The sequence below is a fragment of the Metabacillus herbersteinensis genome (assembly GCF_042433335.1).
In the GTDB taxonomy this organism is placed as follows: domain Bacteria; phylum Bacillota; class Bacilli; order Bacillales; family Bacillaceae; genus Metabacillus; species Metabacillus herbersteinensis.
Window position 1 is genome coordinate 288,358 of the sequence record NZ_JBHLVO010000002.1, and the last position, 57,491, is coordinate 345,848.

Sequence of the window (57,491 nt, forward strand, 5' to 3'; positions counted from 1 at the left end):
AAGCAACATTAGGTAAAAAAATTCTTGGGATTAAAGTTACAGATTTAAATGGAAACCGTATTTCTTTTTGGCGTGCTTTAGGTCGATTAATGTCAATGCAATTTTTATCTGGAATCCTTATGATCGGCTTCATCATTACTTTTTTTACCGAAAAGAAGCAATCTTTACATGATTTAATCGCAAGTACAATTGTTGTAAAGGAAGATTAATGAAGAAAAAGCGCATGGGTTTGGTTACCTCTGCGCTTTTGCCTATTATTTAATTGAAATCATCCACCAAATAGTTAAATATCAATTGTTCTGCATAAAAAGTCATGTCCATTGATAATTGGACATGACTATTAAATGATTCTAGTCAATTTCTTTATCATTTTAAAATTCACAAAGAGAACAGGCTCTTTCGAGATATGGTCAGAGGAGGAAAGGCTAAGAGCGCGACGTCAATCGCCATGACTGCACTAGCACGTCCTGTGCGTCGGGGCTAGGCGCTGGAGCTGGATTCAGAAATGAATACTGAGTCTTAAATTTATTAAAACTGGTGTATGAATAAAAAATGAAATTGTTAGTTGGAGGACGCGAGTTGTTATCTTTAATAAAGCCCTTGATTGTAAATATTACGATTTTGTTTTCATTAACATTTAATGCGAACTTGTTTCTCCCTTTTCATCGCAAAGCCCCGTTATCCTTAAAGCAACAAATGTTTTTTGCTTTAATCGGATCCTTCGGTGCGCTATTATGTATGTCCTATCCGATCGAAACGTTGGGGGATACGAATTTTGATCTAAGAATGATTTCAATCTTAATCGTAACGCTATACGCAGGTTGGCTACCCGGCGCTCTTGTTGTCATGATTGTATCACTTGTCAGGGCTTCCTTGGGTGGAGAGTTTCTTCATATAGGCGTAATTGTTACAGTTGCACCATACGTCATCGCGGTATGTTTTCGACCTTATTTTATTAAAGGAAACCTTAAGTTATTAAAAGGTACAATCGTTGTTTTAACGTATTTTCTCTTCTATATATTTATTCTTTATACAAACATTAATTTTCTGCCTTTTAATTTTTATGTTGTTTATTTTCTAGCATTTTACTGCACTTATATTGCCATTCTTCTAATTATTGAGCAACTCATGAAAACAAATAAACAATTTGATGAAATGGTTTACATGGACAAATTGACAACAATTGGACAGATGGCAGCTTCCATTGCACATGAAATTAGGAACCCAATCACTACTGTTAGAGGGTTCATTCAATTTATTCAACAAGATACGAAAGACGAAAAGTTAAAACGATTTTCACCGTTAATTCTTGAAGAACTTGATCGTACCAACAAAATTATTACCGATTATTTGAAGCTTGCTAAGCCGAATCAATATGAGTTGTCGAAAATAAATATAGATAAAGTATTGAAGGATTCTATCGAGTTAATGAGACCATTTGGTTCTTACTCGAATGTCACGATTGAATTTCATAGTGAAGAAATGACCTATGTTAAAGGTGACATTCAGCATTTAAAGCAGTCATTACTTAATATTATTAAAAACGCAATCGAAGCAATGGAGCACGGTGGGGTTGTTAAAATTACCAAGAAAGTTAATGCATTTAACTCAACCGTCACTTTAAAAATTTCAGATCAAGGAAAAGGAATGACAAAAGAGGAATTAAACTATCTCGGACTGCCTTTTTACACGACGAAATCCAAAGGAACAGGTTTGGGAAGTATGATCACGAACCGATTAATTCTTGAGATGGGTGGTACCATTGAATACGAGAGTAAGGTAGATGAAGGTACCATCGTCACGATTACTTTAAAGTTAGAAACAGAGAAATAACTTCAGCTAACATAGAGTGTTTTCATTTGAAGAAAATCTGTAATCTGTCCGAAAATTGTCGGATTTTATCGAGAAATCGATATATTACCAAACTTGATCATATATTGAGCCAACTCGATGATATAATTCAAAACTCGATCATAAACTAACCCAACTCGACGATATATTCCATATTTACATTATTAAAATCCATACAAAAAGTGCTGGAAAATGCGTCTCCAGCACTTATTTTATCTAATTTTTAAATTCAGTAACTTCCTTCGACATTGGATCCACACTGTACCAGCCTTCACTTTTCCCATCATCATCTCCAATTTTATAAACATGAATGACAAAGTGAGTTTTCTCCATATGATCATATTGAACGACCGTTTCTTTATGATCACTTATTCCTAATTTGTTTTTAACTAGTTGTTCTGCTTCAGTTGGGTTTAAATGATTATTAGGTTGATCAAAATCAACTTCTCTTCGTGACTCAAGAAGTATTTCATCGTTTGATTTTAAATTGTCTTGTCCTGTTTGAACAAGTCCTTGATCGTCTTCATTCGTTTTTCTTTCTTCAGCATTGTTCATTCCGCACCCTGCACAAATCAGTAAAACTGTGACAAACAGATAATACCATTTCATCTCACAACACCTCCGTTTTAGACTTGGTATTATCATGTAACTGAGTGGTGAATTTATTCATTAAAAAAAGCGTAAGCGCCTTGGTCAGCCTTAGGCATAGCATTAGGCGATTCTAAATAGAAGGTGTTCTTTGCCTTCAATTTAGAATTGACTTATGACCTCGAGGTCGTCAAAAACGCGACGTCCTGTCGCATTAACTGCACTAGCACGTCCTGTGCGTCGGGACTAGGCGCTGGAGCTGGACTTGCGAAACGCTTACTGTGTCTTAGAATTATATAAATTCTGGATAGTATAAAAAAAGCCTAACGAAGAGTTAGGCTTTCAATGCATTGCATGAAAAATCAGATTCACGAAAAATAACAGAGCTACAATATAAAGGGGAAAGGAAACTTCATTTGAGCGACCTGTGATTATTTTTAAGATTGGAAAGGCGATAAAACCAAATGCCATCCCATCGACAATGCTATAGGTTAATGGGATTAATGCGATAATTAAAAATGCTGGAAAGCTCTCGGTAAAATCTTTCAAATCTATATTTTGAATATTCTGGATCATGAGCCCACCTATTAAAATTAAGATAGGAGCGATAGCGCTATCAGGCACGAGCTTTACATATGGAAGAAAGAATAAAGTACTCAAAAATAGCAATCCCGTTGTGACAGCTGTTAACCCCGTGCGGCCTCCAGCAGAAATTCCAGCAGCCGTTTCGACCGTGCTAACTGTAGGACTTGAACCGAAAAATCCAGAGGTAATGGTTGATAGAGCATTTGCTTGCAATGAGCGTTTATAAGCTTGTGGGCGATCGATCATGTTTACATGACCATGAACTAAGCCAATATTTTCAAAAACAATGACCATTGTGAGAGAGAATATTGCCGTCCAAAAAGCAAGGTCTGCGAATCGTGCGAACGATAAGTGGCCAATCACATCAAAGTAAGAACCCGCTGAAAAGCTAGTATCTTTTGCAGTATTCCAATCAATAAGGCCAAACATTCCTGCAAGTGCTGTACCAACAAGCATACTAATTAAAAAGTTACCAGGCACTTGGCGAGCAAATAAAATCACTGTAATAATAAGTGTAGTCAGTGTTAAGAAAACAGCCGGTTCACTGAAGTCACCTAAACCTACAAATGTTTCTTCATTAGCGACCACTATTCCACCCTTTTGTAATCCGATAAAGGTGAGGAAGATACCAATTCCAACGGTTATGGCCTCTTTCAATGCATTTGGAATCGACTCTGATATAACTGTTGAAAGCTTTGTAAAGGCGATGACCGTAAATAATATCCCTGAAACAAAGACAACTGCTAAGCCCTCTTGCCATGTTAACCCCATCGATCCACAAATCGTATAGGTGAAAAGTGCATTTACGCCCATACCAGGTACAAGAATTATTGGTGTATTACCAAATAACCCCATAATGAGACACCCTACAAACGAGGTTAAAACTGTCGCAATAATTCCTGCTTCTAGAGGAATCCCAGCGTCAGATAAAATCGCTCCATTCACTACCACGATGTAAACAATTGTAAAAAAAGAAATGAATCCTGCGAGTACTTCTTTTTTTGCAGTGGTGTTGTGATTCTTAAGTTGAAAAAAATTAAGCAATGTGTAACCTTCCTTAAAAGTACCCCTCAACCCAACCCGTATAACCGACATAGTCGATTCACATATAGGATTATAACAAGAGCACTAAAATATTGCATTCTTTTTATTTTGTTGTACTTTTCAATGATTTATGTAAAAAAGGATGTAAAGAAATTGAGGGAACTTCGCAACTCTGCATGCTTGAGACAAACCATCCTTTCATATATATGAAAAAGAACATAGTGGGAAAGGGTGTGTGGTCCTTTGGCGCGAAAAGTATGGGGCGTAGACTCCACAAATAAGGTAAATCCAGAGCTTTATAACTGTGTGACAAAAAAATTAGGTACTCCAAAGTTTTGGGGTCGTTACTTAACCGAAATTCAAAATGTCTCAAGTGGATTAACGAAAATGGAGATTAGCTATATTCGAAGTAAAGGAATGAAAGTGCTACCAATTTATAATGTTCTATCTAATGCTGTAGGATATGAACAGGCCCAAGTGGCTGGAAGAAATGCCGTATTCCATGCAAGAAGACTTGGTATTCCTAATAACATCGCACTATTTGCAAGCATTGAAAATTTCTTTCAGGTTGATGCTGCGTGGGTAAGAGGTTGGGTTGAAACCATTTATCCGACAGGGTATCGCCCAGGCTTTTATCATGACCCTGTAGAGGGTAATTTTGCTAATGCATATTGTGAAGCGGTACAACAAAATAATGAGGTTGCAAATCAAGGAATCTTATGGAGTGCTGAACCTGAAACAGGTGTTTGTTCAGAAAGAAAAGCTCCAAAATACAAACCAGCCACACCAAATTGTAATGGAAATGTTTGGGTATGGCAGTATGGGCGCGATGCAGTGACTTGTCCGGTGGATACAAACCTTGCAGATGAACGAGTACTTGCGTATCTGTATTAAGAATTATAATTCGAAATTAATTGCTTCGACTCCTTTTTAAAAGCTCGAGTTTTTCTCCCGAGCTTTTGTAAAGTGGGACAAGTTTCACTTTAGGATAAATCATTTAACTTTAGGTCTTTATTTTTGTGTTAAAATGCCGATATAAAAGGTGAACAGTACATTAGTAGACAGAGACGGAAGGAAGAATAAAATGCAGCAAAAAGGGATTTTACTTGAGAGCGGAACAAATGAGCTAGAGATCGTTGAGTTTTCGGTTGGTCAAAATAAATTCGGCATAAATGTTATTAAAGTAAAAGAAATCATTCAGCCTCTTGCAGTCACGCAAATTCCACATTCACATCCAAATGTAGAGGGAATTATTGAAATTCGTGGTGAGATTTTACCAGTTGTGAATGTCGCAAAAGCTTTAGGATTGGCAGCTAGTCAGAATCCTAATGGTGATAAGTTCATCGTGACAGAATTCAATAAAATAAAAGTTGTGTTTCATGTTCATACTGTTACACAAATTTATCGCATATCTTGGAATGAAATTGAAAAACCATCAGGAATGTACCAAGGATTAGAAAGCCAGATTACAGGTGTCGTTAAAATCAATGAAGAAATGGTCCTACTATTAGATTTTGAAAAAATCGTAGTGGATATTAATCCGAACGCAGGCATTAATGTTGATCAAGTAAAAAAGTTAGGTAAAAGGGATCGGTCAACGAAAAAACTAGTTATTGCTGAGGATTCTCCTTTATTACGAAAATTACTTCATGATACATTAAATGAAGCTGGCTTTGATTCAATCGAATTTTTTGAAAATGGTCAGGATGCGTTAACGTACTTAATGTCAGTTGTTGATAGTGGCAAACGTATTGAAGACGAAGTACAGCTGGTGATCACAGATATTGAAATGCCACAAATGGATGGTCATCATCTAACAAAGCGAATTAAAGAAGAAAGCAAACTTGCTGTTTTACCTGTTCTTATCTTCTCCTCCCTAATTACAAATGATCTTAAACATAAAGGCAAGATGGTTGGAGCAAATGCACAAATCAGTAAGCCGGAGATCAGTGAACTAGTTCAAAGTATTGATCAGTATATTCTCTAATATAAAAAAAGCGTTACTGTTAGGAATGACAGTAACACTTTTTTTATAGAATACCGAGATTGCGTATCCAGTTCCGACGCACAGAGCTCCTCTGATCAAGGAGCACCCTGAGCTTTACTTAACGATAGCTTTCCCCGAGCTTTTTAAAAACGGGCTTTTCGTATGTACGGTTATTGGGTTGAAACGTTCTGGCTTTCTGTGTTTCTTCTTTAATTCCAACATAACTTTGAAGCAACAGTTTGGCTTTTGCTAATGAAACATGTGCTTTTGGGTTGCGATATGAAGTATTTAAGGATCCAAGATGTGGAAGGTGTTCGAAGTCATCTTTTGTAGGAGGCATGTGAAAGTAATACTCTCCAGCTGATACGAGTACATCTGACTGCTGTTTGCTATTCTTAGGATTTCGGGAAAAATGAAGACCTTCCTTTTTGGCTTTCCCTTCATCTAATAGTCTTAGAAGTGCTTTCTTTTTCAGTAAATAAAGAAATTTAGGATTTGGTGCAGTTTTTGCGTGTCGGTTTACAGTGTAAATGGCACGTGCGAGGTTTTCAATGGTTGGTTTTAATTGTTCGGGGTAATTATGATCGTCCATTTTGTCGCTCCTTTTTGTAGGTCAATTATGATAACTGTAGTTTTCTCTATCCTAAATTATACTGTGTTATTAGTAAAATGCAACCAATTTTTAGGCATTTATTCAATGATTGTAGCTATACTTTCCCAAGTTGTCCACTTGATACGCATGAGTACTAGGTAGAGACAGAGATTAATTTCAAAAATGCATCAAATTAAAACTCTATTCTATATTGAAGGTTCCCATTTTCAACAAGTTGCATACCCTGCTCCAACGCCTCGATTTGCTTCGGTTGGGAAATTTTAGTATAAGGAAGAAAAACTATCAACCAATTTGGTGATAGTTTCATTTTCTCTCATATGATTTTGAACAATTTACTACTAAAATGAATAGCTCATGAAGGAAGACTATGCTTTTCTGATTCATCTACTAACTTACTCAATTTTGGTAATGTAAATGCATATAAGAAAAAGACGAGCAGAATGACCATTGCCATTCCATAGTACAAATAATCAATGGTATCAATAATCTTAGGAAACAAGAATGCGATCATTCCTAAAGTCATGGATTGAGCAAACATCATGAGTGGATCGATCCAACCGCTAACACGCCCCATAAGCTTTGGATGAACGATTTTAGGCATCCATCCACCGATTGCAATATTAATAGGTCCAATACATGTCCCAATTATAAAGACGGTTATCAAGTAGACCCAGAGCACGTCCGTTAGCCCTAGCAGGAAGACAAGAATGCTCGTTAGAAATATGGGCCCAATCACAAGGTGATAAGGTTTTACTCTAGAGGAAATGACAGTAGCTATTGCACTTCCAGTTAAGAGTCCAAACCCTAACGAAATCGCAAAGAATGAAGCATACCATTCATAATTCGAAGGTGAAAATTCATATTTCATGGTAAACATGGGGAGAATTGCAAAAGCCCCGCTAACAAATCCGAATATGAAAAATCCAAACACTAACATCGCCAACAGTCGGTTCTTTAAAATATAGACGATACCATCCTTAAAATCTCGAAGTGAGGTTTTTAAACTTATATCTTTCCACTCTAGTTTTCCGTTAGGTAACCGTGCAGACTTCGGAATATGACAAGACCTAATTAACAATGCGGACACAACAAAACTAATAAAATCAACTACAATTGCGCCATGTATGCCAACCGTTTTATAGATCACAGCGCCAATTCCTACGCCAAGTACCATAAAAATACTAAATAACATTTGATTTAAGCCAGCAGCTTGTGCATATTGATCTTTATTCAAAATACCTTGCACAAGACTGTTTTCAGCTGGGAAAAAGAATTTCGTCACCGCACTTCTCAGGAATAAAAGAAAGAATACGAGTGGAATGGAGTTTAAGAAAAGAGCTCCAAATAGTAGGAAGGTTATTCCTGCTCTAATCCAATCACAATTTTCAGCCACTTTTTTTCGATCAAAGCGGTCCGCAACAACTCCTACTATAAAAAACACAAAAACTGTAGGAAGAGAATACATAAGTTCAGCGATCGTTGCATAGGATGGCTGGTGACTAAAGCGGTCAAGTAAATAAAAGGCAAATGCCATATTCCCGATTGTCGTGCCCATTTGTGAAGTAAGTGCAGCAAAGAATAACTTCACAAAGTTGCGGTTTCGAAAAATTTCCATGTTTTTTACTCCTTAAAAGTGGTATCCGTTTGTGGGTATTTTTGAATGATTTTTTGTTGAACAAACCTAAATTTTTTGTGTTTGATTTGCTACTAGGAAATATTTAGTTTGTGAGAACAGTAACCTAGTTACAATAGTAATTATAAGTCATCTATGTAGCATTTAATATGTTAACTTTGTAAATTTTTTACTGCATCTTTGTGGATTAGTTTGGTCTGATGTAAACTTTAGTTCCATTCGGTACTTGTGAGGAGAGTTCTAAAACGTCTTGATTAAACATTCGAATACAGCCCTTAGAGACGGCTTTTCCAATTGAACTAGGGTTATTTGTGCCATGTATTCCATAATGAATCTTTGATAAGCTTAACCACATCGCGCCAAAAGGACCTCCTGGATTTGGTGCCCGATTAACAATTACGAACTCTCCAACAGGGGTTGACTTTAGCATTTGTCCAATTGCTATTGGATACACTTTAACAACTTGTCCGTTCTTCATTAATGTTAAACGTCTGCTTCCTAACGAAACGAAAATTTGAAATGGGATTGACGATGGCTCTGGGATCCCTGGTATTTCAATTTTTTGTCCTACAAAGAGAAGGTTTGGGTTGACTAGCCGGTTGGTTGCAATGATTGTTTCCATTGGAGTACGATAATCTAAAGAAATACCAGCCAGTGTTTCTCCTCTTTTTACAATATGAATCATTTTTATTCTCTCCCTTAAGACGAATTTTTTTATAAACATATAAGAAAACAAAAAATTTGATACTAAGTCTGCGTTTCGCAAGTCCAGCTCCAGGCGCCATCGGCTCTATGGTCTAAGCCAACCCGTCCAGAAGGTTAAAGAACAACCTTCCAGCCGGCTCGTCTTATGCTTGTCGCCGATAAGCGGGCGCCTTGCGCTTTTCTTATAGAGGTTTGAATTTCTTTACAATATATGTGAATCAACACGAACAATTGCAGTCGGAATTTGGATATTTCTTCGACGCTAATATGGTATAATTGTACTTATCTTCACAGATGAGGGTGTTAAAGTGTGACTAAAGATAAATATGCAATTATTGATATAGGTTCAAATACAATGAGGTTAGTGATTTTTCAGCGAGATAAAAGTGGCAGGCTTAAAGAAATAGAAAACGTAAAAGCTGTAGCAAGACTCAGAAACTATTTAACAGAGGGTTCCATTTTGACGAAGGATGGAATCCGGATTCTTTTAACAACTTTACATAGCTTTCAAGGAGTGACCAGGCATCATCAATTAAAAGAAGTGAAATGTGTGGCGACGGCGACAATTCGTCAAGCTGCTAATCAAAAAGAGATCATTAACTTAGTGACAGAGGAGACAGATTTTACGATTCGACTTTTATCTGAATATGAAGAAGCGTATTTTGGCTTTTTGGCTGTAGTTAACTCTACTTCGATAGATGATGGAATAACCATTGATATTGGTGGAGGAAGCACGGAAATTACCTACTTTAAAGATCGTAAATTAATAAATTATCATAGCTTTCCATTTGGGTCACTATCTTTGAAAAAGCAATTTGTAACGAGGGAAGTTCCTTCCGAAGAAGAGCTTGAAAAACTTCGGATCTTTCTAAAGGGGGAATTTCAATCATTAACATGGTTGAAAAATAAACAGCTGCCGATTGTTGCGATTGGTGGTAGTGCGAGAAACATGGTTCAAATTGATCAATCACTTAAAGCTTATCCACTTGCGGGTGTTCACCAATATAAAATGAAACTTGAGGACATTGAGGAAGTAAAACGTCACTTAATAGAGCTAACATTTTCGGACCTTCAAAAAGTGGAGGGATTATCGAGGGATCGCGCAGATATAATTATCCCGGCGGTCGAAGTCTTCCAAAGCTTGTACGAACATGTGGATGCGAATCAATTTATTTTAAGTAAAAAAGGACTAAGAGACGGAGTTTTTTATGAAGAACTAACTCGAGACTTCGGATTATCTATCTTTCCTAATGTAATTGAGGAGAGCTTTTATGAGCTTGCAACTGATTATGATATTAATTTAAACCATGTGTTTCAAGTAACAAATATCGCCTCAGCTATTTTTCAACATTTAAAGGAAGCTGAAATTTATTCTTTAACTAACGAAGATTTAATAATTTTAAAACGTGGTGCGTTTGTTTATAACCTTGGACAATACATTGATTCAGACTCAAGCAGTCAACATACGTTTTATTTAATCGCTAATCGAACAATTGATGGGTTATTACACCCTGATCGGTTAAAAATTGCCCTTGTCGTATCATATAAAAGTAAGGAATCTTTTAAACAATATTTAGATCCTTATCAAGATTGGTTTACTAAGGAAGTACAAAAAAAACTGCGTCTACTAGGGGCACTAATTAAATTTTCTTACAGCTTGAATGCCACAAAACGGAATATTGTCAAGCATATTGAATTTGAAGATGTACAAAGTGGGTTAATTTTTCACATTTCATGCTCTAAGGACTGGCAACCTGAATACTACCAAGTAGAAAAACAAAAAAAACACTTAGAAAAAATAGTAAAAAGAACGATAACCGTGAAATTTAAATATGTGGAGAATTAGGGAAGAGAAAGAAGTCTAGCATAGGCTTCTTTTTTCAGATAAAGAAAGCAATACTATTATTTACCAAGATTACATTTCGCCATCTAGCTGAAATTTACATAAAATTTAAATAATCTTTACAATTAATTTACAAAGTATTTCTTAACTAGTGCTATCATAACAGATGTGTAAGGTGTGTAATTTGTCGATTAAAAGGGTGGCGAGTACATGACGACAACCAGTAAAAAAAGACCTGAGCTGAATAGCCCATTATATTACAACAACAGAGAACTTAGCTGGCTCGCTTTCAATGAACGCGTTCTTGAAGAAGCCTTAGATGATCGAAACCCTTTACTTGAAAGATTAAAGTTCTTATCGATCTTTAGTTCGAATTTAGATGAGTTTTTTATGGTCAGGGTTGCAGGTTTAAAAGATCAGGTAAAAGTGAAATATAACAAGCCTGAAAATAAAGCAGGTCTGACTCCTAAACAGCAATTATCAGAAATTGCAATTAAAAACCATCAACTAGTTGAGCAACAAAACAAAGTATTCAACGATATTCTTTTGCCAAGTCTGCAACAGGAGAATGTAGAACTCCTGAAAGTAAAAGACATAGATGAAAAACAATTAAATTGGGTTGAAGACTATTTCGATGAACATATTTTCCCAGTTCTTACTCCAATGGCTGTTGATGCATATCGGCCATTTCCGATGCTTTTAAATAAAAGTATAAATCTGGCCATTGTCCTTGAAGATGATGAAGAAATTGGAGAAAGTCGATTTAAAACAGCTTTAGTTCAAGTTCCAGCAGTTCTTGATCGCTTTGTACATATTGAAACTCACAACTCCTCCCTTCATTATCTATTACTAGAGGATGTTATTAGTCATTTTATTTATAAGCTTTTTACAGGCTATAAAGTTGTCTCTAAATCAGTATTTAGAATCACGCGAAATGCTGATATGACAATTCATGAAGAAGGTGCACGGGATTTACTAAAAGAAATAGAAAAAGAGTTAAAAAAGAGGAAATGGGGAGCTGCGGTAAGGCTTGAGATCCAAAAAGAAGGATTTGATCAAACCATTCTTCGATATTTGCTAGAAGAGCTAGAAATACATGAAAAAGATGTGTATGAAATCGATGGACCTCTAGATTTAACCTTTTTATTTAGCTTTTTTAAAGAGCTTTCTTCCCATAAAGAGCATTTGCTATATGATGCACTTATCCCGCAGCCGCCAAAGGATGTTGCAACTGATGAGAATCTTTTTGACAAAGTGTCAGAACAAGATGTTTTTCTTCATCATCCATACGAATCTTTTGAACCAGTCGTTGACTTTATTGCAGATGCTGCTGATGATCCAGATGTACTTGCCATTAAACAAACTCTTTACCGAGTTAGTGGGGACTCACCTATCATTGATGCGTTAAAAAGAGCTGCAGAAAAAGGCAAACAAGTAACTGTGCTTGTCGAATTAAAAGCTCGCTTCGATGAAGAAAACAATGTTCAGTGGGCGAAAGAACTAGAAAAAGCAGGCTGTCATGTTATTTATGGAATGACCTACTTAAAAACTCATAGTAAAATTACGTTAGTTGTTCGTCGTAAAAACGGTCGAATTGAACGGTTTGTTCATTTAGGAACAGGAAATTACAACGACCAAACAGCGAAAATATATACAGATATGGGGCTAATCACATCGAAACGAAAGTTTGGGATTGACGCCACGAACTTTTTTAACTATTTAAGCGGTTATACTGACAAACCAGACTTTCATCACCTTTCAGTCGCTCCATTCGATATCCGGAAAGACTTTATTTCACTAATTGAAAGTGAGATACAATTTCATCGACAATATGGAAATGGCCGCATCATAGCGAAGATGAATTCTCTTACAGATAAAATGATTATTAAAAAGTTTTATGAAGCATCAAATGCAGGTGTTAAAATTGACTTAATTGTTCGAGGTACTTGCTGCTTACGTCCAAACATAAAAGGTGTAAGTGAAACTATTAATGTAAGAAGCATTGTTGGTAGACTTTTAGAACATAGTCGGATTTATTATTTCCACCACAATGGTGAAGGTAAAATGTTTCTATCCTCAGCTGATTTAATGACTCGCAATATGGAAAAACGAGTCGAAATTCTCTTTCCAATCTTTGAAGGCAACATCAAGAGCCGCCTAAATAAAATATTATTAATCAGTCTAGCTGATAATATGAAAGCAAGAGAACAAGATGAGCATGGCATTTATCATTATGTAAATCGAACATCTGATGAACCTGAAATCGACAGTCAAATGATTCTTTATGGAAATGCCTACCGTGTTGCAGAGGACGAAGAGTAAGCTGTAAAAAAGTTATTCTGATTTATATAAAATAACAAAAGAACGAGTCCAAGTGGATTCGTTCTTTTGTTTTTCAACGCCCGTAGTAATAAGGATATGGAGGGTAGGGTGGATATGGAGTATAGTATGGGTATGGAGGATATGGATAGTACCATCTAGGACGGAAAATGTAAGGTCCAACAGCTAAGCCGGCTAAGAATGGCAGAAATGGAAAAAACCGTTGATCTGAATGTGCAGGTTGATAATGATGAATCGCGTTCAAACGGTATTACCTCCTTTAATTAAGGGAAATGAGAAATGATAATACGGAGATTTAGGTGAAATATTTAGGATATCTCTGAAATACATTCCCTCAAGTTAATTTTTTATTATAATATGGACTTTTTTTGCAAATTGAGCCTGTTTGCCTAAGAAGGGAGAAACTAATTGAAACGTATGTATATAAATACCCTATATGTTGCTGTTGGTGGTATGGCTGGTTCTATGTCGAGGTACTTTTTCTCCATGCTACTATCAAACAGTTTGTATCCAACGTTATGTGTTAATTTATTAGGAAGCTTTTTGTTAGGCTTATTAACAGGCTATTTCCTTTATTCACATGACAAGGAACGGTGGAAACTTGTGCTCGGAACTGGATTTTGTGGAGGATTTACAACAATGTCTACCTTTAGCATGGAACTAGTAAACTCAATGTTTGGAGAAAGCTTGATTTATCTCTTCGCTACTTTAAGTGGAGGGCTCTTATTAACGTATACAGGGTATAAAATCGGCTCAAAATTCTTAGTTGAAAAGGGGGAGGTGCAATGATTTTTGTTGCTATTGGTGGTGGGCTCGGTGCAGCCGCAAGGTATTTATTAGGTATATGGATTGCCAGTAAAACGCAATCACTTGCCTTTCCCATTTCAATCTTACTCATAAATGTTCTAGGTTGTTTTTGTTTGGGATTTACTGTTTCTATCTTAAACGAAAATGATCCTTGGACATTATTCCTTACAACTGGTTTTTTTGGAGCATTTACTACCTTTTCAACCTTTAGCATGGAAACGGTAACACTCTTGCAGAATAAGAGATTTCTGCACTCGTTGACTTATCTTTTCTTAACAATAGCTGGTAGCGTTTCTGCATTTTTATTTGGAAGTATGATTATTCAGTAAAAGGTGTTTTTTATGTCGAAATATGTGATACTATAGGGACAATAGATTTTAGGTAGGATGAGGGTTCTATGTATAACTTTATCGACACAATTAAAAAAGATTTCAAAAGTGACAGCAATCTTACTGAAATCGAAAAAATTATCTTTAACGTCATTCTTATGCATATTAAAGATCTTGTTTTCTTAATGAAAGTTGAAAATAATAGGAAGTTTACTTATTTATTCGTAAATGAAGAAGGTAAAATTCATGCGAAGTTAGCTGATGATTACGTTGGCAGAGAACTTCACATGGTCATGCCAAAGGAAACGGCTGATCATCTAGAAAAACAATATTCTGTCGTTGTCGAAAAGAAACTAGTATACTCCTTCCACGATAAAGTTAAGATAGATAAAAATACCTATGTCGTAGGTGAATCTGTTTTAACACCCATCCTAAATGATAATAATGAAGTACTATATATCATCTCTGTTACACGAGATATTACTGAGCGAATGCAGGAAAAACGTAAGCTAATCGAGAGCCAACAGCGATATAAGTCAATCGTAGATCATAATATGGATGCTGTTTTTTCTCTTGATTTAGACGGTCGGATCCTATCGGTTAACCCAACAGCATTTGAAATTGTCAAGAACAAAGAACATCGAATCTTTGAACTAACAATATTCGATTTGTTTGTACAAGAAGATCTTCAAAGTATTCGTTCTTTATTTCAAAAATCTGTTCATGGGCAACCTGCTGATGGAGAAGCCATTTTATGTATGAAAAATAACCGTGAGCTTCATCTTCAATTTAAGACAATCCCTATTATCATTAATGCTTGTGTGGAAGGTATGTTTTTAATTGGTCGAGATATTACCGAACAAGCAAGGCAAGAAGCTGTTATTAAACACATGGCTTACCATGACGCGTTAACAGGTCTTAATAATCGAAGTGCATTAAAAAAAGATTTAAAGGAAAATCTCCATTTTGCTAAAGAGAACAATCAGCCGCTCACTTTAATGTATATTGATCTTGATCGTTTCAAAATGTTGAATGATTCACTAGGTCATAATATTGGCGATCTGCTACTAATGGAAGTTGGGAAGCGGCTTCGTCAGTTGAATCACCCTGATTATAATGTATATCGTCAGGGTGGGGATGAATTCATTATTTTATTCATCAATACAGCTCGCGAGTTAGCAGAAGATATGGCGAGGTCCATTCTTCAATTGTTCAAAGATCCCTTTCATCTTAATGAATTAATTTATTTCATAAGTCCAAGCATTGGAATTAGCATCTACCCGAATGATAGCTCCGAAGAGGAAGGTCTCATTACCAAGGCTGATACTGCCCTTTATGTTGTAAAACAAAGAGGGCGCGGCCATTTTCAGTTATATTGTGAAGAGATGGACAAAAATTCAAATGATTTATTAGTGATTGAAACAGGTCTTAGAAGAGCGGTTGAAAACAACGAACTTAATTTATTTTATCAGCCGCAAATTGATTTATCATCGAGCAAAACCGTAAGTTTTGAGGCGTTGCTCAGGTGGAATCATCCAACCCTTGGAGCGGTTTCTCCAGTCCGCTTTATCCCTGTTGCAGAAGAATCTGGCTTAATTATCCCGATCGGTGAATGGGTCATAGAAGAAGCATGTAAACAAATTTACATGTGGAATCAAAAAGGCTACAAGGATCTAATTGTCGCAATAAATCTTTCAGCTAAGCAATTTCAGCAACCGCATCTTGTTGAGATGATTGAGTCCTTGTTTGAAACGTACGAAATCGATCCAAATCAAATTGAATTTGAAATTACAGAGGGTGCCCTTCAGAATGCAGAAGAAGCGCTTGCAATGATCAAAAGATTAAAGTGTTTGGGTGTCTCCATTTCTGTAGACGATTTTGGAACAGGCTTTTCGTCCTTAATGTATCTAAAACAGTTTCCAATCGACACTTTAAAAATTGATCAATCTTTCATACGCGATGTGTTGACTGATCAAAAGGATGCAGCCATAACCACAACGATCCTCCATTTAGCGCATAATCTCGGTTTATCCGTTGTAGCAGAAGGAATTGAAACAAAAGAACAGTTGGAATTTCTTACAAAAATGAATTGTCAAAAAGGACAAGGCTACTATTTTAGTAAGCCGGTTAGCCATAGTGAAATTGAAGAAAATTACTTTATGTAAGGATGAACCCTTTTCTAACTAATGGAAAAGGGTTGTTTATTTTGAGTTAAAACACAGTCCAGTCCTCATACATTTATTGTTTAGATTTTAGTGTGAACACGGTAATTTCTGGCATCGATAAAAAACGAAACGGCAATCTCGTTGTTCCTAATCCTCGATTTACATAAAGCTGCATATTATTTATTGAATACATTCCCTCCGTATAAATGGTTGCAAAAGGCGGAGTGATAAGTGGTCCGAAAAAGGGAATTTGAATTTGCCCGCCGTGACTATGTCCTGATACTTGTAGATCAACTGAATAATTTTTTGCATTCACTGCAGCATCGGGCTCATGTGCTAGGAGGATTGTAAATAATGACTCATCAAGCTTGGCAAGTGTTTGTTCGTAATCTGGTTTTCCTAACATAAGGTCGTCAATGCCTGCAACCGTAATAACACTACCATCTAGCAGAGGTACAGTCCTCTTTTCATTTTTTAAAAGATCAAATCCTGCCAAATTTACTACGTTTTTATAGATGTCTGTTCCATAGCCACCATGATCATGATTTCCGTATACAGCAAATTTACCTAAGGGAGCTTTTAATTTCTTTAAAATCGGAACAATCTGATGAATTTCTGTATATTGATTAGGTTCATCCATAAGATCGCCGGTAAATAAAAGAAGATCTGGTTGCAAGCTATTAATTTTAGCCACGACTTTTTCTAACTGAGATAACGTAAAAAAGTCACTTAGATGTGTGTCACTAAATTGTACAATCTTTAGTCCATCAAATGCCTTTGAGATTTTAGGGTTTGTAATCGTAATAGGTGTTATATCAATCATTATTGGTTCTATATATCTCGCATATGTATATCCGCCAAAAGCGGTTAAAAGACTAGCAAAAGAAAAGGATAGTACACCTTTTAAGAAGGACCTTCTCGTATAGTTTTTTTTCATTAATTCGTACCAACCAATCTAATTTAACTTTTCTTTAGTATAGCATGGTTGCAAACGATACTTCTATTGAAAGGAGAAATCAACTTTAGAATAAAAAGTTAGAAAATATAGAAAACTTGTGTTAAAATATGAATGGTCATTCATTTTTAGATGTATATGCAGATTATTTGAGGCTAACAGAAGACTATTTTTGGATACAAGGGGGATGGACGATGAAAGATAAAGTGGTCATTATAACTGGCGGTTCAAGTGGAATGGGAAAAGGAATGGCAAAAAAATTTGCTGCTGATGGGGCACGAGTAATTATTACAGGAAGAACGTTAGAAAAACTTGAGGAAACAGTCAAGGAAATTCAAACGTATGAAGGTCAGGTTTTACCTTTTCAAATGGATGTGCGAGAAAATGCACATGTTGAGGCAATGGTTCAATTTGCTGATGAAAAGTTTGGACAGATTGACGTGCTAATAAACAATGCGGCAGGTAACTTTATTGTTCCTGCAGAAAAATTGTCTGCGAATGGCTGGAACGCAGTTATTGATATCGTCTTAAATGGAACATTCTACTGCAGTTCAGCTGTTGGAAAGTATTGGATAAGTAAACAACAAAAAGGAGCAATCTTAAATATGGTTGCGACATATGCGTGGGGTGCAGGTGCTGGCGTTATTCATTCTGCTGCTGCTAAAGCGGGTGTTCTCTCAATGACACGAACATTAGCAGTCGAATGGGGAAGGAAATATGGAATTCGTGTAAATGCAATAGCGCCAGGTCCAATCGAAAGAACAGGTGGAGCGGATAAACTTTGGGAATCCGAAGAAGCTGCAAAAAGAACATTAAAAAGCGTTCCACTAGGAAGATTAGGAACACCAGAAGAAATTGCCGCACTTGCAACATTCTTATTATCTACAGATGCAGCCTACATAAATGGAGAATGCGTCACAATGGATGGCGGACAGTGGTTAAATCAGCATCCTTTTTAATAAATCAATAGAAAGAAAAAATCAGCCTACTCCTTTTTTGTAGGTTGATTTTTTATAGTCATAAAACCTAAAAGATTGAGTAATGATAGTGAAAACTCTAAAGAATACCCAAGGAAATGAACTGAAGGCTTAAACTAAAGTCCTAACGAGAGTAGCCCTAATTTATGATATAATCATACAAACTAAAGACAGATAGAGGTGAGGGAATAGCTATGGATCCGTTGGATGTAATGACTAATTTAGATAAAGTACTCCCTTATTATCAGGCCATTTTTAGTGCAGATGAACAAAAAGTAATCGGATATGAGGTTTTGGGAAGAATTCAATTTGAGCATGAAGTAAAAAGTTTAGGCCAATTTTTTCATGATGAGGGTATTCCAGATGAATACCGAATTGAAGTTGACGATCTCTTAGTTACTCACGCTTTGGATGACGTTCTTAAAATTCAAAATGAAGCCCTAATTTTTATTAATCGTGATGCTAACTTATTAATGCGAGATCACGGTGAAAGCTTTTTAAGCTTGCTACAGGAGAAGCAGTCGTTAGGCTTAGATTTAAACCGAATCGTTTTAGAAATAACTGAACATAATTTTAGAGGGGATTTAGAACAACTTCATCATTTGTTAACCTACTATCGAACATATGGAATAAAAATTGCTGTAGATAATATTGGCAAAGATAGTAGCAACTTAGATCGTATTGGGATGCTGTCACCTGATATTTTAAAAATTGATCTACAACCACTTCGCTCAACTGTTTCCTTACAATCTTATTATGATGTACTCTACTCCATTTCTTTATTAGCGCGAAAAATTGGTGCAACACTGCTATATGAAGACATCGAGGCAAGCTTTCAACTACAATATGCTTGGAAAAACGGTGGACGTTATTATCAAGGATATTATTTACATAAACCAGACAAGAATTTCATTGAAGAAAATGTATCAAAAGAACAATTAAAGGTGGAATTTCATCACTTTATTGTAGCTGAAAAAAGAAAGCTACATACCTTGTATACTCATTCTGAAAAGTTTCATCAACGGATTTCTTTATTATTAAGTAAAGTTATGAAACAACATCAAGAATTTAATGAGATTATTGAGGAATTGGCTATAGCATTAGATGACTGTTGCTTCAGAATTTATATTTGTGATGAAGATGGGTTCCAACAAAGTGGTAATATTATAAAAAAGGAACACTGGGAATTTCAACCTGAATACATGTTGAAAAATTGGAGCTGGAGACCTTACTTTTTAGAAAATATGATGAAAATGCGCTATGATAAGAAAGGTTTCCTTAGCGATCTTTATATGGACATTGAAACAGGAGAACTAATTAGAACATTTTCATATCCACTCAATCAAAACCACTATTTGTTTATCGATTTGCCGTACTCCTACCTATATGAACAAGAGGGCTTATTATAATCGTAAAAACTTAAGCATATTTCCCCTTTTCTTGACTCATGCTATGTAAAAAAGGGGTGGGCAATTTGAGTACATTAGTTAGTGTTCTTGTGGTGATTGTCTTACTAATTTTAGCAACCAGTTTAATTTACACTTTTAAGGTTGGGAAGCTAGCAACTTCTAGAAAAAGTGAACTTGATACACAAATCAATGAGAAAGTACAAGAGCACCCATATCTTCGCAACCCAATTTTCTTAGCTTATTTGATTGGTGCAATGCTTGTTCTAGCGTTTATTTTTTACATGGCCTATTCAACCTCTTGATAGCAGCGGAATTTAACCGCTGTTTTTCTTATGTCTATTGATTAGACTATTGTAGGATTTTTATTAATTTCTAGTAAAAATTGAAACAACTGACGTTAGTCAAACGTCGGATAGGGTATAGAAGAATGTAGATATTTGTTGTCAGAATAGCAAGTTATTTTGCGAATGGTTGTTTAACTTTGGTCTGCAAGGTATTGGTAAAATAGATATACCTAGCATGTCCAAATTATCTAGTAAAAATTGAAAGGGTGAGTAGTGTGAAGCAATGGAAGTTAATCTCAAGCCATATAATAATCCTATTGATATTTTTTGGATTAAGCAATGAGATTTCAGCTGCAGAGGTTAAGAAACCGTCAGATGAAGAGACATTTGCACTTCTACAAGACGCATTTGATGTTCAAGTGTCACTGACTGAAAAGGAAAGAACACTAGATGATATTTCAACGATTCTTTCACAGTACTTTTCGGAAAGCTTAATTGTAAAATACGTAGATGCAAATGTTCATGAATTTGAAGGTGGATACATTGCGTATGCAACTGATTTTCCACAACACACGATCCCTTTCTTTGATTATAATGAGTACACCAAGGTAATTTATAGTGAAGATATGATAACCGTTTATCAATTCTTCAAAGGTTCATCTGAAGGTCCCGTCACCTATGATGATCATTATCAAGTGGTTAATCTAAAACTATTTGATGGTCACTGGAAAATAGATTCAATTCATGAAGCGAAAACGGAGCCAGAAAAAGGAACAGTAGAGCCTGAAAAAAATGAAAAAGAATCAACTGTGCAAGAAAAGGATTCAGCCTCTATTAAAGATGAGCATTTAGTTGCAACGAAAAGCGCAGAAACGATAGCATTTACACCGCTGCAATCTTCAATAAATGCTATCTCATTCAATGGAGCAAAAGATGTGCATTTTTTATTAAAAACATTTTCACCATTTTATTTCACTACACAAAAATTGCTCGGTGGTCATTGATCAGGGAGGTGGTTTTAACCTAATAGTCACTAGAATAGGAGCGCTTGTTTGTTTACCCCCTAGTAAATAAACAAAAACAAGCTTAGTCAATAAATGCTCGATTTTCCAAAACCCTATATATATAGAATGTAAAATGAGCTTGGCATTAAGCCAAGCTCATTTTTGGAAAAAGATAAGCACCGAATCGCTGCATCACATATTTGCCTTCAGTCTTTTTAAAATTCGTTCATAATCATCTCGATCAATTCCTGGTGCAAATTCTTCGGGCTTTTCTTCAAAATCTGGGACAGGTGCTCCTTCTGGCAGACCGTCAATAACCTTTAATTGCTCCCCGGTTTCAGGATTTTGTCCTTTCCAAATCTGATTTATATCTTTATATTCCGGTTCACCCCATGTATATAGTACATTGGCTAGACCTTGGTCAATGAATTTTTTAGCATAATCAAATTTACTATTGTCCAAGCTTGGTACAGGAAGCATTTTACCCACATCAACACCTGTCGCAACTTCGAGGGCTTTAGCATAAGCAATAATGTGCGTACCACCACGAACCAATAGGTATCCACATAATGTTCTTGCTACAGGATTAACTGTCATTTCATAGACTCTCATTTTATGTGTACGAGCACCAATCTCCAATAAATAATTTGCTAAAAGATCAGCCACTAAAACTCCACTGTTGTTTACGTATTCTCCATTCCAAGGTCTTCCCATTCCATCGCCAGGATAAGCTGTTTGAGCGGTTGTCGTAAAGTGAAGAGAATATCTTGCATCTTTTGCATTTTGTAGTGGTGCGGTATCCGGATCACCTGGAGAGGTGTTTCCAAAGGATAAAAGATTGATCGTATTTGCCACAAGCTCGACATGTCCGAATTCCTCAGCGGTTATACTAGCAACTAAATTATAAAATGGCTTTAACTTTTTCTTACCACGAAAGTTAAAGGATTGAAACATGTAGTTGTTTAATGTAGACATTTCACCGAATTTACCACCCATTAATTCCTGGACAACTGAGGCAGCATTCATATCACCATGATCTGGTCTTGGAAGTTCAATTTGTATCCTATTTACCCGTTTTATCATAATTTAAGTTCCTCCGATATCATTAGGTTTTCCGTGCCATAATGGTTATGTCGAAATTCAAATTAAAACTTCCACTACTTTGGATTTGGGACAACCCAGATAATTTGTTGTGTTCGAATATAAAAAGAATTTCCGCCCATTTCGACAACAATATGATCAGGAGTTACATCTGTTAATTTTCCTCTTACCTGGCCGCGTGTTGTTTGGACACTAATTGGTTGGTTAACAACAGACATTAGAGTTTGGTAGACGTACGGATCGCTTAGATTCCATTCACTATTGTTCATTCTTCTCCACTCCTTTTATGTTATTACATTTTGGATTATATGCTTAATTAAGTGGGTATTTGTCTATTTAACTAAATAAAGCCAATTCTTATTTAATAAGAATTGGCTAAATACATTAAGAGTGTAACTCTAATAATTTTTCCAAACGGGCTAAATCGAATCCTGCAACGACCTCACTATCAACAGTCACTGTAGGCGTTGAGGAAGACTTTATCTCGTGAATAAGCTTGTTACGTGCTTGCTCATTTTTCGTAATATCAACTTCTTGAAAAGGAACTTGATGATGATTTAGAAATTGTTTGACAATCTTACAAGGTGGACATTCTGGTTGTGTATAGATGATTACAGATTTATTCATATAGTGCTCCTTAGTGTACTCGACTTTTCTTTAAAGAAGGAGAAAGTATTAGCTTTAAACGGAGTTTTCGTGTCTAGCTCCAGCGCCTAGCCCCTCGAGGTCATAAGTCAATTATAAATTGAAGGCAAAGAACGCCTTCTATTTATAATCGCCTTATGCTATGCCTTAGGCTGTTTAAGGCGCTTGCGCTTTTCTAGATAATCAACAAGTCCCATCGCACACACGGACAAGTCAAGTTTTAGAATATCATAAACAGAGTGAGTTTTAGAAATGTTTTGCTGATCTAAAGCTTTAAACACACTTTTTTGGAGTTCATTTTGAACAGAGTGAGCTAATGCAGTTACATTTTCTTTATCGTTCTCTAGAAGAAGGCCTCTCTCTGCTGCATCTAAAAAGACTGGCAACCACTTTCTGAGTGCCGATAGAGCCTGATTGGGATTACTACTAACACCAAAATGACTATAATAAATTTTTTCAACGGCTAATTTTTCAATCATTTGTGCAGATTTAAGCATCGCTTCTGGATTAAATTGATTTGGAGAAGTAGATGGGAGATAAAATTCGAGACCATCTTCAAGGAGTTCCTGATAAAATATACCGATTGCGTCGCCTGTGAAAATCCCATTACTCACTGAATCATGGATACTAAAGTGATGGTTGGCATGTCCAGGTGAATCATAAAACGTTAGCGTGCATGTGTCACTCAGTTTCAGCGTATCAGCGTTCTCCATAATGAGAAGACGATTCTCAGGAATAGGTATGATTGGGTCAAATAATCGATTGAACTCACTTCCATATACCGCCTGCGCACCAGCAATTAAACGGGAGGGATCGATTAAGTGTTTTGCCCCTTTTGGATGAACAACTAAATAGGCATTTGGACATTTTTCTAGAAGTAATCCTGCTCCACCGGCATGATCTAAATGAATATGTGTTACAATAATAAAGTCTATTTTCTCAAGAGGTATGGATAACTCTTTTAAACCCTCAAGAATATGAGGAATGGATGGACTAGCTGAAGGTTCAAATAGGGCAATTTTCTCATCTTGAAGGACATATGTACTGGTACGACCGCGCATACCTAAATCTAAACTATCAATGATCGTTAATCTTTCATCAAGTTTTTCTATGAATGCCAATAAAATTACCCCTTTGCATGTTGTTTTTTTTGTAATATCACCTATACATATTGTAAAATTGGGATAGTGCAAAGTAAAGGTATTAATCTTGAATATTCTGATTGTTGAGTAGCGATGCTTTTTTGGATAGAATGTAAGTGTAAGCACACAATAAAATCTGCGGGAATTAGTTAAAATTTAACTCTTCCGGAAGGGGGATCACGAATGTCACAACTATCAGGCATTATAACTAGACTACAAAGTCTACAAGAAACTTCAACTTCTTCAAACGAACCGTTTCAACGTTTTTTTGAGGTAGACGGAGAAAAAATCTGTAGCGTAAAGTACTTTGAAAAGAGCAGCACGTATGAGCTAGAAGTTTATCTAAAAGCTGACAAACCACAAACGTATCAATTCGATAACATCGACATGATTGCGATTGAGATTTTTGATTTACTCCAAGCATAGGAGGATCACATGCGTAAAATACCTTCAGTCATCTGTCCAAACTGTTTAGAACAACAGTCACTCGAGCAAACGTTAACTGCCCAGTCTAACCAAAATGTAATCTTTACTTGTTTGTATTGCGAAGAGAAAATCAAAAATATTATAACAAGTAAAGGTTAAGAGTCATGCCAGCTATCGGTATGGCTTTTTTTGTCCTCTTTTGCAGACTTGATTTGTTATAAAAAATAGAGTTCGTGGTTAGAACTGATACTAAGCATGGGAAATTTACATAAATGGGTAGTGAACAAACATATAGTGTTTATAGCGGGAGAGTTCATCATTTATTCTGGGGAGATGAAACATGAGCGAGTCTTTCACCTTTTATAATGTCTCTGAAAGTCAAATGTCGTTATTAGTCGTGATACAGCGGTTAAAGGAGTTCATGCTTAGAGATCCGCGTACAGAGTACGTATTATCGATTGGTACAGATTCACATGTTCATCAACAATACACAAAATTTATAACCGCAATCCACATCCACCGAGTGGGAAAAGGTGCATGGGGATGCTTAAAGAACCACAATGTAAAACGCCCAATCATGAGTCTGCGTGAAAAAATTTCGATGGAAACTGCATTTAGTCAAGAAGTAGCCTATTATTTTATATCACACTATTTAACTGAGCTTTCAGACCTATTAATTCCCTATTCAGACGAAGGCGCTGACTTGAGTTTTGAGGTTCACTTAGATATTGGGAGACGCGGTGTTACAAAGGAATTAATCCACGAAATGACAGGTCGTTTCCATGCAATGGGTATTGAAGCAAAAATAAAGCCAGATTCTTATACAGCATTTAGCTATGCCAATCGATACACGAAATGAAAAATGCATCGTATTATGAGATTCTTTTTCCAGGTTAACTTGTCGAAACTTGCGGTTGACTAAGATCTGGAAGATTGATTATGCTTGAAATGTATCTTGTACAACAGGGGGCGAAGAGATGGGCTTAGCAGTTGAACAATTATCAATTGATGATCAAAAGTTATTAATAGAATTATTACTTGACCATCAATATGCACTGGAACTAATAAGCAGTGAATTAAATGACATCGAAAGTGGAAGTAAAATGACCGATGATACAACCTATCAAAGACTACTTTCTTTGTATGATCAAATAAGATTTGAAGGTTCTTAATACATAAACCGATGCTCCATGAAATAGGAGTGTCGTTTTTTTATGACTAGAAATGATGCGCTTACAAAGTATTGAGATAGTTTTTGTGATATGATGGCATAGGATGTTTTAAGACCTCTTTATAAGGGTAGTAATGCTTAGTCTAGAGTTTTTTTAGAGAGGAAGAACTACAATGTTTAGTGTTCAAGCAGAAGAATTAATGGATACTCCAATAAAAGACTTATTGATACCAGCTGACAAGGTTGCACATGTTCAAGTCGGCAATAACTTAGAGCATGCATTGCTGGTTTTAACAAAAGCTGGCTATACTGCAATTCCTGTCCTAGATCCTAAATATAGATTGCATGGATTAATTGGAACAAACACGATTATGGATTCCATTTTAGGACTAGAGCGAATTGAATTTGAAAAGCTTGAGAAAATGAAAGTCGAAGAAGTAATGAATTCTGGAATTCCAAGATTGTACCTAAATGATTCGATTGAAAGAGGATTGGAGCTTTTAATTGATCATGCTTTTGTCTGCGTACAAAATGAAGAAGAAGTTTTCGAAGGAATCTTTACACGAAGAGCTATTTTAAAACAACTAAAAAAGAATATTGAAAAGATCAAGAAATAAACCGAATTCGAGCGATGTAAGCGACATGAAAGCTGATGTCACTTACATCGTTTTTCTTACATGAAAATATAGAGGGGGAGAGCAGTTGAGTCAAGCCGTTATTGAAAAAGAAACATTTAAATTACAACAATCAGAGAACAAATCAAAACGTCCCCTTGTTTTAGCAACAGTGATGCTTGCGATGTTTATGGCAGCCATTGAAGCAACGATTGTTTCGACTGCCATGCCTGCAATTGTTTCTGAACTTGGAGGTTTCTCTCTATACAGCTGGATTTTTTCATCTTATTTATTGATGAACGCAGTGACCGTTCTTATTTACGGAAAACTATCTGACTTGTTTGGCAGAAAGCCCGTCTTAATGGTAGGGATCGTTATTTTTTTAATCGGCTCTCTATTATGTGGACTTGCATCCTCAATGGAAATGCTCATAGCCGCTAGATTCGTACAAGGATTTGGAGCGGGAGCCGTCATGCCAATTGCTTCAACAATCGTTGGCGATATCTACACAAAAGAAGAACGAGCAAAAATACAGGGTTATCTGTCATCTGTCTGGGGTATTTCAGCGATAATGGGACCTGCAATCGGTGGATTGTTAGTAGAATTTGTAAGCTGGCGTTTTATTTTTTGGATCAATATTCCTTTAGGTATATTAGCAATCATCGGGTTATCCCTGTTTTTACATGAAGGAATCACAAGGAAAAAGCAACAAATTGACTACGGTGGAGCTGCTTTACTATTTTTATCTATTAGTTCTTTAATGGTGATCTTGGTTGAGGGTGGCGTACATTGGGCTTGGAACTCGGCAGCAATTCTCGGATTGTCAGCGGTAACGTTTTTTTCATTCTTTTCTTTTATATTATATGAAAGAAAAGTGAGTGAACCGATGATGCCATTTTATCTTTGGAAAGAACGGTCGATCTTAATTGCTAATCTAACTTCACTCTCAACAGGCGTTATGCTGATTGGGATCTCGACATTTTTACCAACCTTCGTCCAAGGTGTGATGGAACAAAAACCAATTGTAGCTGGGTTTGCTTTAACTACCATGTCAATAGGATGGCCAATTGCTGCGATCATTTCAGGACGATTACTACTGAAGATTGGGTTTCGAACAACCTCTTTGATAGGAGGGGTTGCCCTTGTTGCAGGGAGTACAATTTTCTTAACTCTTTCACCTGATGATGGTCCAATTTGGGCGGCATTCGGTTCCTTTATCGTTGGAATTGGGATGGGAATGACGACGACCTCTTTTATTGTATCGATTCAAAGTACAGTGTCATGGCAAATTAGAGGGGTAGCGACTGCAACAAACATGTTTATGAGAACGCTAGGAAGCACAATTGGCGCTGCGCTACTTGGTGGTGTTTTAAATACAAGACTAATCAATTATCTCGAAAGCAAAGGAGTGGAAGGAGAACTAAATATTGACTCCACAACCACACTCCTTGATCAATCCAAGCGAAGTGGATTAACAGAAGAGGCAAAAGTAATTCTTCAAGATGGATTAACGTTTGCATTGAACAGCGTGTATTGGGTTGTTTTTGCATTTGCGATTGTAAGTTTTATGTTGATCTTTTTTCTTCCGAAGAAAGAATATTGAGTAACCGCAGAATTATTTGCGGTTTTTATTTTGTTTACTCAAGAAACTCAATTCGGTTATTAAACGGATCAAAGCATGAAAATCGCTTTACTCCGGGGACCGGCTTTTCATCTTGTGTTTTCACGGCGTGATTTTCTAAGTAGGTTCTAGTAATGGCTACATTTTCAACGAGGAAGGCTGGATGTCGTTTACTCAACGTCTCCTGCATTTTCTCAACACCAATATGCAACTGGACATCACCTGCTTGACACCAAAATCCTCCATTGCTTTTTAAGCTTTCCGGTTTTTCGATTTCTTGGAACTTCAATATATTTAAATAAAATTGGCGAGCCATTGGTTCTTCACCGATTGGAACACAAAGCTGGATATGATCTAGTTTTAAAATAGTAATGGTCATTTGCTAATTCCTCCTCCTGAAAATAAAGAATAGACCAATTGTAAAATTAGTAAGATCGTAACCGTTCGAATGATCCAAATGGCTTGATTTAGTTTAATTTTTTTTGCAACACTTACTGATATTTGAGCTCCGAGAAGGGAACCCGCGGCAAGGCTTATTGTGACATCCCACTTGATAACATCCTGAAACAAGTACAACGAGGTTGCTCCAAAGCAGCTAACAAATGTTTGAAATCTTGTAAACCCGACCGACTTTAGATAAGAATATCCTTGTTTCATATAAACAATCATTAATAAAGTGCCTTGCCCAGGACCAAACATTCCATCATAAGCACCAATTCCGTACAAAAGGGGAAACAGCTTTTTAGGCGTTTTTTCTAGGTGATCCTCTTTTTGTACGGGTTTGTTTAGGAAATTTAATAGCAATGCAAAGAGTAACAGAATTAGAGCGATGATCGTCATTGTTTTTTCTGATAAACTAGTTGCAATGAGTGCCCCAGTCAACCCACCGAGTAACGGAAAAGGTAGGATGATCAATGCATCTTTTACCCGTATTTGCTTTCCTTTCAAAAGAACGTAAAAGCTAGAAAAAGAACTAATGGTATTCGAAAATTTATTCGCTGCAATGATATTGTGTATCGGAACTCCAGTTAGCATAAGAGCAGGCATACTAATAATGCCGCCACTCCCCGCAAGTGTACCTACAAACGTTGCTACAAAACCTATCATAAAAATGACCCACTCCATCTATTCACCTCATCTACTCATGTCTCTTACACCTTATTTAAACTATACGACTTTAAGAATGATAATGAAATTAATAAAAAAGTAGCTTATACTATAAGTAAAACTTATTGCAAAACAGGGTGGGGAATTCATGCAAATCTCAGAGTTAAAAATGCTCGTCGTTCTTTCTGAAGAAATGAACATGCGAAAAGCAGCAGAACGGTTATTCGTTTCACAGCCAGCGTTGTCACAAAGACTTCAATCGATTGAAAAGGCTTTAGGATTTCAAATCTTTATCAGATCTCAAAAGGGATTAACTCTAACACCTGCCGGAGAAAAAATGATTGGATTTGCTAGAGAATTTGTTTTAAAGGAAGAGAAGGTAAGAGAACAAATTTCAGAACTTGAAGGAGAAGTCCATGGTACCCTCAAGCTTGCTGTAGCATCAATTATTGGCCAGCATTGGTTACCTAAAGTATTAAAAAACTATGTGAATCAATATCCACATGCGAAAATTTCACTCGTTACCGGATGGAGTAGTGAGATCCTAAAAAGCATGTATGAGGATCACATGCACATTGGAATTATTCGCGGAAACCCAGAATGGAAAGGCATGAAGCATCATCTTTTTACAGATACACTTTATTTAGTAGACACTGAAATCAGTGATATTGAAGATGTATTAAAAACAGAACGACCATTTATCCAATTTAAAAGTGATTCTACTTATTATCAAGAAATTCAAGATTGGTGGCACAGACAATTTAATACCACCCCAAAAAGAACAATTGTCGTCGATCAAATTGAAACGTGTAAGCAAATGGCCTTTAATGGGATTGGCTACGCAATTCTACCTTCTGTTACGCTTGAAGAGGAGAAACGAGATATCTTTAAAATTCCATTACTTGAAGAAAACGGCAAGCCTGTCGGTCGAGATACATGGTTATTAGGATTTGAATCGTCATTTCAATTAAAGCAGGTTCAGGCATTTGTGGAAGTTGTTAAGGAATATGTTCGTAAATCAAAAGAAAAAACACAATTCTAAGATTTGGAATTGTGTTTTTTTTATTTTTAAATCCTGAAAAAGTAATTGACATTGAAAATCATTTTCAATTATAGTTGTTATATGAAAATGAAAATCATTATCATTTAAGAGGTGGACATTTTGAAAAAAGTATTAATCACTTACGTAAGCATGTCAGGAAACACGGAGGACATTGCAAATTTACTAATGCAAGAGTTTAGTGAGCAGGGGCTCGACGTTCACTTGGAGGAAATGGAGTCTACAAGGATTGAAGATCTTACCTCGTATGAACTGATCTTGGTAGGAACATACACCTGGGGTAATGGTGATCTTCCATATGAGACAGAAGAATTTTATGAAGGTTTAGTAGATGCTGAAATAAGTGGTTTGAAAGCTGCTTGCTTTGGTTCAGGAGATCATGCATATCCCAAATTTTGTGAAGCCGTCAATTTATTTTATAACCAGCTATCAGTATGTAGATCAGATGTTTACAAGGATACGTTGAAGATGGAATTCGGACCTGAGACAGATGATGAAATAGAAATGTGTCGAGAATTCGCAAGAGAAATTATCAATTGGGTGCTTAACGAGAAAGGAAGCGTGTCTCATGTTTCATAAAGGAGGTACAGCTGTAGTTTCCTCAAGTATGGGCGGTTATTTTGTAGCAGTAAAGGGAGAAGGAATTTATTATTATTCACCCCAAGGGACATGGAAGCGAGTTTTCTCTACAGAGCAAAGAATATTGACCATAATGGAAATCGGTCATACCCTTTTTGGAGCTGGAGAGAATGGGATGATACTTCGTTCAATGGACAACGGTGAAACATGGTCGAAAACTTATTTTCCTACGAAAGCTTCTGTATGGTCATTAACAGGAACCAATGATGGGTGCATTTTTGCACATGGAAAGCACTCCATTTACGTGTCTGAAAATTTTGGCGACTCATGGATTGCTTTTAAACCATTTCAAACTCTCGAGACACCACCTGTTATTCGATCTCTCTGTGTATATGGTAATCAAATTGTAATCGGCACACAAATACATGCTCAATATGGTGGGATATGGCTTTATGATTTGAATAGCGGTTTACTTTCTCACTTAAAAAAAGAGGAAAATACAATGATTTCAGCCTTATTGATCTTAGATGAGACCTATCTTTTAGTAGCAAAAGGTTCTGTAAAAGGACAAAAAGGAACGGTTGAGTTAATAAATCTTGAAAAAATCCCTACCTATTTAAGCTATAACAGTCTTTATCCAGAAGAATCATTTTTAGATCTGGCAGAAAACAACGGTGTAATTTATGCAACAACTAGTCAGGATGAACATGGATATTCAAGGATATACCGAGTTGATCTAAACGAGCAATTACTTCAATTATTTGAAACAACAAAAGGGCATGGTTTAAGAGTAGCAAATCACGCAGAAGAGTTCTTTGTGGCAGGGTTATATGAATCAAAATGGGTTCAGCCTTCACATATAGCTGCGAATTTTCATTAGGAGGCGGTCAAACTGTCTAAAGTACTATTAGTTTATGCGAGTATGTCAGGGAACACGGAAGCAATCGCAGATCTGCTTGAAAAAAGCTTAATTGAAAGTGGAGTTGAGGTCAAAAAGGTAGAAGCTTTCGATGCGGATTTATCTCTTTTTGAAGAATATAAATCAATCTTACTAGGTGCCTACACATGGGGAGATGGCGATCTTCCTGATGAAATGCTCGACTTATATGAAGAAATGGATGACCATAATTTTTCAAGCAAACAATTCGCTGTATTTGGATCAGGGGACACCTCTTATGACGATTTTTGTGGGGCAGTTGATCTTCTTCAAGATAAAATAATTGAACGTGGAGGAGAAATTATTTGTGAGGCGCTGAAAATTGAATTTAACCCCGAGGGAGAAGATGTTGAAAAGTGTTTGCAGTTTGTGAAAATGGTCGCAGCCAAGATATCAGCATAAATTCTCTGATTCTACAACTTGTCAAACCATGCATGGCTTTGATACAGTAAAGATTGATTAGATTTTTGAGGAGGAAACGTACATATGAAAATGATGGATGCAAACGAAATTATCTCTTTTATACAAAACAGTACAAAATCAACACCTGTGAAAGTATATGTAAAAGGAAACCTTGAAGGAGTTAACTTTGGTGAATCTGCTCAAACCTTTATAACTGGAAACACGGGTGTCGTATTTGGTGAGTGGACTGATATTCAAGCTGCAATCGAGAACAACAAAGAGCAAATTGAAGATTATGTCGTAGAAAATGATCGTCGTAATTCTGCGATTCCATTACTTGACTTAAAAGGAATTAAAGCACGCATCGAGCCAGGTGCGATTATTCGTGATCAAGTTGAAATTGGTGACAATGCTGTTATCATGATGGGCGCTTCAATCAACATCGGTTCAGTTATCGGTGAAGGAACAATGATTGACATGAATGTTGTCCTTGGAGGTCGTGCTACAGTCGGTAAAAATTGTCACATCGGAGCTGGATCTGTTTTAGCAGGTGTAATTGAACCACCTTCTGCAAAGCCGGTTGTTGTTGAAGACGACGTAGTCATCGGAGCAAACGCAGTCGTTCTTGAAGGTGTTACAGTAGGTAAAGGAGCAGTTGTCGCAGCAGGTGCAATTGTGATCGACGATGTTGCACCTTACACAGTAGTTGCAGGTACACCAGCACGGAAAATTAAAGACATCGACGAAAAAACAAAATCAAAAACAGAAATCAAGCAGGAATTAAGACAACTTTAATATAAAGATGGCGTGGATGATATCCACGCCATTTCTCTAGGGGGGGGATTACATTTTGCTTAGCCTTGAAAAATTAATTAACATTCGCCGTGACCTACATCAAATACCTGAAATTGGTTTTCAAGAGCATAAAACACAGCAGTACCTTTTGAATTACATAGCTCAACTACCAAGTGAACGAATTGAAGTCAAAAAATGGCGCACAGGAATTTTTGTAAAGGTAAACGGAACAAATCCAAAGAAAATGATTGGGTACCGTGCAGATATTGATGGACTCCCGATCACTGAAGAGACCGGCTTTGAATTTGTTTCAGAACATGATGGCAATATGCATGCATGTGGTCATGATTTTCACATGACGATTGCTCTTGGTATATTTACTCACTTTGTACATAAACCGGTAAATGATGATCTGCTTTTTATTTTCCAGCCTGCTGAGGAAGGACCTGGTGGAGCAGAACTGATGCTGCAAAGCGAGATAATGAAGGACTGGAAGCCAGATCTTATCACTGCTCTCCATATTGCGCCTGAGTTACCGGAAGGAACGATTGCAACGCGACCAGGACTTCTATTTGCCAACACATCAGAACTTTATATCGATTTAGTAGGAAAAGGAGGCCATGCTGCTTATCCTCACACAACGCAAGACATGATTGTTGCTGCATGCTCCTTAGTCACACAGCTTCAAACCATTATCGCCAGAAATGTTGATCCACTTGATTCTGCAGTTGTCACGATCGGTAAAATAACAAGCGGAACTGTTCAAAACATTATTGCAGAAAAAGCTCGTTTAGAAGGAACAATTCGCACTCTATCTGTTGAATCAATGCAAAAAGTAAAGGAACGTATTGAAGCACTCGTTAAGGGTGTCGAAATCGGTTACTCTTGTCGTGCTGAAATTGACTATGGAGCGATGTATCACCAGGTTTACAACCATGAATCTGTAACAAGAGATTTTATGAAATATGTCTCTTCCAATTCACATGTAAACGTCATTGAGTGCAAAGAAGCGATGACTGGCGAAGATTTTGGCTATATGCTTGAAGAAATACCAGGATTTATGTTTTGGCTTGGAGTTGATTCGCCATTCGGTCTACATCACTCGAAGCTTGCACCAAATGAACAGGCACTCGAGACTGCGGTTAATCTAATGAGTGATTATCTTACTTTCAAAGCAAATCAAAATTAAAAGAAGAATATTTCCTCCATCTCCCGAGCAAATTAGTGTTAGGAGGTGGATGAAAAAATGCCAAAAATCGGTGTTGAACAATCTTTATCAGATGTTACTGCAGCACTTCAGCAAAAAGGTTATGATGTTGTCCAACTGAACAATGAAGAAGACGCAAAGGGCTGTGATTGTTGCGTCGTAACGGGACAAGACTCAAACATAATGGGAATAAGTAATTCGGTGACAAGTGGCGGAGTTATCCAAGCAAGTGGCTATTCTGCAGATGAAGTTTGCCAACAGGTGGAGAGTAAATTTAATCGTTAAAGTGGAGAAGAAGAGCAAGTGGAGCTCTTCTTTTTTTTCTTATTCTCCAACCTTCTTCTCCATATACACTTGATGTGGAAAAGGAATCTCAATTCCATTTGCATCTAGTGTTTCTTTTAAAGCTTTGCGAAGTTTACGCTCAACCGCCCATTGTTGGCCATTTTCTGTTTTTCCGATTATGCGAATGACAATATCGGATGCGCCAAGGCTTTGAACACCGATTACATTTGGTCCATCGACAATCGTTGGATCTTCGGCGGCAATTTTATCACATGTTTCCTGTAAAACGGCAATAGCGCGATCAATATCATCATCATAAGAGATACCGATGTCAATAAGTGCTCTCATATTGCCTCTTGAATGGTTACTTACATTCGTTATTTCTCGATTTGGTATGAAATGAAGTGTACCATCAAAGCCTCGTAATTGTGTCGTTCTAAGACCCACTTGCTCTACAACTCCGTCTAGGCCGGCAATTGTCACATAATCTTCCACGTCGATCTGTTTTTCAAGTAGAATGAAAAAACCCGTAACAACATCACTAACCAAGCCTTGTGCTCCGAACCCAATAGCTAGACCGATCACTCCGGCACCAGCGAGCAAAGCAGTAGCATCATATTCAAATACTTCAAAAACCATCACAACGAATATAAAAACTAAAACGTACGAAAAAATATTTAGGCTCAAGCTCTGAAGTGTCAGGGCCCGACCTATAGTTATATGCTTGCGTTCTTGCACACGGTCAAACATTCTTTTAATTACTTTACCCCCAATTGCTCTCACAACTATAAAGGCAATAAAAATTCCGATAAGTTTTAAAAAGATAATTCCGGTGGTAGTGAGTATGTAGGACCAATTAATGTTTTCAATAAATTCCATGTAGGTAACACCCTTTCTAATCCGATAAAGAAAATCCTCTTCCAGGTAAACCAGTCTTTCAAGGCTAAATACTTGGATACCCGTTTTTAAACGTGTTAAACTTATTTTGTACGAAAATGACGAATTTCATCTGAAAGTGTAACATACTCTGTGGTTTTTTTTAAGAATTTCACAAAACGTAGATTGTTTCTTAAGAATTTAGGGAATACCAAACGAGGAGAAAAAATACTTAATGTAGGTATTCTATTTAAATTCATTATTATTTAACATTGACTAAAAATATTGAATATCATATAATGGTCAATGTGAACAAGCTAAGTAGTTGAGAATTGAAAAACATTATTCTCAATTGAATCTTGATATAGATAAAAAATTCTATATCAAATATATTATTGGAGGGATACATAATGGCAGAACGCATGGTAGGTAAACAAGCTCCACGTTTTGAAATGGATGCAGTATTTGCAAGCAAAGAATTTGGTAAAGTAAGTTTAGAAGAGAATATGAAAAACGACAAATGGACAGTACTTTTCTTCTATCCAATGGATTTCACGTTTGTATGTCCAACTGAAATCACAGCATTATCTGATCGTTATGATGAGTTTGAAGATCTAGACGCTGAAGTAATCGGTGTTTCTACTGACACAATTCACACTCATTTAGCATGGATTAACACAGATCGTAAAGACAATGGTCTTGGAGATCTTAAATACTCACTAGCTGCTGACACAAACCACGTAGTATCTCGTGAATATGGTGTGTTAATTGAAGAAGAAGGAATCGCACTTCGCGGTTTATTCATCATTAACCCAGAAGGTGAATTACAATATTCTGTTGTTAACCACAACAACATTGGTCGTGATGTTGAAGAAACACTTCGTGTACTTCAAGCACTACAAACTGGTGGACTTTGCCCAGCTAACTGGAAGCCAGGTCAAAAAACACTTTAATCACAAAACACAGCGAAGGTCTAACTTATGGTTAGACCTTCTTTTCGGGCATAATAGTAAAACCAAACTAGTCATGGAGGGATAAACATGAAATTACGTGAACCAATGCCGGAGCTTTCAGGCGCAACAGAATGGTTAAATGGTGAGGAAACCAAAGCAAGCTTAACTGGAGAAAAACCTACGCTAATTCATTTCTGGTCGATAAGCTGTCATCTTTGCAAAGAAGCAATGCCACAAGTAAATGAATTCAGAGATCAATATAAAGAAAAATTAAATGTTGTAGCAGTTCATATGCCTCGTTCAGAAGAAGATACAAATCTAGATGAGATTAAAAAAGTAGCTGCTGAGCATGACATTATTCAACCGATCTTCGTTGACAGCGACCACAAACTAACAGATGCATTCGAAAATCAATATGTTCCTGCTTATTATGTTTTTGACAAAGAGGGAAATCTTCGTCATTTTCAAGCAGGTGGTAGTGGGATGAAGATGCTTGAAAAACGAGTGAATCGTGTACTATCAGAGCTTGAAAATACAGAAGCTTAATGATTAAATATCGTAAAAAGTCGATTACCAGTTAATGGGTAACCGGCTTTTTTAACATATAAAAAAATTTATACTAAGTCTGCGTTTCGCAAGTCCAGCTCCAGCGCCTTCTATTTAGAATCGCCTTATGTTATGCCTAAGGCTGACCAAGGCGCTTGCGCTTTTTATATTAGGACAACAAGGGGTGAGATCAGATGAAAGTTGAAACAGTTGGTGTGCTCTTAGCTGGAGGAGAATCGAGACGCTTTGGGAGCCCAAAAGCATTTTCCCAATACAACGGCATCCCTTTTTTTAACTATTCACTAAAGGCGATTGAAGGAATAACAGAAAAACAGGTGATCATTAGCCATCCAAGTCTTGTTCAACAATTTAGCGTGAAAACCGACCTCCCCATTTTTACAGATGAAGAAAAATTCAAAGGAAAAGGACCGTTAGCAGGTATCTACACAGCAATGAAACAAGTAAAAGCTGAATGGTATGTCGTGCTTTCCTGTGACATCCCCCGGATAACACCCGAAGTGGTTAATCGTTTAGTATGCGAAAGAACCACAGATCATCAAGCAATTATCCCGATCATAAACGGTAACCTTCAACCCTTAATAGGCGTTTATCATCATTCTGTCTACAAAATAATCGAACAGCTTCTTCATGACAAGTCCTATAAGGTTATGTTGTTACTAAATCAAGTAAATGTACGTTATTTAAATGAAGTTGATTTAAAAACAGATAAAATGACGTTTGAAAATATCAATACACAACAGGACTTAAATCAACTAGAGAAGAAGTAGTCATTGATCACTATAGTTAGTAAAATGATGCAGATTGTTATAAAATAAGCTTACTAGAAGATATAGATGTGAACGGAGTGTTATCGTGATTCAAAAACGAACCATTTTTTCAGTTCAAGATGCGGTTAAAAAGGTAATGGATTACTCTAAAACCGGTGAAATAGAGATCGTTTCTATAGAAGAAAGTGATGGAAGGTTTCTCGCTGAAGACTTAATTGCCGATCATCCCGTTCCTCCATTTGATCGTTCACCATATGATGGTTTTGCCATTCGAGCCGAGGATTCGAAGTTAGCTTCTTCTGAAAATCCACTACAGTTCGAGGTTATTGATGAAATAGGTGCTGGTTCAGTGTCAGAAAAAAAAGTAGGATCCAGGCAAGCGATCCGGATTATGACGGGCGCACAGATTCCAGACGGCTCAGATGCAGTGGTCATGCTTGAACTAACAAGCTCGATAACTAAAAACGGTCAAACCTTTATGTCAATTAAGCGTGCATATAAACAAGGTGATAACATCTCGTTTAAAGGTGAAGATACGAAGAAAGGGACCGTTTTAGTTAAAAAGGGCATGTTTATTAACCCTGGGATGATCGCTCTTTTAGCTACCTTTGGTTATAGTAAAGTTTCTGTTGCAAAAAAGCCTGTTGTTGGGTTAATAGCAACAGGGAGTGAATTGCTTGAAGTAGATGAGCGACTTGTTCCTGGGAAAATTAGAAACAGTAATTCCTATATGATCCAATCTCAACTAAAAAGAAGTGGTGCAGAACCTCTTTATTTAGGTAAGCTCTCGGATGATTTTGATCAATGCTTTTCAGCAGTAGAAGCAGCTCTGAAAAAAGTAGATCTTCTCATTACTACAGGTGGGGTGTCCGTTGGTGACTATGATTTCTTACCAGCCATCTATGAAAAATTAGGTGCGAATGTTCTTTTTAATAAAATTGGCATGAGGCCGGGTAGCGTGACGACTGTTGCTGAAAAGAATGGGAAACTATTGTTTGGCCTTTCTGGAAATCCATCTGCTTGTTATGTTGGATTTGAGCTACTTGTTCGTCCTGTGGTTCGAACATATTTATTTTCTGAACAACCTCATCTTTTCAAAACGACTGCACAATTAAAAAGCGATTTTCCCAAGGCTAATCCATTTACGCGTTTTGTAAGAGGGTCTCTGGTATTTAAGGAAGGTAACCTTTTCGCAGCTCCAGTAGGACTAGACAAATCGAATGTTGTCACTTCTCTAGCCGGTACTAACATACTGATTGTGTTGCCAGGTGGTACAAGAGGTTATCAGGCTGGAATGAACGTCGATGTTATATTGCTTGAAGACCAAGCTGGAAGTGTATGGCCATGGCAAGAATACTCCAAATCGTAGGCTACCAAAATAGTGGGAAAACAACTTTTCTCGAAAACTTAATTGCAGCTGCTGCATCAAAGGGATTAGAAGTTGGCACAATTAAACATCATGGTCACGATGGACAACCCGCTTTAGCAGATGCAGGTAAAGACACAGGTAAACATCGGTCATCGGGTGCAAAAGTTACAACGGTTGAAGGACAAGGACTATTTAACTTAACTGCTATTAATAAAAGTTGGTCACTGCAGGAAATTGTAAAGCTATATGAATTCTTTGCTTTGGATCTTATTTTAATAGAAGGATTTAAAAAAGAAGCGTATTCTAAGGTAGTTTTTATCCGTTCTGAAGAGGATCTTGTTCTACTCAAAACAGTGACAAATATCAAGTGCTTGATTACGAGGTTTCCCTTGCCTGAAACCATTACATCACAGCACAAAACGTTTAAGATCGTAGAGGATCAAGATTGTATTAATTGGTTGTTAGAAAATGAAGTAGGTGATAAGCATGAATGAAGTGTTATTTGAAATCGTTACTGAGCCAATCAATGTTGACGATATGGTCAAGAAAGTTGTCAGACGAGAAGCGGGAGCTGTAACAACTTTTATCGGTACAGTAAGAGAAATTACTAAGGGAAAAGTAACCTTGTATCTAGAATATCAAGCATACGCGGCAATGGCGGTCAAAATGCTTGGAAAAATAGGAGACGAAGTTAGCGCGAAATGGCCTCAAGCTAAAATAGCCATTTCACACCGAGTTGGACGATTAGAAATTTCAGATGTCGCGGTTATTATTGCTGTTTCAACGCCGCATCGAAAAGATGCTTATGAAGCAAATGAATATGCAATTGAACGTATTAAACAAATCGTCCCAATTTGGAAAAAAGAATTTTGGGAAGATGGGGAAGTTTGGATCGGTGATCAATTAGAAAAAACACCGTACCCATCTGGAAAACCTGAAAAGGGGTAGAATTTATGATAAAAGTTTTATTATTTGCACATCTACAGGAAGAAGTGGGGACAGAAAGCCTCTCCATTGAACGAAGTAACCTAACAGTAAAATCGCTAATTCAATACTTAGAAAAGGAATATCCTTTTCAATCACTACAGAAGGTCATGGTCGCTATTAATGAAAGCTATGCAAAAGAAGATGATCTCATTCAAGATGGAGATGTTGTCGCGTTTATTCCACCAGTGAGTGGGGGGTAACACGTTTAAGTGGAGAAAAAATTTTCTATGCACTTTTTAATTTTCATTTTTTTAATACTAGTAATCAGTGGATGTTCATATCTAAAGGAACAAGAAGATTCCTCTAAAGAAATTCAACTCACGATTTCTGCCGCTGCTAGCTTGAGAGATGCTCTTACTGAAATAAAAAAAGAATTCGAACTAGACCATTCAATTAAGGTTGTATACAACTATGGTTCTTCGGGCGCTTTGAGCAGACAGATTGAACAAGGAGCACCTGTAGATCTTTTCTTTTCAGCAGATCTAGAAAGTTTCAAGCAATTGGGAGATCAACAATACATAGCTTCAACCAGCAAAAAGAATCTACTAAGCAATGAACTGGTTATTATCGTACCAAAAGAATCGAGTTTGAATAGTCTTGAAGAATCTTCAAAGATTAATTCCTTTGCGATAGGAACGCCAGAAACGGTTCCAGCAGGTAAATATGCCAAGGAATACTTAGTAAGTGAAGGCCTTTGGAATCAATTTGAAAACAAATTTATTTACGCGAAGGATGTTAAACAGGTTCTTTCCTATGTAGAGACAAATAATGTGGATGTCGGGATTGTTTATCGAACGGATGCATTGCGTTCAAAATCTGTTAACGTTTTATCGAACATTAAAAAGGAACTAACTTCTCCAATCGTCTATCCTGTAGGAGTGTTAAAAAATACAAACAATCCAAAAGAAGCGGAGACTTTTTATTTCTATCTTCAATCAGAAAAGGCAATTGAGATTTTCAAGAAATATGGTTTCACATCAATCGACTAGAGGTAATGAAGTAAATGTACAATGATTTTTGGATTCCACTGCAGTTATCAATAAAAATCTCATCTGTTGCCAGTTTTTTTGTGATTATCTTAGGTATAATTATCGCAAGGCTGATGGCCCGAAAATCCTTTCGAGGAAAAGTACTTCTTGAAACATTATTTTTATTACCACTCGTGTTACCACCTTCCGTTGTTGGCTTTTTTTTAGTTGTATTTCTAGGTAGAAATAGCTTCATAGGCCAAGGTGTTGAATGGTTATTTAATGCGCCAATTATCTTTACATGGTGGGCGGGGGTCATTGCGGCTATAGTCGTTGCCTTTCCTTTGATGTATCAAACCGCAAAAACAGGGTTTCAAGCCGTTGACCCGGAAATTGAAGATGCATCGAAAGTAGATGGGGCGGGGGAATTAAAGACATTTCTCCATATTACTTTACCACTAGCAATGAAATCAATTGTGGCTGGTAGTTTACTTAGTTTTGCACGCGCATTGGGAGAGTTTGGTGCCACGTTAATGTTTGCGGGTAATATCCCTGGCAAAACTCAAACTGTGCCTACTGCCATTTACGTGGCAATGGAAACAGGAAACATGAAGTTAGCTTGGGCTTGGGTTCTATCAATGATTCTGATTTCTTTTATCATGTTGATGATTATTCATTTTTTTAATAAGAATTGAATGTTTAGTCTAGTTATTTCCTTTTGTTAACAAAGTATCATTTGGGTATTTGTTGACACTTTAGTAGAGATCATGTATTATGGGTTGTAGCGCTTTAAAATACACTATGTACTAACATCATTTTTTTTGATTGCCTTTAGTGAATTAGTCTCATCTATTCTAGTCATAAGAATATGAGATTTTAGTTAATAATTTTTTTATTAACCCAATTCACACTGGCGTGGTCTAGGAGCCACAAGGACGAAAGAGAGGTAGGGCTTTCGTTGTTTTGAGTAAAGTTTTAGTCGTTGTTTTGCAATTTCTCATTTAAAAATAACTTTAATGATTGTTTCTTATAAATGAAATTAATTAAAAATCTTTGGAGGTTTCACACATGAAAACTACAGGTACTGTAAAATGGTTTAATGCAGAAAAAGGTTTTGGATTTATCGAAGTTGCAGAAGGAAATGACGTATTCGTTCACTTCAGCGCAATCACTGGTGAAGGTTTTAAGTCTTTAGATGAAGGTCAACAAGTTGAATTCAATATCACTGAAGGAAACCGTGGCCCACAAGCAGAAGACGTTGTAAAACTATAATTAAAGCGCAAAAACTGCCTAGGGATAGGCAGTTTTTTTTATTAGTGAAACTTCCATCAGCGTTTTTCTGATGGTTAGTTGAACTTATCAGGTTCTTAGAGTCTGTTTGACCGAAGGGATTTACAGACACTTAGGAACGTGATAGGAACTTTATTAGGTTGTTAGTCTGAGTTGACCGAACAGAGATACTTTTACTTAGGAACGTTCAACCAACATCTCAACAACCACTTCTTTTTCATCTTCAGGATTAGATTGCGAATAAATTCTTGCAGTCCCTTTATCCTCGTTAACATGCTGAATTTGAACAGTTTTTCCATTATATTCTACGTTTGCTTTTTTTCCTGATTGTGAAATTTCAACAGCTCTTCCAATGTTCATTAATAAAACCTCCTTAAAGATCTTGTTGCTAAAATATAAGTTTCAGCAGTTTGAGCGATTTTTATACTAGTTGGCACGCTTTTGACTAATTGTTTTTTCCAAGCAAACGGGTAAGAAATAACAAAAGAGTGAAACCTATAAGTGTTCTAAGAGATGTTACTAAAATAGATTCCATAGTATCCCCTTGTTTCGTTTTGTTTTATCTTTTACAGTAATTGTTCATTTTATTAGGAATTTTAAGACGTCCACCTTTTTAGTTCAGTAGAACCTTTGTTCAGATCAATTCTTTTGGATAGTGGAGTGCCTTAATAGAGAAAATAAGTATGAAAGAGTTTTATCACGTGCTAGAACGGCTATCTGAGTTTGATTTCTCTGTTCTGGAAATGAATAAATATATTAAAACCCTCAAGTGATGTGGTATTGTTTAGTATGTATGTTTAGTAGCAGGGGGAAAGTGAAGTTGAGTAAGATTTTATTATTAATAATTGTTGTACTAATTATAAGTTATATAATCGTCAGAACTAGACCTAAGAATCAACTGTATAAAGAATACGACTATAATATAGTAGCAGGCTTTTTAAAAACATGGGGTGGCCATCATCTCTCACATCTCCTTTTCTTAAAGGACAAGGATTTATTTTGGGCTCAAGATCAACAAGTGCTTTTTTCATATCGAAAAGTTGCGAATAAGATGATCGTGTTAGGTGACCCAATTGGTAATGAAGCTTTGTTTAGTGCAGCAATAAAGGAATTTATTGAGTATTGTAGGAGTTCTGGTAATAAGCCTGTATTTTATCAGGTAAGCCCAATGTATATGTCGCTTTATCATGAATATGGCTTTCGTTTTTTGAAAATTGGAGAAGAAGCGAAAGTACAATTAAACGAGTTTTCTCTTGAAGGGAAAAAGGTTCAAAAGTTGAGAACTACAAAGAATAAGTTTTTGCGTGAAGGGTATCAATTCACAGTTGTTCTTCCGCCATATTCGAATCGTTTTTTTAATGAGCTAAGAGATGTGTCAACTAGTTGGCTGGAGGATCGTCAGGAAAAGGGCTATTCAGTTGGTTTTTTTAACGAAGAGTATGTGTCTGCCTTTCCTGTTGCAGTATTACGAAATGCAGAAGGCAATTTACTTGCATTTGCAACACTTGCTTATGATTATCAACATAATGGAAGAATCAGCATCGATTTAATGAGGTACAATCAAAATAGCCCGAACGGTACGATGGATATGGTGTTTATTTCGAGCTTTTTATGGGCAAAGGAAGAGGGATTCACAACCTGTAGCATTGGGATGTCACCGCTATCCAATGTTGGTAATAGTCCATATTCACCTTTCAAAGAAAAATTGTGTAAATACATGTTTCAACATGGTGGTAAATTTTATAGCTTTAAAGGCTTGCGTGCCTATAAAAACAAATTTGCTTCCGTCTGGGAACCAAGGTATGTTGCTTACAAACAAACACATTTCTTACTAATATTGATGCAGATCACCTATTTAGTGCATCAGCAACCACTGAAGAGAAAGATAAGTCAGATGAGAATTCCTTTACTTACACGTAAGGTAGGCTAAAAAAAATGGTAACACTCCGTTAAGGAATGTTACCATTTTTTTATCCTTTAGATTCAGCTAGTTTTTCCTTGCAATAAGCATCGACAATGACCATTTCTTCTTCATCTAGCTCAAAATCAAGTGTTTTCTCGTTCGCTTCTTCTACAAAATTGTATTGTGCTATGCGGGACTGATCCTCTTCCTTCACATAGATTACCTTTAACAGTAAGCCATTTTCAGTATACAATTCATCATCTTCAGGAACATCAATATTTAAGAAAAATTCATAACGTTCTCCAGCTAAAATACCAAACGGATCATTGATTTTTCCAAATGTTGCACTCGTAATATTCATTGTAATCACCATCCTTATATCCTTTATAGAACTTTGCAACCTTCATTATAACCTTTTTATGCTGATTAACAAAGCTACTATGACAAAGTACAATGAAATAATGAGAAAGGAGCTGAGAGTGCCAATTGAAAATTATTATAATTGGGGACACCCACATACCAAAAAGAGCGAAAAAATTGCCAAGTAAACTAATACAAGAATCTAAAAGATGCAGACTTAATCATACATACAGGAGATTGGCAAACAATTGAAGTTAACAAAGAACTAGTGTGCGATGGATCACTTTTTATCCGAAAAAGGATAAATAATCTGGATCAAATTCTGTTTATTCGATATGATTAATGATACGTATTCTTTTTAAGTAGTAGGAAAATAGAGTAATATAATTTAAAATGGAGAAAAAAATGAACCTTACCAAAAATGTACGTACTCAATCTAGAATACTAGGAATCTTTCTTGTCCTAACAGGAGCTACTTTATGGGGAGTCTCCGGAACGGTTGCTCAATATTTGTTTCAGGAGAAAGGATATAGTGTAGAATGGCTTGTTGTTGTTCGCTTATTAGCAGCAGGTGCATTATTGCTTTTATTTCCAATTCTAAAAGGAAATCCGCAAGTATGGGTAATTTGGAACACGAAAGAAGAACGCTTAAGACTGTTTTTATTTGGGGTAATAGGCATGCTAGGTGTACAATATACATATTTTGCTGCAATTGAAGCGGGAAATGCTGCTACCGCAACATTACTTCAATATTTAGGTCCTGTTTTTATCACCTGTTATGTAGCGGTAACTATAAAAACGAGACCAACTGCAAAACAATGGGTCTCTATTTTTCTAGCATTACTAGGTACATTTCTACTTGTTACGAACGGAAACTTTCAAGAACTTTCGATTTCAGGATGGGCTTTGTTTTGGGGACTTGCTTCAGCTTTAGCGCTGGCATTCTATACACTACAACCCATTTCGCTTTTAAATAGCTACGGTTCCGCTATCGTTGTTGGCTGGGGGATGATTATCGGTGGAATTGGCATGAGTTTCATTCACCCACCATGGAAAATATCAGGGGAGCTTTCCTTTGCAGCTATAGTGGCCGTGTTATTTGTTATTATTTTTGGTACGTTAATTGCTTTTTATTGTTATCTTGAAAGCCTTAAGTACCTAAAAGCAACGGAAACGGGTTTGCTCGCATGTGCAGAGCCTTTATCAGCAGCGGTTTTGTCCGTCGTTTGGTTGAAGGTCCAGTTCGGAGTAACAGAATGGTTTGGAGCTTTCTGTATTATCATGACAATTGTGCTGTTATCACGTGAAGAAAAGTTTTAGGAACTGATCTCAGGTAGTGAAAAGAGGGTAGGAAGATGTCGATGTTTTTTGGGGTGATACTCCCAACATTTTGTATTTTTTTCGCAGGTTATCTTGTCCAGAAATTGCGGAAGATGGACATAAAGTCAATTTCGACTTTAACGGTTTATATTTTGACGCCAGCACTCGTATTTCAAACCTTTTATACTGTGGAATTAAATTTGAACTATTTACTAATGGCCGTATTTGCAATCGTGTTGTTAATGATTTTAATCCTAATTAATAAGCTGTATGTGAAGATTAGGAAGTTCCCGAAGGATGTGGAAAGTGCACTTATTTTATCAACTGCTTTCATGAACGTGGGGAACTACGGCGCACCGATTATTTTGTTTGCTTATGGTGAGGTAGGTTTCGCCTATTCCGTTTCCTTTATGGTCTTACAGTCAATGATCATGAATTTTTTCGGAGTGTATTACGCTGCACGTGGTGCTGAAGGTGTAGTTGCCGCTATTAAATTTGTGTTTAAAATGCCATTAACTTATACGCTCTTAATAGGTATTCTTTTTAATATGATGGGGGTAAACGTTCCAACAGGGGTTCTCTCGGCTGTGAATCTTGTTGCTAATGCAGCAATTCCTGCCGCAATGTTGGTTTTGGGTATGCAATTAGCAGACTTAAAAATCGATAAGCTAGTAGATCGAGAAAAACTGATTTATGGTGTTGTTGTACGAATGATGGTATCACCACTTCTCACGGTGCTAATCCTGCTATTTTTCCCGTTCGATCCTTTGTTGCAAAAAGTACTAATCGTTTCTGCTGCTATGCCAGCGGCGGTGACCACTACGATGTATGCCATTCAATTTAATACATTGCCAACACTTGTATCGAGTATTACGTTTGCGACGACTGTGGTCAGTGCTGTATCGCTTACCTTCATATTGGTGCTATTAGGTTGAAAAGAGGGTGGCCCAGTCACCCTCTTTTCCCTTTGTTTAGGAAGTTATAAAATTCTTATACTTTGGATAGCGTTTCCGCTTTTGTACATTAAACTACTTCAGATTCCTTTGAATGAACTTTTTTCATAAATTCATTTACGTCAGCAGGTACTTTTCGATCAATCTTTGAAACGATATAAACAGATAGGAAACCTACTGGTACAGTGATTAAACCAGGGACGTTGAACTGTAAAAAATCAGGCAGTGTTGTTTTGAAAAAAATCATATACATGGATGTTAAAAGACCAATTACTAAGCCTGCAATTGCTCCTTTTTCAGTCATCCCACGCCACCAAATTCCTAAAATAAAGATTGGGGTAAACGTACTAGCTGCAACCGTGAACGCGAGGGCAACCAAGTGACCAATTGATGCCTCTTTTACTAATAGACCTAGAGTACCGTATAGAACACCTAGGATAATGATTGCGACTTTACCTGCGACAACGCGTTCTTTCTCGGTAATATTTTTGCGTAAAAATGTTGCATATAAATCATGCGCAAGTGCACCTGAGCTTGCGATAAATAATCCAGACAAGTTTGAGAATACGGCAGCGAAAGCACCTGCTATAACTAAACCAAGTAGCCATTCTCCACCTAAAGCTTGTGCTGTAGAAGGAATGACCATATTGTTACCACCTGCAACCAGGTCATTCATTACCTGTGAATCCGCATTACCTCCAAGGAAGATTGCACGACCAACCGTTCCAAGATAAACAGCAAAGAAAAAGAAAACGCTTGCAATTCCAATCGCCATAAGAGCTGACTTTCTAGCAGCTTTTGCACTTGGGTTTGTATAAAAACGAAGTAAAATGTGCGGTAAGCCAATTGTCCCCATTGCAAGACCGATTGTCATCGAAATGGTTTGCCAAAACGATGGAAAATAATTTCCAGTACCAAGCCATGTTTCACCATCAAAAGCGACGTCTTTTCCATCTGGTGCAAACTCAGCAGTGCCAGTGATTGTGCCACTAAACTGACTAATAGATGCAAGGATTGTATCATAGTGCAAACCACCATAAACGGCCGCTACTACCATTAAAGTAAAGGCGCCAAGACGAATCCATAATTCAAGTGCTTGGTTCAGAGTGGTTCCTTTCATTCCACCAACACCTACATAAAAAATCATCACAGAGCAAGTAAAGATAATTCCAAATTCATAGCTCGTTCCAAAGAACATGCTTAGTATTTGGGCTGCACCAAGAAGTTGAGGTGAAGCATAAAAGCCTGAAATCGCAAGCACGACAACAACTGCCGCAAGCCTTGCCCGTTTACTATGAAAACGATAGCCCAGAAAATCGGCAACTGTAAATGCTCCGAAGCGGCGAAGAGGACCGGCAACAAAAATAGCTAAAAGCGTTAAACCGATTGAAAAACAAAAAGCGTAATAAGCACCGTCATACCCTAGCTGAAACGTTAAACCTGCAATTCCTAAAAATGTGGCAGCACTTAAGTAATCTCCACCAATCGCGGATCCGTTTGTAAACCATCCAAAGCTACGTCCTCCAACAAAAAAGTCAGAAGCCGTTGCATTTCTTTTTGTTAAGTACGTAATAAAAACAATCGTTCCCATTAACAAAATGGTTAACAACATTTTTGGTTCAAATAAAGCAGCCATTATGTCACACTCCTGTCATTAGAGGGTTGGGATACCGACGTTTTCGCATCATATTTTTTTATACGCATTTCATAGAGAGTTGTATGAATAAAGGCAATAATAAAAGCCATCGCCATTGAAACAATTCCTGTTAAAAACCATGCAAACGTCATTCCGCCGTAAAAGTTAGAAAACATAAACCCACCTGCGAACCAATTTAATACTGGAATCGTAAAAATGAATGCAAAATAAAAGAGAGTGAGTTTAAACCCAGTTCCGAATTCGCTTTTCATGATTGTGCTCGTATCAGAATCTAGCGGTTCAAGATCACGAACATCAATTGTACTTGCTTTAACGTAATCATACTCTTTAAAATCTCCAGCCATCCTATTTCTCCCCTTTACTCTAGTATTTACACGATTTAAATGATCTTTATCCCCCCTAATCACAGGGCAAGCCCTATTTCAATTGATTGTATCTCATTGGAAAAATCAATGCCTTACAAAATATTATCTGAAATTTACAAAAATTTATTATTTTCTAATTTTATAATATAATTATAGATAAGATTGCTTGCGAAAAAGGGGGCTAAACCTTGTTCAACGTTACAATAATCGTTGAAGAGAAGAAAGAAAAGGAAAAGCTCTTGATTTGGATGCAAGAAGAGTTCGATGAACAGTGCTTGATTGTTGAAGAAGGAAAAAACTATCCCAATGTAGCTATTATCGAAATAAGTCATCTTTTTGATTGGTTAAAAATTTCCCGTTTGAAAAAACGAAATAAAGATTGTCTCGTCATTCCACTGCTAGATCATTCAATGCTATCTACCTCACCTCTTGCATTTGAATTGAAGTTGCAATCTCTCATCGTTAAACCTGTAAAGAAAAGTATCTTCCTTAGAAGCATGAAGGGTGTCTTACATAAACAGAAAACGAACTCTTTAAACGAAATCAGCGTGGATATGAATGAAATGAACGATCACCGAACCGGTTTACGTGAAGGAAGAAAAGAGTCAAGTTTTTTTCATGAATCTATTTTAAGAAAATTAGTACAAGCTGAGTTGAAATCTGAAGAAGAATTATCCCAAGCAGGAACATTTCTACCCATGTATGCTGTTCCAAACGTTGTTCTATTTATTCAAGGATTCGTTAAGAAACAGACTACTTCTGAAGTAGAGTTTGGGAAAGCTCCTATCATCATTCAAGACATATTTAAGCAGCATTTTTCAGAACTCGGACATGTACTCTCATTTATCAATTATCGAAAACATATGGTTATGCTAATCCAAGTCCCTACAGGCTATGTATCCCTTACCCATTGGACAGAAGGAGAAGCGAAACTCTTAGAAGTTATTACTGTTTTACAAGAGAACTTTGGAATTTACTTATATATCGGTGTGGGATCAGTGTATAGGCAACCTATAAAGCTCTCGGATTCTTATCTTGAAGCAAGAAAAGCAAGGCGGACTCCACCAACAGACAAAATTACGCTTCGCTATTTTGAAGAAATAACAATTGATCAACAAATGAACAAATGTACGAAATATATTTCTGAACGCTGTCAGGATGAACTGACAATCAAGCAAGTCGCAGATCATATAAACTTCAGTGTTTCCTATTTTTGTAAACGCTTTAAAAGTGAAACAGGTCGAAGTTTTGTTGAATATGTGACATTTGTACGATTACAACGAGCAGTATGGCTTTTGCGGAACACGGATTACACAATCGAGCAAATTGCTGAAGAGCTCGGCTTTAATACACCTAATTATTTTAGCGGTACATTTAAGAAATACGTGGGAATCTCACCGAGAGAGTACCGCGCTACAGAGGAAATTATTTTTGATTAAGGAGAAGAGAGATGCAGACAAGACCAGAAAAAAATGAGTACGCGTCATACTATCAAACATATGTGAACTTGGTACCAGAAGGGGAATTAACAATTATTTTAAGTCAACAAGTTGAAGAGACACTGAGTTTAGTTAAGGACATTTCAGACGCTCAAGCTCTTTTTAAGTACGCATCAGAAAAGTGGAGTATAAAGGAAGTAGTGGGTCATATTGCAGATACTGAACGAATTATGGGGTATCGTCTATTGGCCATCGCACGAGGAGAAACCGTTTCACTGCCTGGTTATAATGACAATCAGTATGTCACTAATGCTTTGTTTGACAAACAGTCCATAAATGACCTACTTCAGAATTTGGTAGTTGTCCGTCAGTCAACGTTACATTTAATTAAGAATCTAACAGATGAAGCGTTGGTACGACGAGGGTTGGCAAACAACTCAGAAGTAACTGTCCGTGCGCTTGCAACTATAATTGCAGGTCATGAACTTCACCATCGTCAGATTATAAAGGATAGATATATAGGGGCTAAGGAATATCCAAATAGCTAAAGCGATTTTTAAAACTAGAAGCACGTAAAAAAAGCAAGGGAATTCGTTCTGGAATTCGCTTGCTTTTTTGTAGTTTCATAGGTGTTTTCGTTTTATGAAGCATAGCCCGTTTAAAGTGTACGAATCATTTTATTGAAATTTTCTCTACTGCTACACGACCTGAGAAAAAGGTTGCGCCCCCGCCCATATCGGCAATTCGATCTGGAGTTAACGTGTTGACAAGCTGTTTAGTGCCTTTTAAATCGGCCCATAAACCTTGACTTACAACCACGCCTGGTAGCACATTTTCTCCTACTGATACGACAAGTTCACATTCTCCACGTGCATTCCAAATTCGCACCATTACACCATCTTCAATCCCTAGCATCTCTGCATCTGAAACATTCATATGAAGCTTAGGATTTTTTTCTAAAGAAATATGTTTGTCATTCGTGGAAAATGTAGAATTTAAAAAATTGTGATTAGGGCCAGGTACGAATAAGAATGGAAATTCACCGTCGTCTAGCAGCGGAGTATAAGTTGGAAGTGATGGGTAACCATCATCCTTCATTTTTTGAGAATAAAGCTCTATTTTCCCGCTAGGTGTTGGAAGTTTACCAGGAAACAGAGTAGTGGATTCTGCTTTGACATAATGTTTTTCGACTACTTTTTCATAAGTGATTTCTCTTAAATAAGAATTACTTGGATGTTTTAACGCTTGACGAATCATTTCCTCTTCAGTCTCTTGAAACAGTGGATTCTCAAATTCCATCGCACTAGCTAGTAATTTAAAAACATCTACATTTGATTTTGATTCACCAAATGGCTCAATAACCGGCTGTTGAATTTGTAAATAGTGATGCCAATAAGACGTATAAAAATCAGTGTTTTCATAGGATGAGGTCGCAGGTAGAATGATGTCTGCGAAGCGCGCAGTTTCGGTTAAAAATAGATCATGGACAACAGTAAATAGATCATCTCTAGCAAGTCCACGTTGCACTTTATTAGTCTCAGGTGCAACGACAGCAGGATTACTATTGTAGACAAAAAGAGACTTTATTGGTGGATCAAGATTGAGAAGAGCGTCTCCAATCAAATTCATGTTAATCAATCGTGTATCTTTGGTTTGCAGCAAATCAGGACGTTGTAAAGCAAACGAATTATGTGCTAAATAGCCTGAATTGCCTTTAATCGCACCGCCACCTTTTACGAGCCATTGACCTGTAAGAGCAGGAAGACATGCGATGGTTCGAATGCACATTCCGCCATTATCATGATGCTGCAAACCATTTCCTATCCGAATGAAGGCAGGAGATGTTTCACCAAACATTCTTGCAAGCTTGTAAAGATCGTCGATGGATACACCGGTAATTTTAGAAACGGTGTAGGGATCATATTGACTAACATGCGCTTTTAATTCCTCATGACCGACCGTATATTGCTTCAGAAATTCATTGTCTACTAAATTTTCAGCGAACAAAATATGCATCATACCAAGAGCAAGTGCACTATCTGTTCCTGGCAAAATAGGAATAAACCAGTCTGCAAGTCTACCTGTTTGATTTTTATGTACATCAATTACTACGATCTTTGCCCCGTTTTTACGCGCTTTTTGAGCGAGAGTAATTTGGTGCATATTTGTACTAACAGCATTGATTCCCCATAAGATAATTAACTTCGAGTAAATGGTATCTTCGGGATCAATGCCTAAGCTGCCACCCATCGTATATTTGTATCCTGCAGAGCCAGCCGAGTTACAAATTGTTCGATCGAGCCTACTAGCACCTAATTGGTGAAAAAAACGTCGATCCATACTTTCTGCATTTAAAATTCCCATATTTCCATAAAAACTATAGGGAAGGATACTTTCGGGTCCATGAGACTTGATGAACTTCTTCCAATGAAAGGTAGTTGTTTCAATCGCTTCATCCCAGGTAATTCGTTCAAACTTTCCTGCACCTTTAGCACCTACTCGTTTTAGGGGATATTGCAGGCGTTTTGGATCGTAAAGTCTCTCAGTCATGTTGCGGACTTTATTGCAAATATTCCCCTTTGTAACGGGATGGTTTGGATCTCCCTCGACTTTTATTATATTACCGTCTTTTTTATGTAAAAGTAATCCGCACTGATCTGGACAATCAAGAGAGCACACGGATGGGAAGACGCCATCAGGTTGGTTAACGTAGGAAGCCATAAAACATCTCCTTTTATTTATGTATTATTTTAATTGTCGCATAATTTATCGAGAAGGGGTAGGTGAAAGACGTGGAATTTCCCAAGCGGTAGATCGTAAAAAAAGCATCAAAGAGTGTTGATACTAAAAAGGACTAAGGATAAACTTAGCAACAGAAGTAAACTTGTGCAAAATTTACCTTAAGGGGCATAAATAGTGATTTACGGAAATGAACAACAAAAACAAATCAATAAAGTGTTGGAATATATTGAAGAGAATTTAAATGAATCACTGCCACTTGAAAAGTTAGCAAAAGTCTCCACGTATTCCGCTTACCATTTTCAGCGTATATTTAAAGGAAGTGTTATGATGTAAGGTTCTCAGCAGCAGATTTGTCGTATAAAAAACAGTGTTAAATCCACAATATAATGATTATAGAATTGTTCCATAGATAAGAAGGTGAACCAAATTAACGCAAGACAACAAGAAATATTACATATTTTATTAACTCAATCAGATCAGCATTTGTTAGTCCAGGATATTGCAGAAAGAGTTGATTGTTCCGAAAAAACCATTCGCAATGATTTTAAGGCAATTGAAGAGTATATTAAAGAACATTCAAATGCTGACTTAATTCGAAAGCCAGGGTTAGGCGTATACTTAGATATCGAAGAGCTAGACAAGACAACCTTATTTAATCAGCTGCACCTAGCAAACAATCCAGTCATACATGAATCTAAAGAAAGGGTTCTCCAAATAGCTTATCAGCTTTTAATGTCCGTAAAACCAGTAACAGTTCAGGATTTTGCTTTACAGTATTTTGTGAATAAAGCGGTTATCAAAAAAGACTTGGACAAAATCGAAGAATGGCTAAAGGTTTTGAACTTAACATTAGTTTCTAAGCAAAGAGTCGGTCTAACAATAATAGGAACTGAAAAAAATAAACGAACAGCATTTTCCCGATTATATCAGTTGACCGACAATTTGACAGCCGATAATCAATTTATAAAAGAACAATTTTCATCTCATGAAGTTGAAGCAGTAAAGATTGGAATGAAAGAGCTGCAAAATCAGCACTCATTATATTTTACAGATGAAACATTTGAAAGTTTGATCATACATATACTCCTGATGATTAAGCGGATGAAACTTAAACAGCCTATTTCCATCTCAGAAAAAGAAAGATACCTTCTCCAAGGTAAGAAAGAATATGGATGGACTTCTGAATTTCTTAAAAAGCTGGAACCTGTTTTTGCATTACATTTTCCAGAAGAAGAAATCACTTATTTAGCTCTACATATATTAGGAGGTAACATTCGTTATCAACAAAGAAACGAAAGAGACAATGATTTTTATGAAAATAGCCCTTTGCTTTCAATGCTAGTGCACCTGTTAGTAAATCGAATGACCGAGTTACATATGATTGAATTCACAAAGGATCAAACCTTGTTAAGCGGGCTAAAGATTCATTTGTATACAACTTTGAATCGCCTTAATTACGGACTTACCGTATCGAATCCGATGCTAAATGATATTAAAAAAATGTATCCTTATATGTTTGATATGGTCATACACGTATTAGAAGAAATTAATCAGACTTTCGCTCTCTCAATTCCAGAAGAAGAAGCAGCCTATGTCACATTACATTTTCAAGCATCAATCGAACGGCTCAGAAGTAATAGAGAAAAAGTGAAAAATGCAGTCATCGTCTGCCATATGGGAATTGGTATGTCTCAGTTATTAAAAACTAAAATTGAGCGAAAGTTGTCTTCCATTCATATCACGGGTTGCATAGCCAAGGCAGACTTAAAAGATTATTTATCAAAATATGATGTCGATCTTGTGATATCTACTATCGATCTGCCTGAACTAAAGATTCCATATCTTGTAATTTCCCCTTTGTTAGATGCAACAGAAGAAAAGAAATTGAACCATTTTATCAAACAGGTTGAAGAACCTGTTCATCATGAATTAAAAGAATCTGTTCTTTTGAAATATACGACTCCTTTTTTAGTTTTTTTACAGCAAGATACAGAACATCGTTATGAATTAATCGAAATGCTTGCTAACTCCTTGTATGAAAAAGGGTATGTGGAAAAAGAATATGCACATAGTGCTATTAATAGGGAAATAATGTCATCGACAACTATTGGTGCAGGCATTGCTATTCCACACGGAACCCCCAAACTGATCAAGCAGTCAGCGATTGCAATTGCTACTTTAAAAAAACCAATTAAATGGGGATCAGAGAAAGTAACACTCGTATTTATGCTCGCAATTAAAAATGATGAGCATGTAGAGACAAGACAACTATTTGGTGAATTATCCTTTATAAGCGAACATCCTGCTTTCATTCAATCTCTCATTAAAGAAAAAGACAAAATGAACTTTTTATCTTGTTTGCATGATAAAAGGTAGCATAATTCTCATTGTTTTTTCCTATCAAGGATAAAAAACAATATTTCCGGAAACTGCGGTAAAAACTTAAACTTTTATCCTTATTATTTCGCGGTATAGTGTGTATGTAAGCGATTGCGATATTAATTTAGGAGGATTAGAAATGAAGATATTAGCGATAACATCCTGTCCAAACGGGATTGCTCATACTTATATGGCTGCAGAAAATCTTCAAAAAGCGGCAAACAAGTTGGGAGTTCAAATGAAAGTTGAAACCCAAGGCTCGATCGGGGTAGAAAATGAATTTACTGAGAAGGATATTCGTGAAGCGGACGGCATTATCATTGCAGCTGATAAAACAGTCAATAAAGATCGATTTATCGGCAAAAAGGTGTTAGTTGTTGGTGTTCAGGAAGGGATTCGTAAGCCTGAAGAATTAATTAATAAAGTAAGCGGTGACGTACCTGTGTACCAATCATCAAATTCTATAGAAAATAGTAATACAAAAAAACAAAACCCAATTTACCGACATTTAATGAATGGTGTTTCTTATATGATTCCATTCATAGTGATTGGTGGGTTATTGATTGCGATTGCATTAACAATAGGAGGAGAAAAGACTCCTGGAGGTTTGGTGATTCCGGATGATTCATTCTGGAAAACAATCGAAAAACTCGGTGGAGCCTCATTTACATTCATGATTCCAATCCTGGCAGGGTTCATTGCAGTTAGTATTGCAGATAGACCTGGTTTAGCTCCTGGTATGATTGGCGGATATATTGCAGCAAATGGCAGTTTTTACGGAAGTGAAGCTGGTGCAGGCTTTATCGGAGGTATTATCGCAGGTTTCTTGGCAGGGTATGTAGCCTTAGGTATTAAAAAACTAAAAGTACCAAAAGCCATTCAGCCTATTATGCCAATTATCATCATTCCAGTATTTGCGTCACTTATTGTCGGACTCATATTTGTTTATATTCTTGGAGCACCTGTTGCACAAGTTTTCGAATCATTAACAGCATGGTTAGCAAGTATGCAAGGTACAAGTTCGATCCTTTTAGCATTGATTTTAGGTGCAATGATTTCCTTTGATATGGGCGGTCCTGTAAATAAAGTTGCCTTCCTTTTCGGGTCTTCAATGATTGCTGAAGGAAACTATGAAATCATGGGTCCAATTGCAGTTGCAATCTGTATTCCACCTATTGGAATGGGACTTGCTACGTTCTTAGGTAAGAGAAAATTCCAACCGGCAGAAAGAGAAGCTGGAAAAGCGTCATTTACAATGGGGTTATTCGGAATCACAGAAGGGGCAATCCCGTTTGCAGCTCAAGATCCACTTCGTGTCATTCCTAGTATTATGGCCGGATCTATGACTGGTTCAGTTATCGCGATGCTTGGACATGTTGGAGATAAAGTTGCACATGGAGGACCGATCGTTGCCGTACTTGGAGCTGTGGATAATGTTGTAATGTTCTTTATCGCCGTTATTGCAGGTGCGCTTGTAACAGCCCTTTTAGTTAATATCTTAAAAAGAGATGTTCAAAAATCCGATATCCCTGAAACAACAGAAGTTCAAGAAATGCAAGAGGTACCTCAAAAAACACATCAAAAAGAGGTAATCAAAACAGCTAATGCAGAAATTAAAAAAATAACAGATATTACCAGTTTAGAGCTAATAGACATAAACTTAAGTGGATCAACACGTGATGATGTTATTGATGAAATGATACAAAAATTAGATGATGCTGGAGCATTAAGTTCAACATCAGAATTCAAGCAGTCAATACTAAACCGAGAACAAGAAAGCTCAACAGGAATTGGTATGAACATTGCTATCCCTCACGGAAAATCAATAGCCGTAAAAAAACCTAGCGTCGTTTTTGGGCTTAAAAAAGGTGGGGTAGACTGGAAAAGCCTTGATGGTACAGATGCGAAGCTGATTTTCATGATTGCTGTTCCTAAAGATAGTGATGGGAATGAACATTTGAAAATCCTTCAAATGCTTTCTCGTAAACTGATGGATGAAATCTATAGAGAACAATTATTAGCTATTAAAACAAAAGAGGAAGCATTTCAGCTATTAGAATCGATTGAATAAGAAAGGAGAGCCCTTTTTCCCATCACAAATGGAAAAAAGGGCTAAAATTCTTGCTTTACTTTGAGAGCAAAAACTCCTTGGGTATTTTGGTGAGCAAACTTATATTTCATGCATTTGAAGGATTCCAGGGTTTAACCATTAAGCAAGAGAGTGGAATTTCCTTCAGTTTTTTTATATTTCCTGATTTACCAGCCTTATCTAATAGTAATAAATTCCTATTAAATTGAAAGAGAAATTTCTTTCTGTAATCAAATGGAAACTTATAATAACTAATGAACAACTTTATCTACAATAGCGAGTTGCATACAATCATC

Annotated in this window: 63 protein-coding genes (1 of these 63 running past the window's edge); 44 read left to right on the forward strand and 19 right to left on the reverse strand. The window is 36.7% G+C overall.

Features of this window, described 5'->3' with window-relative positions; all coding sequences use genetic code 11:
• Positions 1–209 carry the final stretch of an RDD family protein gene (locus ACFFIX_RS04430; RefSeq protein WP_378930918.1) on the forward strand. The gene continues 328 nt to the left of window position 1, outside the view, so only the last 209 of its 537 coding nucleotides appear in the window; its start codon lies beyond the left edge, outside the window; the stop codon is at positions 207–209.
• Positions 210–579: 370 nt separating this feature from the next.
• Positions 580–1,833: an ATP-binding protein gene (locus ACFFIX_RS04435; RefSeq protein ID WP_378930920.1), complete on the forward strand. Its 1,254-nt coding sequence runs from the start codon at positions 580–582 to the stop codon at positions 1,831–1,833.
• A gap of 234 nt (positions 1,834–2,067) precedes the next feature.
• Here ACFFIX_RS04435 and ACFFIX_RS04440 read toward each other — a convergent pair whose 3' ends face one another.
• Positions 2,068–2,460: a hypothetical protein gene (locus tag ACFFIX_RS04440; protein ID WP_378930923.1), complete on the reverse strand. Its 393-nt coding sequence runs from the start codon at positions 2,458–2,460 to the stop codon at positions 2,068–2,070.
• 321 nt (positions 2,461–2,781) lie between these two features.
• Positions 2,782–4,068 (reverse strand): NCS2 family permease, encoded by a 1,287-nt coding sequence (locus ACFFIX_RS04445; protein WP_378930925.1) that lies wholly within the window; start codon positions 4,066–4,068, stop codon positions 2,782–2,784.
• Positions 4,069–4,311: 243 nt separating this feature from the next.
• Between ACFFIX_RS04445 and ACFFIX_RS04450 the strand changes: the two genes are divergently transcribed.
• Together ACFFIX_RS04450 and ACFFIX_RS04455 are read left to right on the forward strand one after the other, a co-directional pair.
• Entirely contained in the window at positions 4,312–4,962 is a 651-nt protein-coding gene (locus ACFFIX_RS04450; RefSeq protein ID WP_378930927.1) for a glycoside hydrolase domain-containing protein, read from the forward strand.
• Positions 4,963–5,152: 190 nt separating this feature from the next.
• A complete protein-coding gene (locus ACFFIX_RS04455) occupies positions 5,153–6,055 on the forward strand; it encodes a chemotaxis protein (protein WP_378930929.1) in 903 nt (300 codons plus the stop codon).
• A gap of 118 nt (positions 6,056–6,173) precedes the next feature.
• Here ACFFIX_RS04455 and ACFFIX_RS04460 read toward each other — a convergent pair whose 3' ends face one another.
• The 3 genes from ACFFIX_RS04460 to ACFFIX_RS04470 all read right to left on the reverse strand — a co-directional run bounded on the left by ACFFIX_RS04460 (position 6,174) and on the right by ACFFIX_RS04470 (position 8,986).
• A complete protein-coding gene (locus ACFFIX_RS04460) occupies positions 6,174–6,647 on the reverse strand; it encodes a YkyB family protein (RefSeq protein WP_378930931.1) in 474 nt (157 codons plus the stop codon).
• Between the two features lie 373 nt (positions 6,648–7,020).
• On the reverse strand, positions 7,021–8,283 hold the full coding sequence (locus tag ACFFIX_RS04465; RefSeq protein ID WP_378930933.1) for a Mef(A)/Tet(V) family efflux MFS transporter: 1,263 nt from the start codon (positions 8,281–8,283) through the stop codon (positions 7,021–7,023).
• A 205-nt stretch (positions 8,284–8,488) separates the two neighbouring features.
• Positions 8,489–8,986, reverse strand: a complete 498-nt coding sequence (locus ACFFIX_RS04470) for a L,D-transpeptidase family protein (protein ID WP_378930936.1) — start codon at positions 8,984–8,986, stop codon at positions 8,489–8,491.
• A gap of 330 nt (positions 8,987–9,316) precedes the next feature.
• Between ACFFIX_RS04470 and ppx the strand changes: the two genes are divergently transcribed.
• Together ppx and ACFFIX_RS04480 are read left to right on the forward strand one after the other, a co-directional pair.
• A complete protein-coding gene (gene ppx / locus ACFFIX_RS04475; RefSeq protein ID WP_378930939.1) occupies positions 9,317–10,852 on the forward strand; it encodes an exopolyphosphatase in 1,536 nt (511 codons plus the stop codon).
• 207 nt (positions 10,853–11,059) lie between these two features.
• Complete coding sequence (locus tag ACFFIX_RS04480; RefSeq protein WP_378930941.1) at positions 11,060–13,171, forward strand: RNA degradosome polyphosphate kinase; 2,112 nt, start codon at positions 11,060–11,062, stop codon at positions 13,169–13,171.
• A gap of 73 nt (positions 13,172–13,244) precedes the next feature.
• Here ACFFIX_RS04480 and ACFFIX_RS04485 read toward each other — a convergent pair whose 3' ends face one another.
• Positions 13,245–13,433, reverse strand: a complete 189-nt coding sequence (locus ACFFIX_RS04485) for a hypothetical protein (RefSeq protein WP_378930943.1) — start codon at positions 13,431–13,433, stop codon at positions 13,245–13,247.
• A gap of 173 nt (positions 13,434–13,606) precedes the next feature.
• Between ACFFIX_RS04485 and ACFFIX_RS04490 the strand changes: the two genes are divergently transcribed.
• The 3 genes from ACFFIX_RS04490 (at position 13,607) to ACFFIX_RS04500 (ending at position 16,490) form a co-directional block, all read left to right on the forward strand.
• Positions 13,607–13,978, forward strand: coding sequence for a fluoride efflux transporter FluC (locus tag ACFFIX_RS04490; RefSeq protein WP_378931176.1), 372 nt, complete (start codon positions 13,607–13,609; stop codon positions 13,976–13,978).
• Complete coding sequence (crcB, locus tag ACFFIX_RS04495; RefSeq protein WP_378930945.1) at positions 13,975–14,325, forward strand: fluoride efflux transporter CrcB; 351 nt, start codon at positions 13,975–13,977, stop codon at positions 14,323–14,325. The genes ACFFIX_RS04490 and crcB overlap by 4 nt, the downstream gene beginning before the upstream one ends.
• A 68-nt stretch (positions 14,326–14,393) precedes the next feature.
• Positions 14,394–16,490: an EAL domain-containing protein gene (locus ACFFIX_RS04500; RefSeq protein ID WP_378930947.1), complete on the forward strand. Its 2,097-nt coding sequence runs from the start codon at positions 14,394–14,396 to the stop codon at positions 16,488–16,490.
• 73 nt (positions 16,491–16,563) lie between these two features.
• Here ACFFIX_RS04500 and ACFFIX_RS04505 read toward each other — a convergent pair whose 3' ends face one another.
• Positions 16,564–17,427: a metallophosphoesterase gene (locus tag ACFFIX_RS04505; RefSeq protein WP_378930949.1), complete on the reverse strand. Its 864-nt coding sequence runs from the start codon at positions 17,425–17,427 to the stop codon at positions 16,564–16,566.
• A gap of 212 nt (positions 17,428–17,639) precedes the next feature.
• Between ACFFIX_RS04505 and fadH the strand changes: the two genes are divergently transcribed.
• The 4 genes from fadH (at position 17,640) to ACFFIX_RS04525 (ending at position 21,119) form a co-directional block, all read left to right on the forward strand.
• On the forward strand, positions 17,640–18,404 hold the full coding sequence (gene fadH / locus ACFFIX_RS04510; protein ID WP_378930951.1) for a 2,4-dienoyl-CoA reductase: 765 nt from the start codon (positions 17,640–17,642) through the stop codon (positions 18,402–18,404).
• A gap of 212 nt (positions 18,405–18,616) precedes the next feature.
• The gene (locus tag ACFFIX_RS04515; RefSeq protein ID WP_378930953.1) at positions 18,617–19,831 is read left to right on the forward strand and encodes an EAL-associated domain-containing protein; all 1,215 of its coding nucleotides are present in this window, start codon (positions 18,617–18,619) and stop codon (positions 19,829–19,831) included.
• 65 nt (positions 19,832–19,896) lie between these two features.
• The gene (locus tag ACFFIX_RS04520) at positions 19,897–20,133 is read left to right on the forward strand and encodes a hypothetical protein (protein ID WP_378930955.1); all 237 of its coding nucleotides are present in this window, start codon (positions 19,897–19,899) and stop codon (positions 20,131–20,133) included.
• A 257-nt stretch (positions 20,134–20,390) separates the two neighbouring features.
• Positions 20,391–21,119, forward strand: a complete 729-nt coding sequence (locus ACFFIX_RS04525) for a DUF3993 domain-containing protein (RefSeq protein ID WP_378930958.1) — start codon at positions 20,391–20,393, stop codon at positions 21,117–21,119.
• Positions 21,120–21,311: 192 nt separating this feature from the next.
• Here the strand turns inward: ACFFIX_RS04525 and ACFFIX_RS04530 are convergent, their stop codons facing one another.
• From ACFFIX_RS04530 to ACFFIX_RS04545, 4 genes are all read right to left on the reverse strand, one after another.
• Positions 21,312–22,202 (reverse strand): manganese catalase family protein, encoded by an 891-nt coding sequence (locus tag ACFFIX_RS04530; protein WP_378930960.1) that lies wholly within the window; start codon positions 22,200–22,202, stop codon positions 21,312–21,314.
• Between the two features lie 74 nt (positions 22,203–22,276).
• Complete coding sequence (locus ACFFIX_RS04535; RefSeq protein ID WP_378930962.1) at positions 22,277–22,489, reverse strand: YuzF family protein; 213 nt, start codon at positions 22,487–22,489, stop codon at positions 22,277–22,279.
• Positions 22,490–22,604: 115 nt separating this feature from the next.
• Positions 22,605–22,847 carry a glutaredoxin family protein gene (locus tag ACFFIX_RS04540; protein WP_378930964.1) on the reverse strand — a complete coding sequence of 81 codons (243 nt, stop codon included), beginning with the start codon at positions 22,845–22,847 and terminating at the stop codon, positions 22,605–22,607.
• Positions 22,848–23,005: 158 nt separating this feature from the next.
• Complete coding sequence (locus ACFFIX_RS04545) at positions 23,006–23,986, reverse strand: MBL fold metallo-hydrolase (RefSeq protein WP_378930966.1); 981 nt, start codon at positions 23,984–23,986, stop codon at positions 23,006–23,008.
• Positions 23,987–24,190: 204 nt separating this feature from the next.
• Between ACFFIX_RS04545 and ACFFIX_RS04550 the strand changes: the two genes are divergently transcribed.
• The 6 genes from ACFFIX_RS04550 (at position 24,191) to ACFFIX_RS04575 (ending at position 27,821) form a co-directional block, all read left to right on the forward strand.
• Positions 24,191–24,433: a YkuJ family protein gene (locus tag ACFFIX_RS04550; protein ID WP_378930970.1), complete on the forward strand. Its 243-nt coding sequence runs from the start codon at positions 24,191–24,193 to the stop codon at positions 24,431–24,433.
• Between the two features lie 9 nt (positions 24,434–24,442).
• The gene (locus ACFFIX_RS04555; RefSeq protein WP_378930972.1) at positions 24,443–24,592 is read left to right on the forward strand and encodes a hypothetical protein; all 150 of its coding nucleotides are present in this window, start codon (positions 24,443–24,445) and stop codon (positions 24,590–24,592) included.
• 181 nt (positions 24,593–24,773) lie between these two features.
• A complete protein-coding gene (locus ACFFIX_RS04560) occupies positions 24,774–25,292 on the forward strand; it encodes a ribonuclease H-like YkuK family protein (RefSeq protein ID WP_378930975.1) in 519 nt (172 codons plus the stop codon).
• A gap of 118 nt (positions 25,293–25,410) precedes the next feature.
• Complete coding sequence (gene abbA / locus ACFFIX_RS04565) at positions 25,411–25,605, forward strand: antirepressor AbbA (RefSeq protein WP_378930977.1); 195 nt, start codon at positions 25,411–25,413, stop codon at positions 25,603–25,605.
• A 172-nt stretch (positions 25,606–25,777) separates the two neighbouring features.
• On the forward strand, positions 25,778–26,221 hold the full coding sequence (gene cbpB, locus ACFFIX_RS04570; RefSeq protein ID WP_378930979.1) for a cyclic-di-AMP-binding protein CbpB: 444 nt from the start codon (positions 25,778–25,780) through the stop codon (positions 26,219–26,221).
• Positions 26,222–26,393: 172 nt separating this feature from the next.
• Positions 26,394–27,821, forward strand: coding sequence for an MDR family MFS transporter (locus ACFFIX_RS04575; protein WP_378931178.1), 1,428 nt, complete (start codon positions 26,394–26,396; stop codon positions 27,819–27,821).
• A 34-nt stretch (positions 27,822–27,855) separates the two neighbouring features.
• On the opposite strand, the gene ACFFIX_RS04580 is transcribed toward ACFFIX_RS04575, so the two are convergent.
• Positions 27,856–28,218 (reverse strand): VOC family protein, encoded by a 363-nt coding sequence (locus ACFFIX_RS04580; protein WP_378930981.1) that lies wholly within the window; start codon positions 28,216–28,218, stop codon positions 27,856–27,858.
• Positions 28,215–28,964, reverse strand: coding sequence for a sulfite exporter TauE/SafE family protein (locus ACFFIX_RS04585; protein ID WP_378930983.1), 750 nt, complete (start codon positions 28,962–28,964; stop codon positions 28,215–28,217). The genes ACFFIX_RS04580 and ACFFIX_RS04585 overlap by 4 nt, the downstream gene beginning before the upstream one ends.
• 130 nt (positions 28,965–29,094) lie before the next feature.
• Between ACFFIX_RS04585 and ccpC the strand changes: the two genes are divergently transcribed.
• The 7 genes from ccpC to ACFFIX_RS04620 all read left to right on the forward strand — a co-directional run bounded on the left by ccpC (position 29,095) and on the right by ACFFIX_RS04620 (position 34,211).
• Complete coding sequence (ccpC, locus tag ACFFIX_RS04590; RefSeq protein WP_378930985.1) at positions 29,095–29,988, forward strand: transcriptional regulator CcpC; 894 nt, start codon at positions 29,095–29,097, stop codon at positions 29,986–29,988.
• Positions 29,989–30,108: 120 nt separating this feature from the next.
• Complete coding sequence (locus ACFFIX_RS04595) at positions 30,109–30,585, forward strand: flavodoxin (protein WP_378930987.1); 477 nt, start codon at positions 30,109–30,111, stop codon at positions 30,583–30,585.
• Positions 30,575–31,465: a WD40/YVTN/BNR-like repeat-containing protein gene (locus ACFFIX_RS04600; protein WP_378930989.1), complete on the forward strand. Its 891-nt coding sequence runs from the start codon at positions 30,575–30,577 to the stop codon at positions 31,463–31,465. The genes ACFFIX_RS04595 and ACFFIX_RS04600 overlap by 11 nt, the downstream gene beginning before the upstream one ends.
• A 12-nt stretch (positions 31,466–31,477) precedes the next feature.
• Positions 31,478–31,924: a flavodoxin gene (locus tag ACFFIX_RS04605; protein ID WP_378931181.1), complete on the forward strand. Its 447-nt coding sequence runs from the start codon at positions 31,478–31,480 to the stop codon at positions 31,922–31,924.
• 84 nt (positions 31,925–32,008) lie between these two features.
• Positions 32,009–32,719, forward strand: coding sequence for a 2,3,4,5-tetrahydropyridine-2,6-dicarboxylate N-acetyltransferase (gene dapD, locus ACFFIX_RS04610; RefSeq protein WP_378930991.1), 711 nt, complete (start codon positions 32,009–32,011; stop codon positions 32,717–32,719).
• A 55-nt stretch (positions 32,720–32,774) separates the two neighbouring features.
• Complete coding sequence (locus ACFFIX_RS04615) at positions 32,775–33,908, forward strand: N-acetyldiaminopimelate deacetylase (RefSeq protein ID WP_378930993.1); 1,134 nt, start codon at positions 32,775–32,777, stop codon at positions 33,906–33,908.
• Between the two features lie 57 nt (positions 33,909–33,965).
• The gene (locus tag ACFFIX_RS04620; protein WP_378930995.1) at positions 33,966–34,211 is read left to right on the forward strand and encodes a YkuS family protein; all 246 of its coding nucleotides are present in this window, start codon (positions 33,966–33,968) and stop codon (positions 34,209–34,211) included.
• A gap of 39 nt (positions 34,212–34,250) precedes the next feature.
• Here ACFFIX_RS04620 and ACFFIX_RS04625 read toward each other — a convergent pair whose 3' ends face one another.
• Positions 34,251–35,090: a mechanosensitive ion channel family protein gene (locus ACFFIX_RS04625; RefSeq protein ID WP_378930997.1), complete on the reverse strand. Its 840-nt coding sequence runs from the start codon at positions 35,088–35,090 to the stop codon at positions 34,251–34,253.
• Between the two features lie 407 nt (positions 35,091–35,497).
• Here ACFFIX_RS04625 and ACFFIX_RS04630 point away from each other — a divergent pair, with 407 nt between their 5' ends.
• The 10 genes from ACFFIX_RS04630 to ACFFIX_RS04675 all read left to right on the forward strand — a co-directional run bounded on the left by ACFFIX_RS04630 (position 35,498) and on the right by ACFFIX_RS04675 (position 41,970).
• Positions 35,498–36,040, forward strand: a complete 543-nt coding sequence (locus tag ACFFIX_RS04630; protein WP_378930999.1) for a peroxiredoxin — start codon at positions 35,498–35,500, stop codon at positions 36,038–36,040.
• Between the two features lie 87 nt (positions 36,041–36,127).
• Positions 36,128–36,586, forward strand: a complete 459-nt coding sequence (locus ACFFIX_RS04635; protein WP_378931001.1) for a TlpA family protein disulfide reductase — start codon at positions 36,128–36,130, stop codon at positions 36,584–36,586.
• A gap of 194 nt (positions 36,587–36,780) precedes the next feature.
• Positions 36,781–37,374, forward strand: coding sequence for a molybdenum cofactor guanylyltransferase (locus tag ACFFIX_RS04640; protein ID WP_378931003.1), 594 nt, complete (start codon positions 36,781–36,783; stop codon positions 37,372–37,374).
• 88 nt (positions 37,375–37,462) lie between these two features.
• On the forward strand, positions 37,463–38,743 hold the full coding sequence (locus tag ACFFIX_RS04645) for a molybdopterin molybdotransferase MoeA (protein WP_378931183.1): 1,281 nt from the start codon (positions 37,463–37,465) through the stop codon (positions 38,741–38,743).
• The gene (mobB, locus tag ACFFIX_RS04650; RefSeq protein ID WP_378931005.1) at positions 38,713–39,237 is read left to right on the forward strand and encodes a molybdopterin-guanine dinucleotide biosynthesis protein B; all 525 of its coding nucleotides are present in this window, start codon (positions 38,713–38,715) and stop codon (positions 39,235–39,237) included. The genes ACFFIX_RS04645 and mobB overlap by 31 nt, the downstream gene beginning before the upstream one ends.
• Complete coding sequence (locus ACFFIX_RS04655) at positions 39,230–39,691, forward strand: molybdenum cofactor biosynthesis protein MoaE (RefSeq protein ID WP_378931007.1); 462 nt, start codon at positions 39,230–39,232, stop codon at positions 39,689–39,691. Before mobB ends, ACFFIX_RS04655 begins: the two co-directional genes overlap by 8 nt.
• 5 nt (positions 39,692–39,696) lie before the next feature.
• Positions 39,697–39,930 carry a molybdopterin converting factor subunit 1 gene (gene moaD, locus ACFFIX_RS04660; protein ID WP_378931010.1) on the forward strand — a complete coding sequence of 78 codons (234 nt, stop codon included), beginning with the start codon at positions 39,697–39,699 and terminating at the stop codon, positions 39,928–39,930.
• Between the two features lie 27 nt (positions 39,931–39,957).
• Positions 39,958–40,719, forward strand: a complete 762-nt coding sequence (modA, locus tag ACFFIX_RS04665; protein WP_378931185.1) for a molybdate ABC transporter substrate-binding protein — start codon at positions 39,958–39,960, stop codon at positions 40,717–40,719.
• Between the two features lie 14 nt (positions 40,720–40,733).
• Positions 40,734–41,393, forward strand: coding sequence for a molybdate ABC transporter permease subunit (modB, locus tag ACFFIX_RS04670; protein ID WP_378931012.1), 660 nt, complete (start codon positions 40,734–40,736; stop codon positions 41,391–41,393).
• A 373-nt stretch (positions 41,394–41,766) separates the two neighbouring features.
• The gene (locus tag ACFFIX_RS04675) at positions 41,767–41,970 is read left to right on the forward strand and encodes a cold shock domain-containing protein (protein WP_378931014.1); all 204 of its coding nucleotides are present in this window, start codon (positions 41,767–41,769) and stop codon (positions 41,968–41,970) included.
• Between the two features lie 195 nt (positions 41,971–42,165).
• On the opposite strand, the gene ACFFIX_RS04680 is transcribed toward ACFFIX_RS04675, so the two are convergent.
• The gene (locus tag ACFFIX_RS04680) at positions 42,166–42,348 is read right to left on the reverse strand and encodes an H-type small acid-soluble spore protein (RefSeq protein ID WP_378931016.1); all 183 of its coding nucleotides are present in this window, start codon (positions 42,346–42,348) and stop codon (positions 42,166–42,168) included.
• A gap of 460 nt (positions 42,349–42,808) precedes the next feature.
• Between ACFFIX_RS04680 and ACFFIX_RS04685 the strand changes: the two genes are divergently transcribed.
• Positions 42,809–43,918, forward strand: a complete 1,110-nt coding sequence (locus tag ACFFIX_RS04685; protein ID WP_378931018.1) for a phosphatidylglycerol lysyltransferase domain-containing protein — start codon at positions 42,809–42,811, stop codon at positions 43,916–43,918.
• A gap of 40 nt (positions 43,919–43,958) precedes the next feature.
• On the opposite strand, the gene ACFFIX_RS04690 is transcribed toward ACFFIX_RS04685, so the two are convergent.
• Positions 43,959–44,252, reverse strand: a complete 294-nt coding sequence (locus ACFFIX_RS04690) for a DUF6509 family protein (RefSeq protein ID WP_378931020.1) — start codon at positions 44,250–44,252, stop codon at positions 43,959–43,961.
• Between the two features lie 404 nt (positions 44,253–44,656).
• On the opposite strand from ACFFIX_RS04690, the gene ACFFIX_RS04695 reads away from it, so the two are divergent.
• On the forward strand, positions 44,657–45,571 hold the full coding sequence (locus ACFFIX_RS04695) for a DMT family transporter (protein ID WP_378931022.1): 915 nt from the start codon (positions 44,657–44,659) through the stop codon (positions 45,569–45,571).
• Between the two features lie 41 nt (positions 45,572–45,612).
• On the forward strand, positions 45,613–46,506 hold the full coding sequence (locus tag ACFFIX_RS04700) for an AEC family transporter (RefSeq protein WP_378931187.1): 894 nt from the start codon (positions 45,613–45,615) through the stop codon (positions 46,504–46,506).
• Positions 46,507–46,594: 88 nt separating this feature from the next.
• Here ACFFIX_RS04700 and ACFFIX_RS04705 read toward each other — a convergent pair whose 3' ends face one another.
• Complete coding sequence (locus ACFFIX_RS04705) at positions 46,595–48,163, reverse strand: sodium/solute symporter (protein ID WP_378931189.1); 1,569 nt, start codon at positions 48,161–48,163, stop codon at positions 46,595–46,597.
• Complete coding sequence (locus ACFFIX_RS04710; protein ID WP_378931024.1) at positions 48,160–48,525, reverse strand: hypothetical protein; 366 nt, start codon at positions 48,523–48,525, stop codon at positions 48,160–48,162. Before ACFFIX_RS04710 ends, ACFFIX_RS04705 begins: the two co-directional genes overlap by 4 nt.
• A gap of 209 nt (positions 48,526–48,734) precedes the next feature.
• On the opposite strand from ACFFIX_RS04710, the gene ACFFIX_RS04715 reads away from it, so the two are divergent.
• Positions 48,735–49,985: an AraC family transcriptional regulator gene (locus tag ACFFIX_RS04715; RefSeq protein WP_378931026.1), complete on the forward strand. Its 1,251-nt coding sequence runs from the start codon at positions 48,735–48,737 to the stop codon at positions 49,983–49,985.
• An 11-nt stretch (positions 49,986–49,996) separates the two neighbouring features.
• Positions 49,997–50,533 carry a DinB family protein gene (locus ACFFIX_RS04720; RefSeq protein ID WP_378931028.1) on the forward strand — a complete coding sequence of 179 codons (537 nt, stop codon included), beginning with the start codon at positions 49,997–49,999 and terminating at the stop codon, positions 50,531–50,533.
• A 124-nt stretch (positions 50,534–50,657) separates the two neighbouring features.
• Here the strand turns inward: ACFFIX_RS04720 and ACFFIX_RS04725 are convergent, their stop codons facing one another.
• A complete protein-coding gene (locus tag ACFFIX_RS04725) occupies positions 50,658–52,706 on the reverse strand; it encodes a molybdopterin oxidoreductase family protein (RefSeq protein ID WP_378931030.1) in 2,049 nt (682 codons plus the stop codon).
• Between the two features lie 195 nt (positions 52,707–52,901).
• On the opposite strand from ACFFIX_RS04725, the gene ACFFIX_RS04730 reads away from it, so the two are divergent.
• From ACFFIX_RS04730 to ACFFIX_RS04740, 3 genes are all read left to right on the forward strand, one after another.
• Positions 52,902–53,060 carry a hypothetical protein gene (locus ACFFIX_RS04730; protein ID WP_378931032.1) on the forward strand — a complete coding sequence of 53 codons (159 nt, stop codon included), beginning with the start codon at positions 52,902–52,904 and terminating at the stop codon, positions 53,058–53,060.
• A gap of 93 nt (positions 53,061–53,153) precedes the next feature.
• Entirely contained in the window at positions 53,154–55,103 is a 1,950-nt protein-coding gene (locus ACFFIX_RS04735) for a BglG family transcription antiterminator (RefSeq protein ID WP_378931192.1), read from the forward strand.
• Between the two features lie 142 nt (positions 55,104–55,245).
• Positions 55,246–57,177, forward strand: coding sequence for a fructose-specific PTS transporter subunit EIIC (locus ACFFIX_RS04740; RefSeq protein WP_378931034.1), 1,932 nt, complete (start codon positions 55,246–55,248; stop codon positions 57,175–57,177).
• Positions 57,178–57,491 lie beyond the last annotated feature (314 nt).

What these genes read in the sequence shown, in the direction of transcription:
- ACFFIX_RS04535 (WP_378930962.1), bottom strand. Translation starts at nt 22,489, where the DNA reads ATGAACAATAGTGAATGGAATCTAAGCGATCCGTACGTCTACCAAACT.
- ACFFIX_RS04700 (WP_378931187.1), top strand. Translation starts at nt 45,613, where the DNA reads ATGTTTTTTGGGGTGATACTCCCAACATTTTGTATTTTTTTCGCAGGT.
- abbA (WP_378930977.1), top strand. Translation starts at nt 25,411, where the DNA reads ATGGGCTTAGCAGTTGAACAATTATCAATTGATGATCAAAAGTTATTA.
- cbpB (WP_378930979.1), top strand. Translation starts at nt 25,778, where the DNA reads ATGTTTAGTGTTCAAGCAGAAGAATTAATGGATACTCCAATAAAAGAC.
- ACFFIX_RS04540 (WP_378930964.1), bottom strand. Translation starts at nt 22,847, where the DNA reads ATGAATAAATCTGTAATCATCTATACACAACCAGAATGTCCACCTTGT.
- ACFFIX_RS04465 (WP_378930933.1), bottom strand. Translation starts at nt 8,283, where the DNA reads ATGGAAATTTTTCGAAACCGCAACTTTGTGAAGTTATTCTTTGCTGCA.
- ACFFIX_RS04625 (WP_378930997.1), bottom strand. Translation starts at nt 35,090, where the DNA reads ATGGAATTTATTGAAAACATTAATTGGTCCTACATACTCACTACCACC.
- ACFFIX_RS04690 (WP_378931020.1), bottom strand. Translation starts at nt 44,252, where the DNA reads ATGAATATTACGAGTGCAACATTTGGAAAAATCAATGATCCGTTTGGT.
- ACFFIX_RS04600 (WP_378930989.1), top strand. Translation starts at nt 30,575, where the DNA reads ATGTTTCATAAAGGAGGTACAGCTGTAGTTTCCTCAAGTATGGGCGGT.
- ACFFIX_RS04675 (WP_378931014.1), top strand. Translation starts at nt 41,767, where the DNA reads ATGAAAACTACAGGTACTGTAAAATGGTTTAATGCAGAAAAAGGTTTT.
- ACFFIX_RS04620 (WP_378930995.1), top strand. Translation starts at nt 33,966, where the DNA reads ATGCCAAAAATCGGTGTTGAACAATCTTTATCAGATGTTACTGCAGCA.
- ACFFIX_RS04455 (WP_378930929.1), top strand. Translation starts at nt 5,153, where the DNA reads ATGCAGCAAAAAGGGATTTTACTTGAGAGCGGAACAAATGAGCTAGAG.
- moaD (WP_378931010.1), top strand. Translation starts at nt 39,697, where the DNA reads ATGATAAAAGTTTTATTATTTGCACATCTACAGGAAGAAGTGGGGACA.
- dapD (WP_378930991.1), top strand. Translation starts at nt 32,009, where the DNA reads ATGAAAATGATGGATGCAAACGAAATTATCTCTTTTATACAAAACAGT.
- fadH (WP_378930951.1), top strand. Translation starts at nt 17,640, where the DNA reads ATGAAAGATAAAGTGGTCATTATAACTGGCGGTTCAAGTGGAATGGGA.
- ACFFIX_RS04725 (WP_378931030.1), bottom strand. Translation starts at nt 52,706, where the DNA reads ATGGCTTCCTACGTTAACCAACCTGATGGCGTCTTCCCATCCGTGTGC.
- ACFFIX_RS04575 (WP_378931178.1), top strand. Translation starts at nt 26,394, where the DNA reads ATGCTTGCGATGTTTATGGCAGCCATTGAAGCAACGATTGTTTCGACT.
- ACFFIX_RS04640 (WP_378931003.1), top strand. Translation starts at nt 36,781, where the DNA reads ATGAAAGTTGAAACAGTTGGTGTGCTCTTAGCTGGAGGAGAATCGAGA.
- ACFFIX_RS04720 (WP_378931028.1), top strand. Translation starts at nt 49,997, where the DNA reads ATGCAGACAAGACCAGAAAAAAATGAGTACGCGTCATACTATCAAACA.
- ACFFIX_RS04655 (WP_378931007.1), top strand. Translation starts at nt 39,230, where the DNA reads ATGAATGAAGTGTTATTTGAAATCGTTACTGAGCCAATCAATGTTGAC.
- ACFFIX_RS04470 (WP_378930936.1), bottom strand. Translation starts at nt 8,986, where the DNA reads ATGATTCATATTGTAAAAAGAGGAGAAACACTGGCTGGTATTTCTTTA.
- modB (WP_378931012.1), top strand. Translation starts at nt 40,734, where the DNA reads ATGTACAATGATTTTTGGATTCCACTGCAGTTATCAATAAAAATCTCA.
- crcB (WP_378930945.1), top strand. Translation starts at nt 13,975, where the DNA reads ATGATTTTTGTTGCTATTGGTGGTGGGCTCGGTGCAGCCGCAAGGTAT.
- ACFFIX_RS04585 (WP_378930983.1), bottom strand. Translation starts at nt 28,964, where the DNA reads ATGGAGTGGGTCATTTTTATGATAGGTTTTGTAGCAACGTTTGTAGGT.
- ACFFIX_RS04440 (WP_378930923.1), bottom strand. Translation starts at nt 2,460, where the DNA reads ATGAAATGGTATTATCTGTTTGTCACAGTTTTACTGATTTGTGCAGGG.
- ACFFIX_RS04740 (WP_378931034.1), top strand. Translation starts at nt 55,246, where the DNA reads ATGAAGATATTAGCGATAACATCCTGTCCAAACGGGATTGCTCATACT.
- ACFFIX_RS04680 (WP_378931016.1), bottom strand. Translation starts at nt 42,348, where the DNA reads ATGAACATTGGAAGAGCTGTTGAAATTTCACAATCAGGAAAAAAAGCA.
- ACFFIX_RS04555 (WP_378930972.1), top strand. Translation starts at nt 24,443, where the DNA reads ATGCGTAAAATACCTTCAGTCATCTGTCCAAACTGTTTAGAACAACAG.
- ACFFIX_RS04710 (WP_378931024.1), bottom strand. Translation starts at nt 48,525, where the DNA reads ATGGCTGGAGATTTTAAAGAGTATGATTACGTTAAAGCAAGTACAATT.
- mobB (WP_378931005.1), top strand. Translation starts at nt 38,713, where the DNA reads ATGGCCATGGCAAGAATACTCCAAATCGTAGGCTACCAAAATAGTGGG.
- ACFFIX_RS04530 (WP_378930960.1), bottom strand. Translation starts at nt 22,202, where the DNA reads ATGATAAAACGGGTAAATAGGATACAAATTGAACTTCCAAGACCAGAT.
- ACFFIX_RS04695 (WP_378931022.1), top strand. Translation starts at nt 44,657, where the DNA reads ATGAACCTTACCAAAAATGTACGTACTCAATCTAGAATACTAGGAATC.
- ACFFIX_RS04480 (WP_378930941.1), top strand. Translation starts at nt 11,060, where the DNA reads ATGACGACAACCAGTAAAAAAAGACCTGAGCTGAATAGCCCATTATAT.
- ACFFIX_RS04630 (WP_378930999.1), top strand. Translation starts at nt 35,498, where the DNA reads ATGGCAGAACGCATGGTAGGTAAACAAGCTCCACGTTTTGAAATGGAT.
- ACFFIX_RS04635 (WP_378931001.1), top strand. Translation starts at nt 36,128, where the DNA reads ATGAAATTACGTGAACCAATGCCGGAGCTTTCAGGCGCAACAGAATGG.
- modA (WP_378931185.1), top strand. Translation starts at nt 39,958, where the DNA reads ATGCACTTTTTAATTTTCATTTTTTTAATACTAGTAATCAGTGGATGT.
- ACFFIX_RS04560 (WP_378930975.1), top strand. Translation starts at nt 24,774, where the DNA reads ATGAGCGAGTCTTTCACCTTTTATAATGTCTCTGAAAGTCAAATGTCG.
- ACFFIX_RS04460 (WP_378930931.1), bottom strand. Translation starts at nt 6,647, where the DNA reads ATGGACGATCATAATTACCCCGAACAATTAAAACCAACCATTGAAAAC.
- ACFFIX_RS04500 (WP_378930947.1), top strand. Translation starts at nt 14,394, where the DNA reads ATGTATAACTTTATCGACACAATTAAAAAAGATTTCAAAAGTGACAGC.
- ACFFIX_RS04550 (WP_378930970.1), top strand. Translation starts at nt 24,191, where the DNA reads ATGTCACAACTATCAGGCATTATAACTAGACTACAAAGTCTACAAGAA.
- ACFFIX_RS04490 (WP_378931176.1), top strand. Translation starts at nt 13,607, where the DNA reads ATGTATATAAATACCCTATATGTTGCTGTTGGTGGTATGGCTGGTTCT.
- ACFFIX_RS04505 (WP_378930949.1), bottom strand. Translation starts at nt 17,427, where the DNA reads ATGAAAAAAAACTATACGAGAAGGTCCTTCTTAAAAGGTGTACTATCC.
- ACFFIX_RS04580 (WP_378930981.1), bottom strand. Translation starts at nt 28,218, where the DNA reads ATGACCATTACTATTTTAAAACTAGATCATATCCAGCTTTGTGTTCCA.
- ccpC (WP_378930985.1), top strand. Translation starts at nt 29,095, where the DNA reads ATGCAAATCTCAGAGTTAAAAATGCTCGTCGTTCTTTCTGAAGAAATG.
- ACFFIX_RS04515 (WP_378930953.1), top strand. Translation starts at nt 18,617, where the DNA reads ATGGATCCGTTGGATGTAATGACTAATTTAGATAAAGTACTCCCTTAT.